The organism is Mycolicibacterium sp. XJ879, from assembly GCF_053483935.1.
The window spans coordinates 339,974-396,494 of sequence record NZ_JBEFTH010000005.1; the positions used below are offsets into that span (position 1 = coordinate 339,974).

At 66.7% G+C, this 56,521-nt stretch carries 53 protein-coding genes (2 of these 53 cut by a window edge); 30 read left to right on the plus strand and 23 right to left on the minus strand.

What is annotated here, in order from left to right; translation table 11 throughout:
- From ABQF13_RS14515 to ABQF13_RS14550, 8 genes are all read left to right on the plus strand, one after another.
- Window positions 1–477, plus strand: partial view of an ABC transporter substrate-binding protein gene (locus ABQF13_RS14515; RefSeq protein ID WP_448393578.1) — the end only. It extends 927 nt beyond the left edge of the window; 477 of the gene's 1,404 nt are visible here — the last part of the coding sequence; its start codon lies beyond the left edge, outside the window; its stop codon occupies window positions 475–477.
- Window positions 474–1,400, plus strand: a complete 927-nt coding sequence (locus tag ABQF13_RS14520) for a carbohydrate ABC transporter permease (protein ID WP_448393443.1) — start codon at window positions 474–476, stop codon at window positions 1,398–1,400. Before ABQF13_RS14515 ends, ABQF13_RS14520 begins: the two co-directional genes overlap by 4 nt.
- An 11-nt stretch (window positions 1,401–1,411) precedes the next feature.
- Complete coding sequence (locus tag ABQF13_RS14525) at window positions 1,412–2,236, plus strand: carbohydrate ABC transporter permease (protein WP_448393579.1); 825 nt, start codon at window positions 1,412–1,414, stop codon at window positions 2,234–2,236.
- Between the two features lie 4 nt (window positions 2,237–2,240).
- Window positions 2,241–3,440, plus strand: a complete 1,200-nt coding sequence (locus tag ABQF13_RS14530) for an ABC transporter ATP-binding protein (protein ID WP_448393444.1) — start codon at window positions 2,241–2,243, stop codon at window positions 3,438–3,440.
- Window positions 3,437–4,042, plus strand: coding sequence for a suppressor of fused domain protein (locus ABQF13_RS14535; RefSeq protein WP_448393445.1), 606 nt, complete (start codon window positions 3,437–3,439; stop codon window positions 4,040–4,042). Before ABQF13_RS14530 ends, ABQF13_RS14535 begins: the two co-directional genes overlap by 4 nt.
- 198 nt (window positions 4,043–4,240) lie before the next feature.
- The gene (locus tag ABQF13_RS14540; protein ID WP_448393446.1) at window positions 4,241–5,230 is read left to right on the plus strand and encodes a malate dehydrogenase; all 990 of its coding nucleotides are present in this window, start codon (window positions 4,241–4,243) and stop codon (window positions 5,228–5,230) included.
- A gap of 42 nt (window positions 5,231–5,272) precedes the next feature.
- Window positions 5,273–6,457: an NAD(P)-dependent malic enzyme gene (locus ABQF13_RS14545; RefSeq protein ID WP_448393447.1), complete on the plus strand. Its 1,185-nt coding sequence runs from the start codon at window positions 5,273–5,275 to the stop codon at window positions 6,455–6,457.
- 2 nt (window positions 6,458–6,459) lie between these two features.
- On the plus strand, window positions 6,460–7,305 hold the full coding sequence (locus ABQF13_RS14550) for a glycine betaine ABC transporter substrate-binding protein (RefSeq protein ID WP_448393448.1): 846 nt from the start codon (window positions 6,460–6,462) through the stop codon (window positions 7,303–7,305).
- An 11-nt stretch (window positions 7,306–7,316) separates the two neighbouring features.
- Here the strand turns inward: ABQF13_RS14550 and ABQF13_RS14555 are convergent, their stop codons facing one another.
- From ABQF13_RS14555 to ABQF13_RS14565, 3 genes are all read right to left on the minus strand, one after another.
- Window positions 7,317–8,147: an SDR family NAD(P)-dependent oxidoreductase gene (locus tag ABQF13_RS14555; protein WP_448393449.1), complete on the minus strand. Its 831-nt coding sequence runs from the start codon at window positions 8,145–8,147 to the stop codon at window positions 7,317–7,319.
- A 143-nt stretch (window positions 8,148–8,290) separates the two neighbouring features.
- Window positions 8,291–12,031 carry a multifunctional oxoglutarate decarboxylase/oxoglutarate dehydrogenase thiamine pyrophosphate-binding subunit/dihydrolipoyllysine-residue succinyltransferase subunit gene (locus ABQF13_RS14560; RefSeq protein WP_448393580.1) on the minus strand — a complete coding sequence of 1,247 codons (3,741 nt, stop codon included), beginning with the start codon at window positions 12,029–12,031 and terminating at the stop codon, window positions 8,291–8,293.
- Window positions 12,032–12,235: 204 nt separating this feature from the next.
- On the minus strand, window positions 12,236–12,988 hold the full coding sequence (locus ABQF13_RS14565) for a hypothetical protein (RefSeq protein WP_448393450.1): 753 nt from the start codon (window positions 12,986–12,988) through the stop codon (window positions 12,236–12,238).
- Window positions 12,989–13,133: 145 nt separating this feature from the next.
- Between ABQF13_RS14565 and ABQF13_RS14570 the strand changes: the two genes are divergently transcribed.
- Together ABQF13_RS14570 and ABQF13_RS14575 are read left to right on the plus strand one after the other, a co-directional pair.
- On the plus strand, window positions 13,134–14,438 hold the full coding sequence (locus tag ABQF13_RS14570; protein WP_448393451.1) for a multidrug effflux MFS transporter: 1,305 nt from the start codon (window positions 13,134–13,136) through the stop codon (window positions 14,436–14,438).
- Between the two features lie 88 nt (window positions 14,439–14,526).
- Window positions 14,527–16,644: an MFS transporter gene (locus ABQF13_RS14575; protein WP_448393452.1), complete on the plus strand. Its 2,118-nt coding sequence runs from the start codon at window positions 14,527–14,529 to the stop codon at window positions 16,642–16,644.
- A 20-nt stretch (window positions 16,645–16,664) separates the two neighbouring features.
- Here the strand turns inward: ABQF13_RS14575 and ABQF13_RS14580 are convergent, their stop codons facing one another.
- Window positions 16,665–18,017, minus strand: a complete 1,353-nt coding sequence (locus tag ABQF13_RS14580) for an FAD-binding oxidoreductase (protein ID WP_448393453.1) — start codon at window positions 18,015–18,017, stop codon at window positions 16,665–16,667.
- A complete protein-coding gene (locus tag ABQF13_RS14585; protein WP_448393454.1) occupies window positions 18,014–21,439 on the minus strand; it encodes a TM0106 family RecB-like putative nuclease in 3,426 nt (1,141 codons plus the stop codon). The genes ABQF13_RS14580 and ABQF13_RS14585 overlap by 4 nt, the downstream gene beginning before the upstream one ends.
- Window positions 21,440–21,629: 190 nt before the next feature.
- On the opposite strand from ABQF13_RS14585, the gene ABQF13_RS14590 reads away from it, so the two are divergent.
- Window positions 21,630–22,544: a type IV toxin-antitoxin system AbiEi family antitoxin gene (locus tag ABQF13_RS14590; protein WP_448393455.1), complete on the plus strand. Its 915-nt coding sequence runs from the start codon at window positions 21,630–21,632 to the stop codon at window positions 22,542–22,544.
- A gap of 77 nt (window positions 22,545–22,621) precedes the next feature.
- Here ABQF13_RS14590 and ABQF13_RS14595 read toward each other — a convergent pair whose 3' ends face one another.
- Window positions 22,622–23,182, minus strand: coding sequence for an LppP/LprE family lipoprotein (locus ABQF13_RS14595; protein WP_448393456.1), 561 nt, complete (start codon window positions 23,180–23,182; stop codon window positions 22,622–22,624).
- Between the two features lie 122 nt (window positions 23,183–23,304).
- Between ABQF13_RS14595 and ABQF13_RS14600 the strand changes: the two genes are divergently transcribed.
- From ABQF13_RS14600 to ABQF13_RS14610, 3 genes are read left to right on the plus strand one after another with little or no spacing between them, the layout of a single operon-like run.
- Window positions 23,305–25,008 (plus strand): DEAD/DEAH box helicase, encoded by a 1,704-nt coding sequence (locus ABQF13_RS14600; RefSeq protein ID WP_448393457.1) that lies wholly within the window; start codon window positions 23,305–23,307, stop codon window positions 25,006–25,008.
- Window positions 25,005–26,147, plus strand: a complete 1,143-nt coding sequence (locus ABQF13_RS14605; RefSeq protein ID WP_448393458.1) for an acyltransferase family protein — start codon at window positions 25,005–25,007, stop codon at window positions 26,145–26,147. The genes ABQF13_RS14600 and ABQF13_RS14605 overlap by 4 nt, the downstream gene beginning before the upstream one ends.
- Window positions 26,148–26,205: 58 nt before the next feature.
- Window positions 26,206–26,922, plus strand: a complete 717-nt coding sequence (locus ABQF13_RS14610) for a siderophore-interacting protein (protein ID WP_448393459.1) — start codon at window positions 26,206–26,208, stop codon at window positions 26,920–26,922.
- 12 nt (window positions 26,923–26,934) lie between these two features.
- On the opposite strand, the gene ABQF13_RS14615 is transcribed toward ABQF13_RS14610, so the two are convergent.
- The 3 genes from ABQF13_RS14615 to ABQF13_RS14625 all read right to left on the minus strand — a co-directional run bounded on the left by ABQF13_RS14615 (window position 26,935) and on the right by ABQF13_RS14625 (window position 30,207).
- Window positions 26,935–27,516: a TetR/AcrR family transcriptional regulator gene (locus ABQF13_RS14615; RefSeq protein ID WP_448393460.1), complete on the minus strand. Its 582-nt coding sequence runs from the start codon at window positions 27,514–27,516 to the stop codon at window positions 26,935–26,937.
- Window positions 27,516–28,790 carry a cytochrome P450 gene (locus ABQF13_RS14620; RefSeq protein WP_448393461.1) on the minus strand — a complete coding sequence of 425 codons (1,275 nt, stop codon included), beginning with the start codon at window positions 28,788–28,790 and terminating at the stop codon, window positions 27,516–27,518. Before ABQF13_RS14620 ends, ABQF13_RS14615 begins: the two co-directional genes overlap by 1 nt.
- A 97-nt stretch (window positions 28,791–28,887) precedes the next feature.
- Window positions 28,888–30,207, minus strand: a complete 1,320-nt coding sequence (locus tag ABQF13_RS14625) for an FAD-binding oxidoreductase (RefSeq protein ID WP_448393581.1) — start codon at window positions 30,205–30,207, stop codon at window positions 28,888–28,890.
- 120 nt (window positions 30,208–30,327) lie between these two features.
- Here ABQF13_RS14625 and ABQF13_RS14630 point away from each other — a divergent pair, with 120 nt between their 5' ends.
- The 3 genes from ABQF13_RS14630 to ABQF13_RS14640 all read left to right on the plus strand — a co-directional run bounded on the left by ABQF13_RS14630 (window position 30,328) and on the right by ABQF13_RS14640 (window position 32,360).
- Window positions 30,328–31,137, plus strand: coding sequence for an AAA family ATPase (locus ABQF13_RS14630; RefSeq protein WP_448393462.1), 810 nt, complete (start codon window positions 30,328–30,330; stop codon window positions 31,135–31,137).
- Window positions 31,138–31,426: 289 nt separating this feature from the next.
- Window positions 31,427–31,837: a hypothetical protein gene (locus tag ABQF13_RS14635; RefSeq protein WP_448393463.1), complete on the plus strand. Its 411-nt coding sequence runs from the start codon at window positions 31,427–31,429 to the stop codon at window positions 31,835–31,837.
- A gap of 196 nt (window positions 31,838–32,033) precedes the next feature.
- Window positions 32,034–32,360, plus strand: coding sequence for a LuxR C-terminal-related transcriptional regulator (locus ABQF13_RS14640; protein ID WP_448393464.1), 327 nt, complete (start codon window positions 32,034–32,036; stop codon window positions 32,358–32,360).
- Here the strand turns inward: ABQF13_RS14640 and ABQF13_RS14645 are convergent.
- Both ABQF13_RS14645 and ABQF13_RS14650 read right to left on the minus strand, forming a co-directional pair.
- Entirely contained in the window at window positions 32,357–32,512 is a 156-nt protein-coding gene (locus ABQF13_RS14645; protein ID WP_448393589.1) for a hypothetical protein, read from the minus strand. The two genes, ABQF13_RS14640 and ABQF13_RS14645, sit on opposite strands and share 4 nt — an antisense overlap.
- Before the next feature lie 158 nt (window positions 32,513–32,670).
- Window positions 32,671–33,921, minus strand: a complete 1,251-nt coding sequence (locus tag ABQF13_RS14650) for a multidrug efflux MFS transporter Tap (RefSeq protein WP_448393582.1) — start codon at window positions 33,919–33,921, stop codon at window positions 32,671–32,673.
- A gap of 62 nt (window positions 33,922–33,983) precedes the next feature.
- On the opposite strand from ABQF13_RS14650, the gene ABQF13_RS14655 reads away from it, so the two are divergent.
- A complete protein-coding gene (locus tag ABQF13_RS14655) occupies window positions 33,984–34,808 on the plus strand; it encodes a uracil-DNA glycosylase (protein ID WP_448393465.1) in 825 nt (274 codons plus the stop codon).
- Here ABQF13_RS14655 and ABQF13_RS14660 read toward each other — a convergent pair.
- Window positions 34,747–35,400 carry a TetR/AcrR family transcriptional regulator gene (locus ABQF13_RS14660; RefSeq protein ID WP_448393466.1) on the minus strand — a complete coding sequence of 218 codons (654 nt, stop codon included), beginning with the start codon at window positions 35,398–35,400 and terminating at the stop codon, window positions 34,747–34,749. The two genes, ABQF13_RS14655 and ABQF13_RS14660, sit on opposite strands and share 62 nt — an antisense overlap.
- A gap of 53 nt (window positions 35,401–35,453) precedes the next feature.
- On the opposite strand from ABQF13_RS14660, the gene ABQF13_RS14665 reads away from it, so the two are divergent.
- Both ABQF13_RS14665 and ABQF13_RS14670 read left to right on the plus strand, forming a co-directional pair.
- Window positions 35,454–36,710, plus strand: coding sequence for an FAD-dependent oxidoreductase (locus tag ABQF13_RS14665; RefSeq protein WP_448393467.1), 1,257 nt, complete (start codon window positions 35,454–35,456; stop codon window positions 36,708–36,710).
- 7 nt (window positions 36,711–36,717) lie between these two features.
- Complete coding sequence (locus ABQF13_RS14670) at window positions 36,718–37,755, plus strand: LLM class flavin-dependent oxidoreductase (protein WP_448393583.1); 1,038 nt, start codon at window positions 36,718–36,720, stop codon at window positions 37,753–37,755.
- 63 nt (window positions 37,756–37,818) lie between these two features.
- Here ABQF13_RS14670 and ABQF13_RS14675 read toward each other — a convergent pair whose 3' ends face one another.
- The 3 genes from ABQF13_RS14675 to ABQF13_RS14685 are packed head-to-tail and all read right to left on the minus strand — an operon-like array spanning window position 37,819 to window position 39,194.
- Complete coding sequence (locus ABQF13_RS14675) at window positions 37,819–38,271, minus strand: nitroreductase family deazaflavin-dependent oxidoreductase (protein WP_448393468.1); 453 nt, start codon at window positions 38,269–38,271, stop codon at window positions 37,819–37,821.
- A gap of 4 nt (window positions 38,272–38,275) precedes the next feature.
- Window positions 38,276–38,713 (minus strand): HIT family protein, encoded by a 438-nt coding sequence (locus ABQF13_RS14680; protein ID WP_448393469.1) that lies wholly within the window; start codon window positions 38,711–38,713, stop codon window positions 38,276–38,278.
- Window positions 38,714–38,729: 16 nt separating this feature from the next.
- On the minus strand, window positions 38,730–39,194 hold the full coding sequence (locus tag ABQF13_RS14685) for a VOC family protein (protein ID WP_448393470.1): 465 nt from the start codon (window positions 39,192–39,194) through the stop codon (window positions 38,730–38,732).
- A gap of 27 nt (window positions 39,195–39,221) precedes the next feature.
- Between ABQF13_RS14685 and ABQF13_RS14690 the strand changes: the two genes are divergently transcribed.
- The gene (locus tag ABQF13_RS14690) at window positions 39,222–40,055 is read left to right on the plus strand and encodes an AraC family transcriptional regulator (protein ID WP_448393471.1); all 834 of its coding nucleotides are present in this window, start codon (window positions 39,222–39,224) and stop codon (window positions 40,053–40,055) included.
- Window positions 40,056–40,073: 18 nt separating this feature from the next.
- The gene (locus ABQF13_RS14695; RefSeq protein ID WP_448393472.1) at window positions 40,074–41,450 is read left to right on the plus strand and encodes an amidase; all 1,377 of its coding nucleotides are present in this window, start codon (window positions 40,074–40,076) and stop codon (window positions 41,448–41,450) included.
- A gap of 101 nt (window positions 41,451–41,551) precedes the next feature.
- Here ABQF13_RS14695 and ABQF13_RS14700 read toward each other — a convergent pair whose 3' ends face one another.
- Window positions 41,552–42,046: a DNA-deoxyinosine glycosylase gene (locus ABQF13_RS14700; protein WP_448393473.1), complete on the minus strand. Its 495-nt coding sequence runs from the start codon at window positions 42,044–42,046 to the stop codon at window positions 41,552–41,554.
- A gap of 40 nt (window positions 42,047–42,086) precedes the next feature.
- Here ABQF13_RS14700 and ABQF13_RS14705 point away from each other — a divergent pair, with 40 nt between their 5' ends.
- On the plus strand, window positions 42,087–43,202 hold the full coding sequence (locus ABQF13_RS14705) for an adenylate/guanylate cyclase domain-containing protein (protein WP_448393474.1): 1,116 nt from the start codon (window positions 42,087–42,089) through the stop codon (window positions 43,200–43,202).
- Between the two features lie 14 nt (window positions 43,203–43,216).
- Window positions 43,217–43,621: a hypothetical protein gene (locus tag ABQF13_RS14710; protein WP_448393475.1), complete on the plus strand. Its 405-nt coding sequence runs from the start codon at window positions 43,217–43,219 to the stop codon at window positions 43,619–43,621.
- Here the strand turns inward: ABQF13_RS14710 and ABQF13_RS14715 are convergent.
- Window positions 43,605–45,806: a heavy metal translocating P-type ATPase gene (locus ABQF13_RS14715; protein WP_448393476.1), complete on the minus strand. Its 2,202-nt coding sequence runs from the start codon at window positions 45,804–45,806 to the stop codon at window positions 43,605–43,607. The genes ABQF13_RS14710 and ABQF13_RS14715 overlap by 17 nt on opposite strands.
- A gap of 1 nt (window position 45,807) precedes the next feature.
- On the minus strand, window positions 45,808–46,014 hold the full coding sequence (locus ABQF13_RS14720) for a heavy-metal-associated domain-containing protein (RefSeq protein WP_448393477.1): 207 nt from the start codon (window positions 46,012–46,014) through the stop codon (window positions 45,808–45,810).
- Window positions 46,015–46,099: 85 nt separating this feature from the next.
- Here ABQF13_RS14720 and dtd point away from each other — a divergent pair, with 85 nt between their 5' ends.
- Window positions 46,100–46,534, plus strand: a complete 435-nt coding sequence (dtd, locus tag ABQF13_RS14725; RefSeq protein ID WP_448393478.1) for a D-aminoacyl-tRNA deacylase — start codon at window positions 46,100–46,102, stop codon at window positions 46,532–46,534.
- Here dtd and ABQF13_RS14730 read toward each other — a convergent pair whose 3' ends face one another.
- Window positions 46,535–47,371, minus strand: a complete 837-nt coding sequence (locus tag ABQF13_RS14730) for an AIM24 family protein (protein ID WP_448393479.1) — start codon at window positions 47,369–47,371, stop codon at window positions 46,535–46,537.
- Between the two features lie 37 nt (window positions 47,372–47,408).
- On the opposite strand from ABQF13_RS14730, the gene ABQF13_RS14735 reads away from it, so the two are divergent.
- Together ABQF13_RS14735 and ABQF13_RS14740 are read left to right on the plus strand one after the other, a co-directional pair.
- The gene (locus ABQF13_RS14735; RefSeq protein WP_448393480.1) at window positions 47,409–47,612 is read left to right on the plus strand and encodes a hypothetical protein; all 204 of its coding nucleotides are present in this window, start codon (window positions 47,409–47,411) and stop codon (window positions 47,610–47,612) included.
- Window positions 47,613–47,735: 123 nt separating this feature from the next.
- Entirely contained in the window at window positions 47,736–48,311 is a 576-nt protein-coding gene (locus tag ABQF13_RS14740) for an ATP-binding transcription factor AbmR (RefSeq protein ID WP_448393481.1), read from the plus strand.
- On the opposite strand, the gene ABQF13_RS14745 is transcribed toward ABQF13_RS14740, so the two are convergent.
- The 3 genes from ABQF13_RS14745 to ABQF13_RS14755 are packed head-to-tail and all read right to left on the minus strand — an operon-like array spanning window position 48,308 to window position 54,136.
- Window positions 48,308–50,470 carry a molybdopterin-containing oxidoreductase family protein gene (locus ABQF13_RS14745; RefSeq protein ID WP_448393482.1) on the minus strand — a complete coding sequence of 721 codons (2,163 nt, stop codon included), beginning with the start codon at window positions 50,468–50,470 and terminating at the stop codon, window positions 48,308–48,310. The genes ABQF13_RS14740 and ABQF13_RS14745 overlap by 4 nt on opposite strands.
- Window positions 50,471–50,489: 19 nt before the next feature.
- Window positions 50,490–52,388, minus strand: coding sequence for an ABC transporter ATP-binding protein (locus ABQF13_RS14750; protein WP_448393483.1), 1,899 nt, complete (start codon window positions 52,386–52,388; stop codon window positions 50,490–50,492).
- The gene (locus ABQF13_RS14755; protein WP_448393484.1) at window positions 52,385–54,136 is read right to left on the minus strand and encodes an ABC transporter ATP-binding protein; all 1,752 of its coding nucleotides are present in this window, start codon (window positions 54,134–54,136) and stop codon (window positions 52,385–52,387) included. Before ABQF13_RS14755 ends, ABQF13_RS14750 begins: the two co-directional genes overlap by 4 nt.
- Before the next feature lie 115 nt (window positions 54,137–54,251).
- Between ABQF13_RS14755 and ABQF13_RS14760 the strand changes: the two genes are divergently transcribed.
- Both ABQF13_RS14760 and ABQF13_RS14765 read left to right on the plus strand, forming a co-directional pair.
- Window positions 54,252–54,815 (plus strand): DUF3558 domain-containing protein, encoded by a 564-nt coding sequence (locus ABQF13_RS14760; protein ID WP_448393485.1) that lies wholly within the window; start codon window positions 54,252–54,254, stop codon window positions 54,813–54,815.
- The gene (locus ABQF13_RS14765; protein ID WP_448393486.1) at window positions 54,812–55,369 is read left to right on the plus strand and encodes a DUF3558 domain-containing protein; all 558 of its coding nucleotides are present in this window, start codon (window positions 54,812–54,814) and stop codon (window positions 55,367–55,369) included. The genes ABQF13_RS14760 and ABQF13_RS14765 overlap by 4 nt, the downstream gene beginning before the upstream one ends.
- A 55-nt stretch (window positions 55,370–55,424) precedes the next feature.
- Here the strand turns inward: ABQF13_RS14765 and ABQF13_RS14770 are convergent, their stop codons facing one another.
- A complete protein-coding gene (locus ABQF13_RS14770; RefSeq protein ID WP_448393487.1) occupies window positions 55,425–55,943 on the minus strand; it encodes a SixA phosphatase family protein in 519 nt (172 codons plus the stop codon).
- A 116-nt stretch (window positions 55,944–56,059) separates the two neighbouring features.
- Between ABQF13_RS14770 and ABQF13_RS14775 the strand changes: the two genes are divergently transcribed.
- A protein-coding gene (locus tag ABQF13_RS14775; RefSeq protein WP_448393488.1) for a metallophosphoesterase family protein crosses the window boundary here: on the plus strand, window positions 56,060–56,521 show its start. The gene runs 687 nt beyond the window's last position; 462 of the gene's 1,149 nt are visible here — the first part of the coding sequence; its start codon is at window positions 56,060–56,062; its stop codon lies off the right edge, out of view.

The window sequence follows — 56,521 nt, forward strand, 5'->3', positions numbered from 1 at the left end:
GGCACCTTCTCGCCGACCGACGAGCAGTTCGAGGCCGCCTACGCGGCCAGCAAGGATGTATTCGGGTTCGCGCACTATCCCGGTGTCGTACCCGGTGAACCGGCCAAGGTGACGCTGGGCGGGCTGAACCTCGCGGTCGCCAAGACGACCCAGCATCGCAAGGAGGCGTTCGAGGCGATCCGCTGCCTGCGCAACATCGAGAACCAGCGCTACACCTCGGTGGAGGGGGGGCTGCCCGCGGTGCGCGCGTCGCTGTACGACGATCCGACGTTCCAGGCCAAGTATCCGCAGTACGAGATCATCCGCGACCAACTCACCAACGCCGCGGTTCGACCGGCGACGCCGGTCTACCAGTCGGTGTCGATGCGGATGTCGGCCACGCTAGCCCCGATCACCGACATCGACCCGGAGCGTACGGCCGACGAACTTGCCGAGCAGGTGCAGAAAGCCATCGACGGTAAGGGGCTGATTCCATGACGGCGACGGCACCGACCGCATCGCGCACCGCCGCGGCCACCGGCACCGACGACCGCAAATCCGAGCGGCGGCTGGCGTTCTGGCTGATCTCGCCCGCGGTGGTGCTGATGCTCGCCGTCACCGCCTACCCGATCGGCTACGCGGTGTGGTTGAGCCTGCTGCGCTACAACCTCGCCACCCCGGATGACACGTCGTTCGTGGGCCTGGAGAACTACGTCACCGTCCTCACCGACCGCTACTGGTGGACAGCGTTCGCGGTGACGCTGGCAATCACGGTGGTGTCAGTCGCGATCGAGTTCGTCCTCGGCATGGCGCTCGCGCTGGTGATGCACCGTACGATCTTCGGAAAAGGCGTGGTGCGCACCGCGATTCTGGTGCCCTACGGCATCGTCACGGTCGCGGCCTCCTACAGCTGGTACTACGCGTGGACGCCGGGCACCGGTTACCTGGCCAACTTGCTGCCCGAGGGCAGTGCGCCGCTGACCCAACAGATCCCGTCGCTGGCGATCATCGTGCTGGCCGAGGTGTGGAAGACGACGCCGTTCATGGCGCTGCTGCTGCTGGCCGGTCTGGCGCTGGTGCCTCAGGACCTGCTGAACGCCGCGCAGGTCGACGGTGCGGGCGCGTGGAAACGTCTGGTCAAGGTGATCATCCCGCTGATCAAACCGGCCATCCTTGTGGCACTGCTGTTCCGCACCTTGGATGCGTTCCGCATCTTCGACAACATCTACATTTTGACCGGCGGTGCCAACGACACCGGATCCGTATCGATCCTCGGCTACGACAACCTGTTCAAGGCGTTTAATCTCGGCCTGGGTTCGGCGATTTCGGTGTTGATCTTCCTGTCGGTGGCGATTATCGCGTTCATCTACATCAAGATCTTCGGGGCGTCGGCGCCGGGATCCGACGAGGAGCGACGCTGATGGCTGAGCGGGTGAACGCCCGGCGCGCAACGGGTTGGACCGTCGTCAACGTGCTGGTGGTGGTGTATGCGCTGCTACCGGTGCTGTGGATCCTGAGCCTGTCGTTGAAGCCGACGTCCACCGTCAAGGACGGCAAGCTGATTCCCGATGGCATCACGTTCGACAACTACAAGGGCATCTTTCAAGGCAACTTTTTCTCCTCGGCGCTGATCAACTCCATCGGCGTCGGTCTGATCACCACGTTGATCGCGGTCGCGATCGGCGGCATGGCCGCGTACGCGGTGGCCCGGTTGACGTTCCCCGGTAAGCGGCTGCTCATCGGCGTCGCGCTGCTGATCGCGATGTTCCCCCAGATCTCTTTGGTCACACCGCTTTTCAACATCTGGCGCAACATCGGGCTGTTCGACACCTGGCCGGGGCTGATCATTCCGTACATCACGTTCGCGTTACCGCTGGCGATCTACACGCTGTCGGCGTTCTTCCGGGAGATCCCGTGGGATCTGGAGAAGGCGGCGAAGATGGACGGCGCCACCCCGTGGCAGGCGTTCCGCAAGGTGATCGCACCGTTGGCTGCCCCCGGCATCGTCACCGCGGCGATTCTGGTGTTCATCTTCGCGTGGAACGACCTGCTGCTGGCGTTGTCGCTGACGGCGACAGAGCGCGCGATCACCGCGCCCGTCGCGATCGCAAACTTCACCGGTAGTTCGCAGTTCGAGGAGCCGACGGGTTCGATCGCGGCCGGGGCGATGGTCATTACCATCCCGATCATTGTGTTTGTTCTCATCTTCCAACGACGGATCGTCGCCGGTCTGACATCCGGTGCGGTGAAGGGGTAGTTCGATGGCCGAAATCGTGTTGGACCGGGTGACCAAGAGTTACCCAGGCGGTGCGACGGCCGTCAAGGACTTGTCGCTGACCATCGCCGACGGCGAGTTCATCATCCTGGTCGGGCCGTCCGGCTGCGGGAAGTCCACAACCCTGAACATGATCGCCGGCCTCGAGGAAATCACGTCGGGGGAGTTGCGCATCGGCGGCGACCGCGTCAACGAGAAGGCGCCCAAAGACCGCGACATCGCGATGGTGTTCCAGTCCTATGCGCTGTACCCGCACATGACCGTCCGGCAGAACATCGCGTTCCCGCTGACCCTGGCGAAGATGAAAAAAGGTGACATCGCCCGCAAGGTCGATGAAGCCGCCAAGATCCTCGACCTCACCGAGTTTCTGGACCGCAAACCCGCGCAGCTGTCGGGTGGTCAGCGCCAGCGCGTCGCGATGGGTCGCGCGATCGTCCGCGACCCCAAAGCGTTTCTGATGGACGAGCCGCTGTCGAACCTGGACGCCAAGCTGCGAGTCCAGATGCGTTCGGAGATCGCGCGTCTGCAGGACCGGCTGGGCACCACGACGGTCTACGTCACCCACGATCAGACCGAGGCCATGACGTTGGGGGACCGCGTGGTGGTGCTGTTGGGCGGGGTGGCCCAACAAGTCGGCACACCCGATGAGCTCTACAAGTTCCCGGCCAACCTGTTCGTGGCGGGCTTCATCGGTTCCCCGGCGATGAACTTCCTGCCCGCCAGCATCACCGATGTGGGCGTACGGCTGCCGTTTGGCGAAGTCACGATGAACCCCGAAGTCCACGACCGGTTGACGCGGCGCAACGCCCCATCCGAAGTGATTGTCGGCATCCGTCCCGAGCACCTCGAGGATGCCGCGGTGCTCGACGGCTACGCGCGCATCAGCGCGTTCACGTTCGACGTGACGGTCGAACTGGTCGAGTCGTTGGGCGCCGACAAGTACGTGCACTTCAAGGCCGAAGGCACCGGCGCGCGCTCCGCCCAACTCGCCGAGCTGGCGGCAGAGTCCGGCAGCGGCGAAAACGAGTTTGTGGCAAGAGTTTCCACCGAGTCCACCGCCAAACAAGGCGACACCATCCAGCTTGCCGTCGACACATCGAAGTTGGTGATCTTCGATCCCGACTCGGGCCGGAACCTCAGCCTTCCCGACGACGCCGACGATGCGGCCGGGCCGCCAGCCGAGTGATCGACGTCTTGGCGCGGGTCCGCGAGCACGTGCGCGAGCACTTCACCCGCGTCGGCATCGCCACCGAACCCGACGTGGCAAGCGTCACGTTCCTGGGGACGGAGAACATCGACGTGCTGCGCTTCGGGCCCGACGGCAGGCCCGGGCTGGAGGGCGTCTTTCACTATGTCTCGGTTGGCTGTTCGCGACATCCGATGGCCGACCCGACCGAGATGGTCACCGACGCGCTGCACGGCCCGCGAGCCGAGATCAGCGTCGCGCTGCGCGGCACCACCCCCCGCGGGCTGGTGCGGTCCATCGCGATCGTCGCTGCCGCCCCAGCAGTCGAAGGTTTGGTGCTCGCGCCCGACGCGCTCATCGACCTGGAGTCGCCGCTGTGGGAAGGCTCCCCGTTCACCGCGTTCCTGTTGGCGACCAGCGACATCGACGACGTCGCGTTGACGCCGCCGCTGCCGCCGGTGACGGTGTTGTCGGCGACGCCGATCACCGCGACGGAGGCGGCCTGGGTGCGGCTCAAGGGCGCCGACGCGATGCGTGAGGCGTGGCAGCAGGACGGGGTCGACGTGCTCGATCCTGAGCGGCGGGCCGCTCGTCCAGTGTGAGCGGCGGGCCGCTCGTCCAGTGTGAGCGGCGGGCCGCTCGTCCAGTGTGAGCGGCGGGCCGCTCGTCCAGTGTGAGCGGCGGGCCGCTCGTCCAGCGTGAGCGGCGGGCTTCCGCGAAAACCAGAACCGGCTAGCAGCAAGCGCAGGTCGGTGCGCTAGGTTCGTGCGGAAACCATCTGGATCCAAGGAGCATCTGACGTGAGCACAAGTCCCCTCAAGGTCGCCGTCACCGGTGCGGCGGGCCAGATCGGCTACAGCCTGTTGTTCCGCATCGCGAGCGGCTCGCTCCTGGGCCCCGATCGCCCAGTCGAGCTGCGGTTACTCGAGATCGAGCCGGCGCTCAAAGCGCTCGAGGGTGTCGTGATGGAGCTCGACGACTGCGCGTTCCCGCTGCTGTCCGGCGTGGAGATCGGCGCCGACGCCAACAAGATCTTCGACGGCGCCAACCTGGCGCTGCTGGTCGGAGCCCGGCCGCGCGGCCCGGGCATGGAGCGCAGCGATCTGCTCGAGGCCAACGGGGCCATCTTCACCGCCCAGGGCAAGGCACTCAACGAGGTCGCCGCCGACGACATCCGCATCGGGGTGACCGGTAACCCGGCCAACACCAACGCGCTGATCGCGATGAGCAACGCACCCGACATCCCGCGCGAACGGTTCTCCGCGCTGACCCGCCTGGACCACAACCGCGCGATCAGCCAGCTGGCCGCCAAGACCGGCGCCAGTGTGACCGACATCAAGAAGATGACGATCTGGGGCAACCACTCGGCCACCCAGTACCCCGACATCTTCCACGCCGAGATCGGCGACAAGAACGCCGCCGATGTCGTCAATGACCAGGACTGGATCGAGAACGACTTCATTCCCACGGTGGCCAAGCGCGGCGCGGCGATCATCGACGCGCGCGGCGCCTCCTCGGCGGCCTCGGCCGCGTCGGCGACCGTCGACGCCGCACGTGACTGGCTGCTGGGCACTCCGAAGGACGACTGGGTGTCGATGGCGGTGATCTCCGACGGCAGCTACGACGTGCCGGAGGGGCTGATCTCCTCGTTCCCGGTGACCACCGAAAACGGTAACTGGACGATCGTGCAGGGCCTGGAGATCAACGACTTCTCCCGTGCCCGCATCGACAAGACGACGGGCGAACTCGCCGATGAGCGCAAGGCGGTCACCGACCTCGGACTCATCTGAGGCGATTAGGCTACCTACCAGTTCGTCGCTACCCTCGACACCGTGTCGCAAGCGGTGGAAGAGCATTTGGTGACCGAATCCAACATCGTCCTTTCTGACGACGAGATTTTCGCTGGCCACGCCGGTGGCAAGCTCGGGGTAGAACTGAAGTCGCCGTTGGATACCCAGCGTGCGTTGTCGATCGCCTACACACCGGGTGTGGCGCAGGTGAGCCGGGCCATTGCCGCCGACCACACGTTGGCCGCCCGCTACACCTGGGCCAACCGCCTGGTCGCTGTGGTCAGCGACGGCACCGCGGTGCTGGGCCTCGGCGACGTCGGACCGGCGGCGTCGCTGCCGGTGATGGAGGGTAAGTGCGCGCTGTTCAAGGAGTTCGCCGGCCTCGACGCGATCCCGCTCGTGTTGGACACCAAGGACCCCGACGAGATCGTGGAGACGCTGATCCGGCTGCGCCCGACGTTCGGCGCCGTCAACCTGGAGGACATCTCCGCGCCGCGTTGCTTTGAGATCGAACGTCGTCTCGTCGAGGCGCTGGACTGCCCGGTCATGCACGATGACCAGCACGGAACAGCAATCGTGGTGCTGGCGGCGCTGATTGGCGCCGCGGCCGTCGTGGAACGTGATCCGGCGTCGCTGCGCGTGGTGGTGTCCGGCGCGGGCGCGGCCGGTGTGGCGTGCACAAAGATCTTGCTGGCCAAGGGGATCAACGACATCACGGTGCTGGACTCGCAGGGCATCGTGCACGGAGACCGCGAAGATCTCAACGCCTACAAGGCCGAACTGGCCGAACAGACCAATCCCCGCGGGGTGACCGGCGGCCTGGCCGAGGCGCTCAACGGCGCCGACGTGTTCCTCGGGCTGTCTGCTGGTGTGGTGCCGCCTGAACTGGTCGCGACCATGTCGTCGGACGCCATCGTGTTTGCACTGTCCAATCCCGACCCCGAGATCCATCCCGACGACGCGAAGAAACACGCCGCCGTGGTGGCCACCGGTCGCAGCGACTTCCCGAACCAGATCAACAACGTGCTGGCGTTCCCGGGAGTGTTCCGGGGGGCGCTGGACGCCGGCGCAGGGCGCATCACCGAGCAGATGAAGGTGGCGGCCGCCGAGGCGATCTTCTCGGTGGTCGCCGACGACCTCTCGCCCGACTGCATCGTGCCGAGTGTGTTGGACCCGCGGGTGGGTCCGGCTGTGGCACAAGCGGTTGCCGACGCCGCCGGCACCTGATTATGGCCGTTCGGTGGCTGGCGTCAGCGCTCGTCGCGCTGCTCGTCGCGGCCACCGCCGGCTGCGGCGATGACGCCGTAGCTCCGTCCATCGCCGTCGGTTCGGTGCCGGATCCCGACGCAACGGTGATCGCGCACCTCTACGCCGCGGCGCTGCGCTATTACGGCAGCCCCGCGCACGTCGAACCTGAAGCCGACCCGCTGATCAAACTGGATGCCGGCGATGTCCGCGTCGTCTCGGGTTTCACCGGGAAGTTGCTGCACCGGTTCATGCCCGACGCGACCGCGCGCTCGGCAGCGCAGGTGTACCGAGACCTGGTGTCCGCCTTGCCAGAAGGTATCGCCGCGGGTGACTACACGATGTCGGCGGAGGACAAACCTGCGCTCGTCGTCACCGAGTCGACCGCCGACGCATGGGGCGGACGCGATGTCACCGCGGCGGTGCGCAACTGCGACAAGTTGAGGGTCGGCCACGTCGTCGATGAGCCGGGGCCCGCCACGCTGGGCACCTGCGACGTCGGCAGTTCCGCTGAATACCCGGACAGCACCGCGATGTTCGCCGCTGTGCAGGCGGGCCAGATCAACGCGGGGTGGACGACGACCGCCGCGACCGGCATCCCGCCGCAGCTGTTGACGTTGTCGGACAAGACATCGCTGATCCGCGCGGAGAACCTGGTGCCGCTGTACCGTCGCAACATGCTCAACGAACGGCAGGTGCTCGCGCTCAACGAGATCGCCGGCGTGCTGGACACCGCGGCGCTGGCGCAGATGCGCGCTGACGTCGCCGCCGGCAAAGACCCTGGCCACGTCGTGGACGCGTTCCTGGCCGAACACCCCCTGGGCATCTGACCCGCTCGCGGTCAGTGCGCGTTGGGCACCAGCCGCGACACCACCGTGTTGAACAGCCACTGATAGCCCGAACCGGTGATCCGCACGATGGCGTCGAGCACTTTGGCGTCCGGGCCGACGAGCACCCGCGGCTTGTTCCTGCGGACCGCGGAGAGGATTTCGCGTGCCGCCTTCTCCGGCGTGGTGATCGTCAGCCGGGTGTCGAAAGTCTTTGTCAGGCCTTCCCGATCGACGCCCTCGGCGGCTGTCGAGTTACGCATGATCGCGGTTTTGATGCCGCCGGGATGCACCGTAGTCACCTTCACCGGGTACTTCTTGGCGATCATCTCCTGGCGCAGCGCTTCGGTGAATCCGCGAACCGCGAACTTCGCGGAGTTGTAGGCCGCCTGCCCCGGGACCGAGAAGATGCCGAACACGCTGGAGACGTTGACGATGTGACCGTCGCCGGAGGCGATCAGGTGCGGCAGGAACGCCTTGGTGCCGTTGACCACACCCCAGAAATCGACATCCATCACGCGCTCGATGTCCTTGTACGGCGTCACCTCGACGTCGCCGACGTAGGCGATCCCGGCGTTGTTGTAGACCTGGTTGACGGTGCCGAAGTGTGCCACCACCGACTCGGCGTACAACTCGAAGGCTTCCCGTTCGGTGACGTCCAACCGGTCGGCCTTCACCGGCGCGCCGATCGCCTTGAGTTGCTGCTCGGTAGCGGCCAGTCCGTCGGTGTCGACGTCGCTGATCGCCAGCTTTGCGCCGGACCGGCCCAGTTCGATCGCCAACGCCTGCCCGATGCCTGATCCGGCGCCGGTCACCACCGCGATTTTTCCGGCGAAGCCTTCCATAGCCACTCCTCGTATCGATTGCTCCGGTCGAGGCTAGTCGGTACTCGCGGTAGCAGGTACTGGACCCCCTTGCCGGGGGCTGTCAACTAGCGGGTTGATCCCGCGGAACAGCCACCAGATGCCGGCGATCAACCCGTTAACCACTAGGGCGCAAAGGCTTCGTCGATGATCTCTTGCTGCTCGACGGCGTGTACCTTCGACGAGCCCGACGACGGCGCCGACATCGCCCGCCGCGAGATGCGCTTGATGCCGCCCAGCTTCTCGGGCAACACCTCGGGCAGCGTCAGCCCGAACGTCGGCCACGCACCCTGGTTGGCCGGCTCCTCCTGCACCCAGAAGTACTCCTCGACGTTCGGGTACCGGTCGAGCGTCTCGGCGAGCCGCCGCCGGGGCAGCGGAGCGAGCTGTTCGACGCGCACGATCGCGACGTCCTGGCGGTCGTCCTTGTTCTTGCGGGCGGCCAACTCGTAGTAGAGCTTGCCGCTGCACAACAACACCCGGCGCACCTTGCCGCGGTCACCGTCGCCCTCGGCGAACGTCGGCTCCTCGATCACCGAGCGGAACTTGGCCTCGGTGAACTCCTTGAGATCGCTGACGGCGGCCTTATTGCGCAGCATCGACTTCGGCGTGAACACGATCAGCGGGCGGTGGATGCCGTCGAGGCCGTGCCTGCGCAGCAGGTGGAAGTAGTTCGCGGGGGTCGACGGCACCGCGATCGTCATCGAACCCTCGGCCCACAGCTGCAGGAACCGCTCGATGCGGCCAGACGTGTGGTCGGGACCCTGCCCCTCGTGTCCGTGGGGCAGCAGCAGCACCACATCAGAGAGCTGACCCCACTTGGCCTCACCCGAGCTGATGAACTCGTCGATGATCGACTGCGCACCGTTGACGAAGTCGCCGAACTGCGCCTCCCACAGCACCAAGGCGTCCGGGTTGCCGACGGAGTAGCCGTATTCGAAGCCCACCGCAGCGACTTCCGAGAGCGCCGAGTCGTACACCATGAACCGGCCGCCGGTCGGGTTGCCGTCCTTGTCGACGGTCAGCAACTGCAGCGGGGAGAACTCCTCGCCGGTCTTGCGGTCGATGATCACCGAGTGCCGCTGACTGAATGTGCCGCGCCGGGTGTCCTGCCCGGACAACCGGATCAGCTTGCCTTCGGCCAAGAATGAGCCGAACGCCAGCAGTTCGGCGAACGCCCAGTCGACCTTGCCTTCGTAGGCCATCTCCCGGCGCTTCTCCAACACCGGCTTTACCCGCGGATGCACCGTGAAACCTTCCGGCATGGCAAGGTGCGCATCGCCGATACGGGCCAGCAGCGACTTGTCCACACCGGTGTGCATACCGGCGGGCACCATCTGGTCGGTCTCCACCGACGCGCTCGGAGCGATCGGGTGTTTCTCGAGTTCGCGGACCTCGTTGAACACTCGCTCCAGTTGACCCTGGTAGTCGCGTAGCGCGTCCTCAGCCTCTTTCATCGAGATGTCGCCACGGCCGATCAGCGCTTCGGTGTAGGTCTTGCGCACCCCGCGCTTGACGTCGATCGCGTCATACATCGCCGGCTGCGTCATCGACGGGTCGTCGCCTTCGTTGTGACCGCGTTTGCGGTAGCAGATCAGGTCGATGACGACGTCCTTCTTGAACTTCTGCCGGAAGTCCACGGCCAGCCGCGACACCCACACCGCGGCCTCGGGGTCGTCACCGTTGACGTGGAAGATCGGAGCCCCGATCATCTTCGCGACGTCGGTGCAGTACTCCGACGACTTGGCGTCGGAAGGCGATGTGGTGAAACCGATCTGGTTGTTGACGATGATGTGGATCGTGCCGCCCACGCCGTAACCGCGCAGCAGCGCGAGGTTGAGCGTCTCGGCGACTACGCCCTGGCCTGCGAACGCGGCGTCACCGTGCAGCATCAGCGGGACGACGGGAAATTTTTCGGACGCGTCATCGTCGCTTTCGATGTCGATCAGGTCTTGTTTGGCCCGCACCAGACCCACCAGCACCGGGTCGACCGCCTCCAGGTGTGACGGATTAGCGACCAGCGACACCTCGATGTCGTTGTCGCCGAACATCTGGATGAAGGTGCCGGTGGCACCCAGGTGGTATTTGACGTCACCGGAGCCGTGCGCCTGCGACGGGTTGAGGTTGCCCTCGAACTCGCTGAAGATCTGCGAATACGGTTTGCCGACGATGTTGGCCAACACGTTGAGCCGGCCGCGGTGCGGCATCCCGATGACCACCTCGTCGAGAGCGTGCTCGGCGCACTGGTCGATGACGGCATCCATCGCCGGGATGACGGTCTCCGCGCCTTCCAGCGAGAACCGTTTCTGCCCAACGTATTTCGTTTGCAGGAACGTCTCGAACGCCTCGGCGGCGTTGAGCCTGCTCAGGATGTACTTCTGCTGGGCGACGGTCGGCTTGTCGTGCCTGCCCTCGATGCGCTCCTGTAACCACTGCTGTTGTTCGGGTTCGAGGATGTGGGTGTACTCCACACCGATGTGGCGGCAGTACGCGTCGCGCAGCACCGCGAGCACATCGCGCAGCTTCTTGTGCTCGGCGCCGGCGAACCCGTTGACCTTGAATTCGCGGTCGAGGTCCCACAGCGTCAGACCGTGGGTCAACACGTCGAGGTCGGGGTGGCTGCGGAACCGGTCCTTGTCCAAGCGCAGCGGATCGATATCGGCCATCAGGTGGCCGCGGTTGCGGTAGTCGGCGATCAGCTCGATTACCCGGGCGTTCTTGTCCTCGATCGAATCGGGGTTGTCCGTACGCCAGCGCACCGGCTCGTAGGGGATCGCCAGCTCGCGGAAGATCTCGTCGAAGAAATCGTCGGAGAGCAACAGTTCGTGCATCGTGCGCAGGAAGTCACCCGACTCCGCGCCCTGGATGATGCGGTGGTCGTAGGTGGAGCTCAGCGTGACGAGCTTGCCGATGCCCAGATCGGCGATGCGTTCGGGGCTGGCGCCCTGAAACTCGGCCGGGTACTCCATCGCGCCGACGCCGATGATCGCACCCTGGCCGCGCATCAGCCGCGGCACCGAGTGCACGGTGCCGATGGTGCCGGGGTTGGTCAGCGAGATGGTCACCCCGGAGAAGTCGTCCATGGTCAGCTTGCCGTCGCGGGCGCGCCGCACGATGTCCTCGTATGCGGCGATGAACTGGCCAAAGCGCATGGTCTCGGACTTCTTGATGGCCGCCACCACCAGTTGGCGGTCGCCGTCCTTGCGCTGCAAGTCGATGGCGAGGCCCAGGTTGACGTGGGCCGGGGTGACGACGTGGGGTTTGCCGTCGACCTCGTCGAAGGAGCGGTTCATCCCCGGGAACTTCTTGACCGCCTGAACCAGCGCATAGCCAATCAGGTGGGTGAACGAAATCTTGCCGCCGCGGGTGCGCTTGAGGTGGTTGTTGATGACGATCCGGTTGTCGATCATCAGCTTGGCGGGGATGGCCCGCACGCTGGTGGCCGTCGGCACCTCCAGCGACGCTGACATGTTCTTGACAACCGCCGCAGCCGCGCCGCGCAGCTGCTGGGTCTCGTCGTCGTCGCCCTGCGGCGCCGTTGTCTTGGCCTTGGCGGGCTTTTCCTCGTCGCTCGTCTGCTTGGTCGACGTGCGCTGCGAGTTCTTGGATTCGGCCGGCTTTTGCTCGGACTTCTTTTCTGGCTTCTTCGGTTCGGCCTTCGGCTCCGCTTTGGGCTCCGCCTTGGCCGCAGGCACCTTCGGGGCGGGCGCGGGTGCGGGTTCCGGCGGTGAGATCGGCGCCGCGGCCCGCTGACCGTTACCGTCGGAGGCCTGGCTGTCGGTCGTCGGCTCGGGGGAGTAGTCGACCAGGAATTCATGCCAGCTGGGGTCTACCGACGAGGGATCCTCGCGGAACTTGCGATACATCTCCTCGACCAACCACTCGTTCTGTCCGAATGGTGAAGGTGAGCTCACGGTAGCTATTCGCCTCAATTCTCGCGTCACGCAAGCGCGGTCATCGCGCTTGCCAGTTCTGTGCGGTTACCCGCCTTTCCGCCGACCTAAAGGCTAGCGCCGAAGCAACGGTCAAGCCATGACAACGGCGTTATGGCCAGCGTGGGTCAGTATCGGCTAGTTCGGGGGCGCGGGCAGCACGTGCAGAGTCGACGGCCACCGCGGCGGTGGGCTGCCGAACGCCTTTTGGGCGTTGGCGACGATACGTTTGCCCATCAGCCGATTGCCTACACCACCGATGACGGCACCCACGCCCACGGGCAGCAGCTTGCCGAACGCCATCGCTCCGCGCTTCAGCGTGTAGCGCTTCACGAAATAGCGCAGCAGGCGGTTGTTCAGTTGGGACACCGCGGGTAGCGGCAACGTCGCTGCACCCTCGGCCACCCATGCGCCGCTGGTACGGCGCTTGCCGACCAGGTCGGCGAGCGCAGCCTTGCCGTCGTCGCCGACCAGGACGCCGAGCACCATGGCGCGGCGGCGTTCGTTGTGCTCGGCCGGGATTCCGTGCACCTCGGCGACGGCCAGGACATACAGCGTCGTCGCCTCCAAGAAGACCACCGTCTCACCGGCGACAGCGGACAGCGCGGCCAACGTGCCGATGCCGGGCACCGCGGCCGCCGAGCCGACGGCCGTACCGCTGGCGACCACCGCCGCCAGATACTGCGTCTCGAGCTTCTTGATGATCTCCGCGGGTGTCGCGTCAGGATTGCGTTCGCGGATACGGTTGACATAAGCCTGAACCGCGGGTGCCTGCACGCGTGAACCGCGCTCGAGGATGCCGGAGAGCACCTTGGCGGCAGCGCCCGGATTCTCTGGGCTGGCGTCGCCGGGATCGGGCAGCTGTTTGTTGGCCTTTGACCAGGCACTCATTGGCGGCCTCCCTGTCCGAACGCCGAATTATTCAGGCTATCCGCTTCACCTAACGAACCACCGCGCGCCGGCGTGCCCGCGGTGATTGCCCTCACTGTGTGCCCGATTGGGAAGAAAATATTGAGAAGCGACGCTAACCACTTTCATGGCAACATCACCGGCTGTGGACCTGACGCGCGCGGACTCCGAGATCTCGCGAACCAACGCGCCCAGCCGAACCCGGATGATCCTCGTGCTGGGCGTGATGGTGGCGCTCGGCCCGCTCACCATCGACATGTACCTGCCGGCGCTGCCTGACATCGGTGAACAGCTCGGGGTGTCATCGTCGGTCGCGCAACTCACCCTCACCGGAACGCTGGCGGGTCTGGCGCTGGGCCAGCTGATCGTGGGGCCGCTGTCAGACTCGCTGGGCCGGCGTCGTCCGCTGATGGTCGGCATCGTGCTGCACATGGCGGCGTCGCTGCTGTGCATGCTCGCGCCCAACATCACCGTGCTGGGTGTGGCCCGCGGGATGCAGGGCATGGGTGCTGCCGCCGCCGCGGTGGTCGCCGTCGCCGTGGTCGGTGACCTGTTCGCCGGCTCGGCTGCGGCCACCGTGATGTCGCGGCTGATCCTGGTGCTGGGGGTCGCGCCGGTGTTGGCGCCATCGCTCGGTGCCGCGGTGTTGCTGAAAGGCTCCTGGCCGTGGGTGTTCGCCGCGCTGGTCGCGATGGCCGGCGCACTGCTGTTGGTCGCGGCGTTGGCGCTGCCAGAAACCCTTCCGGTGTCGCACCGCAGGCCGCTGAAGCTGCGCAGCATCGCTGCCACATACGGCCAACTGCTGCGCGACGTGCGTTTCGTCGTCGCCGTCGTGGTCGCTGCGCTGAGCATGTCGGGGTTGTTCGCCTACATATCGGGGGCGCCGTTCGTGCTGCAGGGTCGCTACGGCCTCGACGAGCAGGCGTTCGCGCTGGTGTTCGCCGCAGGTGCAATCGCGCTGATCGGCTCCACACAGTTCAACGTCGTGCTGCTGCGCCGGTTCGCCCCGCAAGCCATCATGCTGTGGGCGCTGGTGGCCGCGACGGCAGCCGGGGCCGTGTTCATCACGCTCTCGCTCACCGGGTTCGGTGGGGTGCTGGGCTTCGTGATCCCGGTGTGGGCGATCCTCGGAGCCATGGGTCTGGTGCTGCCCAATGCGCCGGCGGTGGCGTTGACGCGGCATCCGGAGGCCTCGGGTACGGCGGCGTCGCTGCTCGGCGCGGCACAGTTCGGGTTGGGCGCGGTGGTGGCCCCGTTGGTCGGCGTGCTCGGCAACGACGAGATCGCGCTCGCTCTGGTGATGACGATGGGTATGGTGGTCGCGTTGTTCGCGTTGGCCTCCACGCTGCGCGGCGGATATCACGCCGATGGTGTGTCGGCGGTCGAACGCGCGGACGGAGTCACCGGCGACGTCGTCCCTGAACCCGCCTGACCTTAGGTGCACGTGTGAGCCCCGACTTGTCGGGACCACGCAAGCTCCGTAGCGTCGGCTGAACCGTCACGTAGCTAGTCGACTCGAGATGTCCCTGAACCTCATTCGCCGGCCCGCCGGCCTAACCTCCGCGGTGCGGCGGGGATTCGGCGGTCTGCTGCCGCGCGACCCCGAGTCCCGCAACGCATGGCGCGCGCTGTGGGCGATGATGGTCGGCTTCTTCATGATTCTGGTCGACGCGACCATCGTGGCGGTCGCCAATCCGTCGCTGATGGACCAGCTGGGCGCCGACTACGACGCGGTCATCTGGGTCACCAGCGCCTACCTGCTGGCGTATGCGGTGCCGCTGTTGGTGGCCGGTCGCCTCGGTGACCGGTTCGGCCCGAAGAACCTCTACCTGATCGGGTTGTCCGTCTTCACCGCCGCCTCGCTGTGGTGCGGGCTGTCCGACACGATCGGGATGCTCGTCGCCGCGCGGGTGCTGCAGGGGGTGGGCGCGTCGTTGTTGACGCCACAAACCCTGTCGACGATCACGCGGATCTTCCCAGCCGACCGTCGCGGCGTCGCGATGGGCGTGTGGGGGGCGACCGCGGGTGTCGCGACGTTGGTCGGCCCGTTGGCCGGTGGGTTTCTGGTCGACGGCCTCGGCTGGCAGTGGATCTTTTTCGTCAACGTGCCGGTCGGCGTCTTCGGGATCGTTCTGGCCGCGCGGCTGGTACCCGAACTACCTACGAACAAGCAGCCGTTCGACGTACCGGGCGTGCTGCTGTCCGGTATCGGCATGTTCATGATCGTGTACGCGCTGCAGGAAGGGCAGGCCCACGAGTGGGCGCCGTGGGTGTGGGGCGCCATCGCCGGCGGTGTCGGGTTCATGGCAGCGTTCTTGATCTGGCAGTCGGTCAACACTGCCGAACCGCTCGTCCCGCTGGCGATCTTCGGCGACCGCGACTTCGCCCTGTCCAACCTCGGTGTGGCCACGATCGGTTTCGTCGTGACCGCGATGATGGTGCCGGTCATGTTCTACGCCCAGGCGGTGTGCGGGCTCACCCCGACCCGCTCGGGTCTGCTGATGGCGCCGATGGCGATCCTCAGCGGTGTGCTGGCGCCGTTCGTCGGCAAAATCGTCGACCGGTCGCATCCTCGGCCGGTGGTGGGTTTCGGGTTCTCTCTACTGGCCATTTCGGTGACGTGGCTGTCGATCGAGATGACGCCGACGACGCCAATCTGGCGGATCGCGGTGCCGTTGGCGGTGACCGGTGTGAGCATGGCCTTCATCTGGTCGCCGCTGGCCGCCACCGCCACCCGCAATTTGGCGATCGACCGCGCCGGTGCGGGTTCGGGTGTCTACAACGCCACGCGCCAGGTCGGGTCGGTGTTGGGCAGCGCCGGTATCGCGGCGTTCATGACGTGGCGGATCGGCGCGGTGATGCCGCCGGCGGCCGACCAGGCCACCGATACCTCGGGCGTCATGGAACTGCCGAGTTTCCTTCACGAATCGTTCGCCGCGGCGATGTCGCAGGCGATGTTGTTGCCGGCGTTCATCGCGTTGTTCGGTGTGGTGCTGGCGCTGTTCCTCGTCGGCTTCGAGAGCGACCCAGTCGCCGACGACGTCGTCGATCCCGATGCCAGCGCCGGTCTGGCGGTCGACTACGGCGGCGACGAGACGTTCGTCGACGATGACGACGACTATCTCGAGTACACGGTGTCCTGGGATGAGCCCGGACCAGTACCAGTGGCACCCGATGCCGCCGAGTCGCCGACGGACCCGATCCCGGCGCGCGCCACGCCGCCGTCGCACACGCCTCGCGCGTCGCGGTACTGGCAGAACGACACAGCGGCCGAACCCGAGACCGACGAGCGTGAATCCTGGCGCGCTGTCTTGGATCTGCTCGACGACGTTCCTTCGGTGCCCGCTACGTCGCCGGAGCCCGAGCCGATCGGGCATGCGCACAACGGGTTTCACGTCGACGATCAGCGAAGGTTCAAGCCGACGGGCCGACGGCCGCTGGCCGAGCCGCGGTCGTCGGTGGCCGACGCGTACGAGATGGCGACCGGCCACCACTATCGGCGCCCGCGACATCGCCGGTCGGATGAGGCGAACGAGTCACGCTCGTTCTGGTTTCAGTCGCACGGCAGGCATTCCCGCGACGAGGATCCCGACGACCGGCGGCATTCCGGCAGACATTCGCTGCCATGGAACGAATGAACGGCGCACCGACGGTGCGGTCAGGTGCCGAAGAGCACTGCGGGGTTGAGGTATCCGGTCGGGTCGAAGGCCGTTTTCACCGCCCGCATGGCCGCGATGTCGGCGTCGGTGCGTGACATCGAGAGGTAGTCGCGCTTGCGGGTGCCGACGCCGTGCTCGGAGCTGACGTTGCCGCCCAGTCGTGCGATCAGCGCCATCATCACCGAGTACAGGTTCTGCTCTGCGTCCGGGCCGCAACGCAACACGTTCAGATGTAGGTTGCCCTCGCCGATGTGGCCGAAAAGCACCGGGATCGCCTCGGGTGCGTGCTCGGTGACGAGTTGTGCCGCGTTCCCGGCGAACTCTGCTACGCTCGAAAGCGGCAGCGAAACATCGAATTTCAACGGTGGGCCGTACACTCCGAGCACCTCGGCGACCGCTTCGCGCACTTGCCACAACCGCTGCTGCGCGGCTACATCGACACCGACCGCCGGCTCACCGGACAGCCGGGACCCGTCGAGCGCATCGGCCAGCCGCTCGGTCTGGTCATCCCAGTCGCCGGCCAGTTCGATCAGCAGCTGCCAGGCACCGTCGACGGGGGCGGGCACGCCGACGTGTTCGGCGGTCAACGCGCTCGCGCGGGCGTCGATCAACTCCAATGCCGCGATACCGTCGAAATCGCGGAACATATGGCCGGTTTCGATGAGCGCGTCCAGGTCGGCGAACCCGCAGATCGCCGTCACCCGGTGTCGCGGCGCGGGGTGCAGCCGCAGATCCAGTCCGGTGATGACGCCGAGCGTGCCCTCGGCGCCGATGAACAGGGACCGCAGGTCGTATCCGGTGTTGTCCATCCGCACCAGGCTGTGTCGGTGCAGGACGGTGCCGTCGGGCAGCGCAACCTCCAATCCGATCACCTGTTCACCCATGTTGCCGTAGCGCACGGTGCGCAGCCCGCCGGCGTTCGTGGACGCCATGCCGCCGACAGTGGCCGAATCCCGCGCCGCTAGATCGACTCCGAACACCAGGCCCGACGCGGCTGCGGCGCGCTGCGCCTCGGCCAGCGTCACGCCGGCGCCGACGGTGATGCGCCGCTCGACGACGTCGATATCACCGACGTCGCGCAGCCGTTCGGTGGAGAGCAGCACGTCGTCGTGTTCGGGCACCGTGCCGGCGACCAGGGAGGTGCGCCCGCCCTGCACGGTGACGCAGACGCCCGCGTCACGGCAGGTGCGCAGCACCGCGGCGACCTCGTCGGCAGTGCCCGGCCGCACCAGGATGCTGGCCCGGCCCCGGTACCGCCCGGTGTGGTCGACGCTGCGCCCGGCCAGCACGTCGGGGTCGGTGCTCACATGCGCGGCGCCGACGATCGCGGCCAGCCGGTCGGTCAAGCTCACCCCGTGGGTGTATCACACGGCGCCAGCGCGAGAAACGCACCCAACTCGACCAAGCCCGAAGGGCTGCTGGGCAGGTAGTCGGTCAGCAGCGGTGAGCGCACGATCACCGTGCGGTACATGGCTCGACTGATCGCCACGTTCAGCCGGTTTCGATTCAGCAGGAACGGCATCCCGCGCGGGATGTCCTCGATCGCCGAGGCTGTCATCGAGACAAACACCACGGGCGCTTCGCGGCCCTGGAGTTTGTCGACAGTGCCGACGAGTACGTCGCCAAGTCCGGCTTCCTGCAGTTCGGACCGCAGTTGCAGCACCTGGGCGTTGTAGGGGGCGACGACGAGCACATCGCTCTGCGTCAACCGCCGTGGTTTGCCATCTGTCCATTGCGCTCCGATCATCGACCTGATCTCGGCGGCGATCACCGACGCTTCCTCCGGGCTGCACGTCGAGCGGCCCTCGTGGTGCACGCAGAGGGTATGTACCCCGGGCGGGTATCCGGCCAATGTGCGTGCGGAGGTCTTCGGGTGCGGAATCAGCCGATTGTCGTAGGACAGAGCGGAATCCACACGGCACAGATCAGGATGCATGCGGTGGGTCTGCTCGAGGAAGTAGCCGTATTTCGCGGGCAGCACGTCGTGGCCTTCCATCAACCAGCCGAGCGCCGAATGGTTGATCGGTTCGGGGTGGATGCCGGTTGATACCTGACCGAGCTGTTGCGGGTCGCCGAGCAACATGATGTTGCGCGCACCGCGAGCAACGGCGATCGTGAAGCCCAGGGAGAACTGACCCGCCTCATCGATGGCGATCAGGTCGAGGCAGTCCTGCGCCACCCGGTTGTCGTTGGCGAAATCCCATGCGGTGCCACCGATCACACACGCGCCATGCTGGGTGAGGTAGTCGGCATGGTCATCCTCGCCGATCACCGTGAAACGATCCGTTCCCGTCGAGTCGCGGCTCGCCTTCTTGGCGACCAGAGCAGGGTCGACACCGGCCTCGACGATCTTGTTGAGCAGATGCGCGACGACGGAGTGTGACTGCGCGACGACACCGACGCACCAACCGTGGTCGTTGACCAATGACTTGATGACGCGCGCGGCCGTGTACGTCTTGCCGGTGCCGGGTGGACCGTGCACGGCGACGTAGGACCTGTCGAGGTCCAATACGGCTGCGGTGATCGATGCGATGTTGTCGCCGAGACGGGGCAGCCCAGCACCTGATTTCGTGGTCGGTGTTGCGCGGCAGAGGATGTCGACGACGGCGCGCCGCGGTAGCCGACCGTCGGCGACGGTGGTTGCCGCCTCCGTCGCCAGCGCCTCGATCGCTTCCTCGAGCTTGTCGGTCGGGATCGGTACGGCCGGAGCGAGTGCCATCGGCAACTGATCGAACTGTCCGGTATTGATTTCCAGTTCTTCTACGAAAACCTCGACGGGTACACCTTCGACTTCGGTTACATCTTCTACCGTCACCTGGTGGTTCGCGCGGCGGTCGGGGTGTTCATCGTCGAGACCCGCGGGCGCAGGGCGGTCGTAGAGCGCCTGAGGTTTGCTGTCGAGTGTCCCGCCTTGTAGCACCCCGGTTAGCCGTAGCTTCCTGCGGTGCTTTCGCTTTCTCGGTGGCTTGTGCCAATCCTGTTCGACGACAGCTTCCTCGACGAGGAAGACCCCCGACGTATCGCCCCATTCGTCAACGGGATGGTTCAGCCTTTGGAAATGATTCCACCAGTAAGGCTTTTTCTCGCGAGGTAGGTAGCCGCGGGCGGCTTGGATCAGCGCTGCGGCGCATTGTTGCGGTGTGCGTTCGATGTCGACACCGTCGCCGGCGAAATCCATCAGCTTTTGCGCCGTCTCGTCGGGCGGCGGCAGGGTGTCGCGCTTTTCGACGGGGCGGGTCAGATGAGTGACCCCGTTTTCAAAGGCCCGCAGTAACAACCAGTCTCGTAGTCGTCGGGTCGAACGGCAGTCGTACTCGTTGTAGTCCTCGATCTCCTTGAGCACTCCAGCGGCCTCGTCGGTGCGGTCCTCGTCGAGAAGTGTGCGGTAGCGCTCGTACTGGGTGATCGACGCAGCGGCGTTGGTGACCTCGCCGGTGCGGAGTTCTGAACCCATGTACAGCGGTTCCAGAGCCTTCAGTGAGTACGACGGTGCGCCGACCCGCAGGCTGCTTCGGACAATGGGGAACAGGTCGACCAACACCTCCTGGCGCAGCAGCTCGTCGACCTCGTCTTCCCCCACCCCGTACCTGGCGGCCAACTCCAACAGCTTGGTGCGTTCGTACGCTGCGTAATGGTAGATGTGCATGTCGGGAAACCTCTTGCGGCGCTTGCGCACTAGTGCGAGAAAGTCGGTGAACGCCTTGCGCTCGGAGCGGCGGTCCTCAGCCCACAGCGGCGTGAAGTTGTCTGCCGTGTCGAGCACACCCCACATGTACTCCAGGCCCCAGGTGACACCGTCGTCGGTCCACAGCGGGTCGCCCTCGAAGTCGAAGAACAGATCACCGCGGCTCTTGGCGGGAAGCGCGCCGAGCGCGTCGACATCGGCAAACTCGAACTGCGGTGTCCCCGTGTCGCGTTGGGTGACCTGCAGGCGTGCCTGGGTGCGGAGGCCAGCGAGGGTGCTGGCCGCCATGCCGTCGACCGGACCGGTCGAACGGGCCAGCTTCGCGACGGTGTCGATGCCCTCGGCCATAAGCGTGTCACGCTGCGACGACCGCAAGCCGGCCACCAGCAGCACATCGTCGTCGTCGACGACGTTGGGTACACAGCACTCGCAGCGCATACACGCACCCACCACAGGATCGGCCCAGGCGACCGGTGCGCCGGATGCGAAGTGGGTGTCAAGCAGGTCGCGCAGGCGGTCACGCTGCTGGCGGTACACCGGGATCAGGTTGTCGACCGGATAGTCGACGGTGGTGCGGTCGCCCAGGATCAGCCCGGCGGTGTCGGCGATCGGCACTTGCATCCGGCGAAGCGCGTCAGCGTAACCGGCGATCTGAAGGAGCGCCTGAATTTTCGCGCTGCGGGCGAGTTTGGAGTCCAACACTCGGTAGCGGTCACCGTCTAGCACGACGAAGTCGGCGAACCCGACGAAGCGATCGTCGAACACCACCGCTTGGTAGACGACTGGTGGACGCCGGGCGAACGCTTCGGCTGTCGCGCGCGCAGCGCTTTCGAACGCAGCTCGCGAGTAAGCGGGCCGCCCGATCCGGACCACACCGTCGCCGTGGCGTGCGATGAACTCGTCGAGGATGCGTTGTTCGTGTGCGTCGCCAAGTTCGCTGGTGCGCCGGAGCAACTCGTCATCCTCGGTTTCGACCGCGGGGCCGCGGCCCAACTTCGCGTCGAATGCACGCAGCAGCGCGTACTCACAGCGCGACGCCGCCGCGAGGTCTGAGGCGCTGTAGATGACATGGCCGTCGGTGACGAACACGCTGCCACTGTAGGCGAGCTTACTGACACCCCCTGTCGGCGCGAACGTGGATTACCCGCACGTCGAAGCCGCGTCGGGCGCGCATCGAGGCCACACTCGTCGATCCCCAACGCCGTACTCATCCACAGCCCGCGGCCTCGCCACCGTCGCACCGGCCGATTGTGTGAGACCCAACGCCGACATTCGGCGCATGAACACGAAACCCCTGCCGTTCATCGGCACTGAGGCGCTGGCGGCCGGCCTGGTAACCAGGCGCACGCTGGTCAGCGGCCACGACATGATCTATCGCAACGTCTACCTGCCGAAAGGCGTGGAGCTGACGCCGGACAGACGAGCGATGGCCGCATGGCTGTGGTCCAACCGCAACGCCACTCTGGCCGGAATGTCCGCATCGGCGCTGTACGGCTCACGATGGATCAGCGGCGAGTTACCCGCCGAGTTGATTCGCACCGAGGCCTGCCCCGTCGAGGGAATCGTCATTCACCGGAACAAATTGCGGGATGACGAGGTCGGCGTTGCTGATGGAATGCCGGTGACCACGCCGGCCCGGACTGCATTCGACATCGGACGCAGAAGGGGACTCGAGAGGGCGGTCGTCCGGATCGATGCGCTGGCCCAAGCCACCGGGCTCAAGGCGGTCGACGTCGAGCGTCTCGCCGAAACCCGTCGCGGTGCCCGCGGCATCGTGCAACTGCGCCGGGTGTGGGAACTTATGGATGGCGGTTCCGAATCGCCGCAGGAAACGCGGACGCGCCTGCTGTTGGTAGCGGCCTGTTTTCCGCGGCCACAAACGCAGATCCTCGTCGTCGACGAGCACGGGAGATACATCGGCCGCGTCGACATGGGGTGGGAGGATTTCAAAGTCGGCGTCGAATATGACGGCCCGCAACACTGGGAGGACCCTGAGCAGTACGCCCACGACATCGACCGGCTGGCTGAACTGGCGGCTCAGGGGTGGCTGATCATCCGGGTGAGTCGGGATCTCTTCCGCTATCGGCCGCATGTCTTCTTGGCCCGTGTGCAGGAGGCTATGCGCGCAAGAGCTTGGCCGCACGCAGACAAGGTCCGGCTCGACGCACGGATCTCTTGGCTTGAGCTCCGTTAGGCCGCCGAGTGTGGCCTAAATGCACGCGTTTTCGCGCGCACGTGTGCTGGTAACCCACGTTCGCCCCGAAATAGGGGCTACCCCGGGGCGTTGCCGATCAACTCGACGCCGTTGCCGTTCCACCGGAACTTCACCACGCTGTCCAGGCCGGGCACCCCGTTGGAATACCGCAGCGCGACGGTGTCGCCGGTGCTGGCGCTCGGATCGATGCCGTTGAAACCGTAAGTGGCAGGCACCCCGTCGGGAATGAACTTGCCGAGGTGGAACATCACCGCGCGGGTGTTGGGGTTTTCGGCGTTGGTGTTGGCTTTGACGATCACCACCGACAGCTGCGCGCACTCGTTGTAGTTACCGGCCAGCGGCTCCGGGCTCCACCCTTGGTTGCTGCGCGGGTCGCGAGGCAACTCCGAAACCGCCTGAGCGATCTCCGGTGCGGCGAGGTCGACCTCGCACGGGTCCGCTGCCGCCGTCGTGGTCGGTGCCGCCGCCGGCAGCGACGACGGCGCCGACGCCGCGGACGTCGGGGGAGGTGCCGTGGGGCCCGGTGTCTTCGAGACGGTGGAGTCGCCTGCCCCGCAGCCGGCGAGCAGAACCGTCACGACACCGATGAGACTGCAGAACCGAACCGTGCACTTCACCTAATCCACCCTCGCAAATCGTGTCGGACAGATCGCGGCGACACACCGGCGTGCTGTGACGGAAGTGACGACTGGGCCGCGTGGCGAATTGGGCAGGTGACGGGCATTAGAATCGCTACCTGATGACGTCCTCTGAGTCGGATCCGAACCAGGCACCTCCGACTGCCGAACTGACCTTTTCTGACCTGCAGATTCACCCGGCGGTGCTGCAGGCTGTCGTGGACGTCGGCTACGAGTCGCCGTCGGCGATCCAGGCCGACACCATTCCGGCGATGATGGCCGGCTCCGACGTCGTCGGCCTGGCCCAGACCGGCACCGGTAAGACGGCCGCCTTCGCCATCCCGATCCTGTCGAAGATCGACCCTGCCAGCCGCGCCACTCAGGCGCTCGTACTGGCACCGACGCGCGAGTTGGCGCTGCAGGTGGCTGAGGCGTTCGGCCGCTACGGCGCGCACCTGCCCCAGATCAACGTGCTGCCCATCTACGGCGGCTCGTCCTACGGCCCCCAGTTGGCGGGTCTCAAGCGCGGGGCGCAGGTCGTCGTCGGCACGCCCGGCCGGGTGATCGATCACCTGGAGAAGGGCCGACTGGACCTGTCGCACCTCGACTACCTGGTGCTCGACGAGGCCGACGAGATGCTGCAGATGGGCTTCGCCGAAGACGTCGAGCGCATCCTCGCCGATACCCCGGAGTACAAGCAGGTGGCGTTGTTCTCGGCGACCATGCCGCCCGCGATCCGCAAGATCACCACCAAGTATCTACACGACCCGGTCGAGGTCACGGTCAAGGCGAAAACTGCTACCGCCGAGAACATTTCGCAGCGCTACATCCAGGTCGCCGGGCACCGCAAGATGGATGCGCTGACCCGGGTGCTCGAGGTGGAAGAGGGCGACGCGATGATCGTGTTCGTCCGCACCAAGCAGGCCACCGAAGAAGTGGCCGAACGCCTGCGGGCGCGAGGCTTTTCCGCGGCCGCCATCAACGGCGACATCCCGCAGGCGCAGCGGGAACGCACGATCGCCGCGCTGAAAGACGGCAGCATCGACATCCTCGTCGCCACCGATGTGGCCGCGCGCGGGCTGGACGTGGAACGGATCAGCCACGTCCTGAACTACGACATCCCGCACGACACCGAGTCCTACGTGCACCGCATCGGCCGCACCGGCCGCGCCGGCCGCTCGGGTGCCGCGCTGTTGTTCGTCACGCCCAGAGAGCGCCATCTGCTCAAGGCCATCGAAAAGGCCACCCGCTCCAAGCTCGTCGAAACCGACCTGCCGAGCGTCGAAGACGTCAACGCCCAGCGCGTCGCGAAGTTCCGCGACTCGATCACCGAGGCACTCAACGCGCCCGGCGTCGACCTGTTCCGCAGCATGATCGAGGACTACGAGCGCGAAAACGACGTTCCGATGGTTGATATCGCCGCCGCACTGGCGGTGCAGTCCCGCGACGGCGAGCAGTTCCTGATGTCCGAACCGCCCCCGGAGAAGCGTCGCCGCGACGAGCGCCCGGAGCGGCCCGACCGCGGCCCCAAGCAACCCCGTCGAGCCGGGCAGAACTTCGCCACCTACCGCATCGCCGTGGGTAAGCGGCACAAGGTGAGCCCTGGCGCGATCGTCGGCGCCATCGCCAACGAGGGTGGCCTGCACCGCAGCGACTTCGGCCACATCTCGATCCGCGTCGATCATTCGCTGGTCGAGCTGCCGGCCAAACTGTCGCGCGAGACGGTGAAGGCCCTGGAGCGCACCCGCATTCAGGGCGTTTTGATCAACTTGCAACCCGACCGTCCGCCACGCAAGGGCGGGAAACCCCCTCGCCGATCGAAATGACGCTGTCGCGCGGGGTGGATGCGCAGGGCGGCCTGGAGTCCATCAGTAGGCCCGAGCGGGTCGCCTCGCTCACCGGGATCCGCGCGGTCGCTGCCCTGCTGGTCATGGCTACCCACGCCGCCTATACCACGGGTAAGTACCCGCAGGGATACGTCGGTCTGGTGTATTCGCGGATGGAGATCGGTGTGCCGATCTTCTTCGTGCTCAGCGGTTTTCTGCTCTTCGGGGCGTGGGTCAAGGCCGCCGCCGCGGACAAACCGCCGCCCTCATCCCGCCGCTATGCCTGGCGCCGGGTGCGCCGCATCATGCCGGCGTACGTCGTCACGGTGCTGGCGGCCTACCTCGTCTACCACTTCCGCACCGCGGGACCCAATCCCGGCCACACCTGGGAGGGGTTGTTCCGCAACCTGACGCTCACCCAGATCTACACCGACCACTATCTGTATTCGTTTCTGCACCAGGGCCTTACGCAGATGTGGAGCTTGGCGGTCGAGGTGGCGTTCTACGCTGTGCTCCCGCTGTTGGCCTGGCTGCTGCTCGTGGTGCTGTGCCGGCGGCGCTGGCGGCCGGGCCTGCTGGTGGTCGGCCTCGGTGGGCTCGCGCTGATCTCGCCCGCGTGGCTGGTGCTGGTGCACACCACCGACTTCCTGCCCGACGGGGCGGCGTTGTGGTTGCCGACGTATCTGGTGTGGTTCATCGGCGGAATGGTGCTGGCGGCGTTGCAGCCACTGGGTGTGCGGGCGTACGCGCTGGCTTGTGTTCCGTTGGCGGTGGTGTGCTATTTCATCGTCTCCACCCCGATCGCCGGGGAGCCCACCACCTCGCCGACCGAGCTGCGTGAGGCGTTGGCCAAGACCGCGTTCTACGCGGTGATCGCGACGTTGCTGGTGGCGCCGCTGGCGTTGGGGGATCGCGGGCTGTACTCGAGGTTCCTTGCCAGTCGCCCGATGGTGTTCCTCGGCGAGATCTCCTACGAGATCTTCCTGATCCACCTGATCACGATGGAGCTGGTGATGGTGGAGATCGTGCGCTATCCGATCTACACCGGCTCGGTTTTCTGGCTGTTCGTGCTCACGTTCATCGTCACGGTGCCGTTGTCCTGGCTGTTGCACCGGTTCACCCGGGTGCGCGACCGTTAGCGGAATATTAGGTTAAGCTGCCCTAAGAAATCGAATTCACTGAAGGGCTGTTGTTTCTATGTCCGACAAGAAGCCGACGCGCGGATTCCAAGGCGCGGTTCTCAAGCTGATGCGTGCGGGCGATTACCAGCTGACGGTCACCGGGCGGCGCGAGGTGACGCCGCACTACCTGCGGCTGAGCTTCACCGCCGGCGGGATGCTCGCCGACCGGCCGCTGCATCCGACGATGTGGATCCGGATGTGGTTCGCCGACGGCGACAAACTGCACCAGCGCGGTTTCACGCTGGTGGACCCGAATCCGGAGGTCGACACCGTCGACATCGAGTTCGCCCTGCACGAGGGCGTCGCCTCGCAGTGGGCGCAGAAGGCCAAACCGGGTGACACGATCGAGGTGACGGTGCTCGGCAGCAATTTCAAGCTGCCCGAACCGCAGCCGGCCGGCTACGTCATCGTCGGCGACACCGCGTCGTTGCCCGCGATCAACTCGCTGCTGCAGGCCATCGGTGACGTCCCGGCGCGGGTGTACCTGGAGGCCAGCCACGACGACGACAAGCAGTTGCCGGTGGCGCGCAGCGCCGATGTCATATGGGTGGACCGCAAGAACTCCGGCGAGTCGTTGATTCAGGCCGTCAACGAGGCGGCTTTCGACGCCTCCGATCACTTCGGTTGGGTCGCCTGCGACAACCGCACCACCCGCGCAGTCGCCAAGGTGTTCCGCGAGAACTACAAGATCCCGAAGAAGTCCATCAAGGCGCAAGCGTATTGGGTCGCCTGACGGCTCCGGGCGCTACTGGGTAGCCTGACTGCTCGGCACCATGATCGGCATGACGAACTCCTCGAGCATCGAGCGCTCGTCGGCTTCGTCGTGACCCGGGAAGACCAGCAGCGACGTCATCACTCGCACCAACCAGCGCGCCCGATGCCCCACTATCTCGGGCTCATCGGGCGCCAGCGAGATCACGAACGCTTCGGTCAGCGCCCTGATCACCTCTGACTGCTCGGCCATCTCGGCGCCGATCGGCCGTTGCGTCTTGGCGAACCACGATGCCAGCGCGGGACTTTCGCGCACGTTGCGCAACGAGGCCATCATGCCCTCGATGAGCCGTTCCCGCGGGTCCGCCACCGAGGCGACCTGATCGGTCATCTCGCTGTACAGGCGGTAGGCCTCGCGGTGCACATAGGCGGTGTAAAGCGCATCGCGGCTGTCGAAGTACCGGTACAGGGTCGCGCGGGAACACCCTGCAGCCGCAGCGATTTCATGCATACCGACGGTGGCTGCCTCATGCTTGGCGAACAGCTCGCCTGCCGCATCCAAGATCCGGTCCGCGGCGACCTCGGTGCGTCGTGCGGCCAGCCAATCACCGGCCATCAGCGGCTCACCGTGAACGGGACGGACAGTGGTCGTCGCACGTAACTTCCTCCGGCCCAGACGATCCCGTCCTCATCCACCTCGAACTCCGGAATCCGCGCCAGCAGTTCGGTGAGCGCGACCCGCGACTGCATCCGGGCGGCCGCGGCGCCGAGACAGTGGTGCGCACCGTGGCTGAAGGTCAGGATGTTGCGCGGGTTGCGCGTCACGTCGAGTTCGGCGGCGTCGTCGCCGAAATGGCGTTCGTCGCGGTTGGCCGATCCGTACAGCAGCATCACCCGGCGGCCTTCGGGAACCGTGGTGTCGCCGATCGTGACGTCGCGGGTCACGGTGCGGCCCAGCATCTGCACCGGCGAGGTCAGTCGCAGGAACTCGTCGACGGAAGCCGGTATCAGATCGGGGTTTTCGACCAGTAGCCGACGTTGGTCGGGTCGCTGGTGCAGCAGCTGCACCGAGCCGCCGAGCATGCCGGTGGTGGTGTCGTTGCCGCCGGTCACCATCGTGAACGTGAACGCGAGTATCGACAGCACCCCGGCGATGTCGCCGTCGGCGCCGACGCCGGCCGACACCAGATGCGAGACGGTGTCGTCGCGATCTTCCGAGGGCTCGGTCCGCCGCCGTTCGATCAGCACGGTGAAGTACGCCATCATCTCGCCGACCGCATCACCGGCGGTGCCCAGGGCACCGGTGATCCCGCCCTCGGCGGTGCTGGCAGCCACGATCGCGTCGGTCCAGCCGTCGAACTTGTCGCGGTCTTCCTCGGGGACACCGAGATAGTGCGCGACGACCATCGACGGCAGCGGTTTGAACAACTCGGCGACGATGTCGCCGCCGCCGTTGGCTCGGATGCGTTCGATTCGCTCGATGACGAACTCGCGCACCTTGGGTTCGACCGCCTCGACCTGCCGCGGGGTGAACCCGCGCGCCACCAGCTTGCGGAACTGGGTGTGCATCGGCGGATCCTGCATGACCATCGGAGGGTTGTCGGCCAGTCCGATCAGTTCGAGTTCGCCGTAGTTGACCGTCAGCCCCTGCGCCGACGAGAACGTCTCGTGGTCCCGCGCGGCCGCCCAGATGTCGGCGTGCCGGGACAGCACGTAGTAGTCGCGGGGGTGAGCCCCCGATGTGCCGGAGTCGGGCCTGCCCTCGGGCACGACGTGGTGCACGGGATCGTGATCGCGCAGCGCCGTGTACATCGCCCACGGGGCAGCCCAGGTGTCGGCGGTGGCGAGCTGGAAACGAACCGGCGGCTCATGAGACAGAGTAGCTGTCATGTCTCATTGGTATGACACTACATGGGACTGTGTCAATAGCTCCTGGCGATTCGGGCGGATTTCGTCACGCTCACCGTGACCAACTGCGCCGCAATCGCTATAGGCCGGCGCCGGGGTTGAGGATGTTGTCGGGGTCCAGCGCGGCCTTGACGCGACGGTTGAGTTCCATCGCCTCCGGCCCGAGTTGACCGGCGAGCCAGGGCCGTTTGAGCCGCCCGACACCGTGTTCACCGGTGATCGTGCCGCCGAGGCCGACGGCGAGGTCCATGATCTCGCCGAACGCCGCGTGCGCGTGTTCGGTCATCTCGGCATCAGCGGGGTCGTACACGATCAGCGGATGGGTGTTGCCGTCGCCGGCGTGGGCGATCACCGAGATCATCAGGTCGTGGTTCGCGGCGATCTTGCTCACCCCGGCCACCAGGTCGGCCAGCGCGGGCAGCGGTACGCCGACATCTTCGAGCAACAGCGAACCCTTGGCCTCCACGGCGGGAATCGCGAACCGCCGGGCGGCGACGAACGCCTCACCCTCCTGCGGATCCGATGTCGAAAACACTTCTCTGGCAGCATGTTCGGTGAAGATCTGAGCCATGAACTCCGCGTCGGCGGCACCCGAGGGCCCGCGGTCGTCGCTGGCGGCGACCATCATCGCGGCCGCACTGCGATCCAGGCCCATCCGCAGCTTGTCCTCGACGGCGTTGATGGCCGTCGAATCCATGAACTCCATCATCGACGGCCGGATCCTGGCGGTGATGGCGACGACGGCGTTGGCCGCGGCTTCCACCGAGTCGAACGTGGCCACCACGGTGCACGCGGTGTTCTGCGCAGGCAACAGCTTGAGCGTGACCTCGGTGACGACGCCGAGTGTGCCCTCGCTTCCGACGAACAGCTTGGTCAGCGGCAAGCCCGCGACGTCCTTGAGCCGTGGCCCGCCCAACCGCACCGCGGTGCCGTCGGCCAGCACCACCTGCAACCCGAGCACGTAATCGGTGGTGACGCCGTACTTCACACAACACAGCCCACCGGCGTTGGTCGCGATGTTGCCGCCGATGCTGCAGATCTGAAACGACGACGGGTCCGGCGGGTACCACAGCCCGTGCTCGGCGACCGCCTGCTTGACCTCGGCGTTGAGCAGCCCCGGTTGCACGACGGCCGTGCGAGTGACCGGGTCGACGGCGATAGCGCGCATTTTCTCGGTCGACAGCACGATCGCCCCTTCCAGTGCGGTCGCCCCGCCGGAGAGCCCGGTGCCCATCCCGCGCGGCACGACGGCGATCTTGTGCTTGGTGGCCCAGCGCAGCGTCGCCTGCACATCTTCGGTGCTGCGCGGACGCACCACGGCCAGCGGCGTTCCCGCGCTCGGATCGAACGCGCGGTCGTGCCGATACGACGCCAGGATGTCGGGATCGGTGACGACCATGCCTTCCGAACCCTCGGGCGTTTGGGTGATCAACTCGTCTAGGGCAAACTTCACACGGCAATCCTACGAGAGCTCGCGAAATCCGAACGCCGCCAACCGACCAGAGGTTGTACTCGCGCCGTGATCAGCGGGAATCCGCTGGCAGGGCGCGACGGCGAGTTGACTGCGATTCGTCGGGCGCTCGGCGGGGGTGGCAACACAGCCGGCGTCGTGATCGTCGGGTCTGCAGGCGTGGGCAAGACCCGGCTGGCCCGCGAGGTGCTGACCCGAGCAGAGAGCGCCGGTGGGCGCACCAACTGGATCGTCGGAACGGAGTCCGCGCGGGCGCTGCCACTGGGCGCGTTCACCGCCGTGTTGGGCGATTCGATGGCCGATCCCATGCCCAATGTGCGACGCGTGATCAATTCCTTTGTCGCCCTACAGCGTCGGGGCCCGGTGCTGATCGGTGTCGGTGACGCCCATCTCCTGGACGGATTGTCCGCGCACGTCGTGCACCAGCTCGCGCAGAGCCGCGACGCCCGTCTGGTGGTGACCGTGCGTTCCGGCGCCGACGAGCCCGACGCCGTCACCGCGCTGTGGAAGGACGGCCTGCTGACCCGCCTCGACCTGGAACCGTTATCGGCAGCGCCGACCCGCGCCATGATCGACGACGTGCTGAGCGGCGCCGTCGACGCGGGCGGCGCCCGCCGGTTGCAGAAACTCACCGACGGTAACGCCCTGTTTCTGCAGCAGCTCGTCAAGGACCAGGTGGCCGCGGGACGGATGCGGTGCATGCATGCGGGGTGTGGATGTGGGACGACGACGACGTCGCAGTGTGAGCCGCCGGCCGTCAACGTGCTGTGCGATCTGGTGCGCCGCGCTGCTGGCGCTCGACTCCGATCTGTCCCCCGGACCCGCAGCTGTACCTGCAGTCCGCGCGTTAGGCGATGACGCTTCTGGACCTCGACTTCGCCGAGCGTTTCGCCACGGCGGCCGCGGCGGCCGACGCACCCGAGGCTCCCGCGATCGAGGCGTGCGTAGACGCGGTCTCGGCCCGCTGTGACATCGCAGAGGAAAAGGCCAGGGCCGCACTGGATTCCGGTTTACTAACCGACTTTCACGCGATGATGGCGGCCGTAGCGCTGGCCACGGCGCTTGGCGCGTTGGGGCGCGCCGAGGAACTGACGACGGTGGCAGACGCGGCGCTGGACCGTGCCACGACCCGTTTCAGGCGTCGCACATGCGGTTCTGGTTCGCCAGCGTGTACGCGCGCGCCTGCCGCCTGGCCGGACGGGTCGGTGAATGCGACGCGACGGTGCAGCGGCTCGCCGAATCCGCGACCGAAATCCCCAGCCTTGCCTACGCGAACCTGGCGTCGCTGTTGGGCAATTTTGAGCCGATGCGCGGAAACGCCAAGGCCGCGGTGAAGCTTATGCACGAGGCCCTCGCCAGTGTCGAAAGGCATGGTGTGACAACGGGTCTGCGACCGGGCACATACTTTGCTTTAGCCGAGGGGCACGCGAAGCTCGGTGCGGCCGAAGCGGCCAGCGCGGCGGTGGCCGGCGCTCAGTCGTGCGTTCCATCCGACTATGTTCATGCAGACAGCGCTGAGCATCGCGACCGTGGGGTCAGCGGCACGCCAAGCCCGTGAGCGCCGGCAGCCCACGCACGAAGTCGCCTGCCTGCAGGCCGCGGCGCAGTGGGGCGACGCCACATGGGCAAGCCGGTCACGTGAGCTGGCCGACGAGTTGGCGTTACCCCTTGCCAGTGCCGTTGCCCGGCATACGGAATCGTTGGCCGCAGATGACGGGAAGGGTTGATGGCGGCATCCAACGAATACCTTGCGCTTGGACCGGGCCACCGCCGCCGACGCGGCTGCCCAGGCCGCGGTCGCCTTCACGCGCGGTCAACAGCGCAAGCGCGGGCTCTATGCCGCGGCGGTGGCCGAGGAACTCAGCGACGCCTGCGGGGGGCTCTGCACCCCCGCGCTGCGGGGCCCCGCCAGCCAGCCGCTGACCGGGCGGCAACGCGAAGTCGTCGAGTTGGTGGTGGCGGGCCTGTCGAACCGTGAGATCGCCGAGCGGCTGGTGATGTCGGTGCGCGCGAGCACCCGCGCGGAGTTGGCCGCGATCGCGCGGAAGGGCCCGTCGGCCGGACGTCAAGTCGCTGGCTAGCGCGGCTCGTCGCTACCGGGTACGGCCTCTTCCAACAGCGTTTCTACCGCACCGGCAAGGTAGGCCGCCGCGTAGTGACCGTCGCCGCGGCGCCGTTGATTCTTGAAGTAGTCGAGTTCTCTACGCAGGTCATCGAGCGTTTCATCGCTCACCCTCGCCATGAATCCTCCACGCATACCCAGTAGATCCCGGTGGCCGCCCCCACCGGGCCACCTATGGAGGTAACCATGAATTCGGCGAAACGTGTTGAAAATGAGCGTAGTTCTCACGCCAACTGCCCAACAACACCAATGTGTTTCAGCGGAAACGCTCACTGGTCCACGCGCTCGGTGGCGGCCCGCGGTGCGCGGTCCAGCTCGCGCAGCGTCGGCAGGAAGATCGCGACGACCCCGAGCAGCACGATCGGCAGCGACAAGGCCAGAAACGTCGTCTGCAGCCCGGCGGCATCGGCCAACGGGCCGGCGACGATCAACCCCAGTGGGCCGGCGGCATAGGCGAGCGACCCCATCACCCCGACCACCCGGCCGCGCAGATGCCGTGGTGCGCGGGTCTGCATGACGAAGTTGTAGATCGGTTGGATCGGTCCGTAGGCGAAGCCGGCGAGCGCGGACAGCAGCAGGATCACCGGCAACGGTGGTAGGAACGCGATCAACGACATCGCGATGCCCAGCGTCAGCACGGCGGTCAGCATCGTGACCCGTCGGCTCATGAACTTCGATGTCACCGCGTAGCCCAGGGCGCCGACCAGACCGCCGATACTCAGCGCCATCAACACCCACCCGAGCTGTGCCGGCTCGTCGCGGTCGGTGAAGTACTTCGGAAACAGCACGCTCTCCATCGGCATGTACAGCCCGAACACCGCGAGATCGATCAGCGCCAGCAGCCGCAGCACCCGCAGGTTCCATACGAAACGCAGCCCCTCGACTACGCCGTCCCAGACGCCTTCGGGTAGCTCACCGCGGTCCGGCTTGCCCGCACCCTCCAACCGGAGCGCCGCCATCGCCAGGATCGACAGCACGAACACCGCGGCGGTCACCCACATCGTGTTCACCCCACCGATGGTGGCGATCAGCAGCCCGCCGATCCCCGGGCCGACTATGTAGGCGAGGTTGAACACCGCCTCGTAGGCACTGTTGGCCCGGTCCAGGGTCCACTCGGCACGTTCGGCGGCTTCGGGCAGCATGGTCTCGCGTGCCGTCATGCCCGACGGGTCGAAGAACGCGCCCAGCGCCGCCAGGCCGGCCAGCACCGCGACGTTGAGCGCCTCGACGCCGAACGTCAACGCCAGCACCGGCACCGCCGCCACCGACAGCGCAGAGAGCGCGTCGGAGATCATCGACACCCGTCGACGACCCAGGTAGTCGACCGCCGCGCCAGCGATGATCGTCGCCACCAGCAACGGCAGCGACCCCGCCATGGCGACAATCGATGCGTCCACCGCAGACCCGTTGCGCTGCAGGACAAGCCATGGGAACGCGATAAGGGAGATGCCGTTGCCCGCGCCGGCCGTCAAGGCGGAGAACAGAATCAGCACCATCGGTCCGCGCTTGCTGTTCACCAGAGTATCTAACATCGCACAGGGCCGGTCGGCACCTGATTTTGCCGCCCGTGCACAGTGGTGTTGTGAAGTTGGCCCATCCGCGTACTGGAAAGCTCTTCGATTCCCCGGTGCCACCCGGTAGCGGTTGGCCCGGTGACACGGCGACCCCGGACACCGCGGTGGCTACGACGGCTGCTCAGGTGGCGTCGATGGCGGTCGCCGCGCAGACCATCGAGGAGTTGGACGCCGCGATGTCGGTGTGCCGTGCCTGTCCACGGCTGGTGCAGTGGCGCGAAGAGGTGGCTGTGCTGAAGCGGAAATCCTTCGCGGGCGAACCCTATTGGGGGCGTCCCATACCGGGGCTGGGGGCAAAGCGGCCGCGGGTGATGATCGTCGGGCTGGCGCCCGCGGCGCACGGCGCGAACCGCACCGGCCGGGTCTTCACGGGCGACCGCTCCGGGGATTTCCTCATCGCCGCGATGCACCGCACCGGGCTGGCCAATCAGGCGCTGTGCGTGGACGCGGCGGACGGGTTGCGGCTCAACGAGACCCGGGTAGCCGCTGCGGTCCGATGTGCGCCTCCGGGTAACGCGCCGACGCCTGCTGAACGGGCCACCTGTGCGCCGTGGCTCGATGCCGAATGGCGGCTCACATCCCCGACCGTGCGGGTGATCATCGCGCTGGGTGGGTTCGCATGGCGAGCAGCACTACAGATGGTGCGCACCGGAGGGGGAACGGTGGCCAAGCCCGCGCCCCAATTCGGCCACGGCGCAACGGCGAAGCTGGGCGACCTCACGCTGATCGGCTGCTATCACCCGAGCCAGCAGAACACGTTCACCGGCAAGCTCACCGCGCCGATGCTCGACGACGTGTTCCGGCAGGCCGCCGCTCTAGCATCCGTCGGATAGTCGCGAACTGCGCGTCGGCCAGCCCGCCCAGCTCGGTCTGCGCGATCTCCTCGTAGTGGGCCACCGTCCATTCGTCGAACACCTGCAGAACCCGAAACACCAGCGCGATTTGCAGCGCTTCGGGCAGGTCGTCGCGCACCGCGCCGGACCGCCGCCCGACATGCAGCACCTCGGCCACCCAGGTGTGCACCGCGGCCAGGGTGTCGTTCACGGCGGCCTTCGCCGCAGCGGGAGCTTCGCCGTAGAACATCCGGCCCAACGTCAGGAACTCCTGTTGGCCTTGGGAGAGGTCGACCAACTCGGCGAAGAACTTCTCGAGCTGCTCCCAGAATGTGTCCCCGCGAAATTGTTCTGGATGGGGAACAGCGATATTTGCGCCGACCGAATCGACTAATTCACCGACGACGAAATCGAATAGCTCAGCTTTTGACGAAAATACGTAGTAGAACGAACTCTTGCTCATCGCGCAGCGTTCGATGATGCGGTTCAGCGACGCGTCTTCGTAACCAGCCAAGGCGAATTCGGCTGCAGCCACGTCGACGAGACGCCGGCGTCGCTCCGGTGGCATGCGCTTGAGTCGGCTGGCGGTCACACCTAATCCTAACTGAGTGGACCGGATGGTCCAGTCAATGGTAGCGTGGGAATATGTTCAGTCCGACCACCCTCGAAAAACAATATGCTCAAGCCGCCGGGGACACGCTGCGCGTGCTCGTCGTCGGCGCGGGCATCGCCGGCCTGACCGCCGCGCAACTGCTGCGCCGCGACGGCCACCAGCCGGTGCTCATCGAGCGGGGTGACCAGGGCTCGTCGGCCGGCTACATGCTGGCGCTGATGCCCATGGTCGACGTTGTGCTCGACGATCTGGGGGTACACGAGCGCTACCGGGCGGCCAGCACGCCGCTGAAGCGCTACGCCGTGCACGGGCACACCGGACGCAAGCTGCGGGAGGATTCGATGTCGGCGATCCTCGAGAGGTTCGGCGACTATCGGGGCATCGCCCGCGGTGTGCTCATCGACGTGCTGTCCGGCGACGGGTGCCCGGTCACCTTCGGCTCCACGGTCATCGAGCTGACGGAGAAATCCGAAAACGTCGAGGTGTCGGTGCGCACCCCTGAGGGCACCCACCGGCTGGCCTTCGATTTCGTCATCATCGCCGACGGAATGCATTCGGAGACCAGGGGATTGGTACTTCCTCCGCAGTCGACGGCGGTGGTCGACACCGGATGGGGTGGCTGGGTGGTTTGGGCTCCGAGCAACGACCCGGCCGGTGACCCAGACCTCGGCGAAGAGTGGTGGGGCGCAGGATTTTTCGCCGCCCTGTACCCCGTCAAAGACGAAGTCGGCGTGTTCGTCGGCGGCCCGCGCGCCGATACGGCGGCGGGACCGGCCGCTTTCGTTGCGCAAATCCGCCGCCAGCTCGACGAGATCAGCCCACGGCTGCAGCGTGCACTGCAGGCGGTGCTCGACGATCCCGAACCGTACTACTGGGCGTTGACCGACTGTCGGGCGCCGACGTGGGCCACCGGGCGCACGGTGCTGCTCGGCGACGCCGCCGCAGGGTTTTTACCCACCGCCGGGATCGGAGCGGGTATGGCGATGGAGTCGGCGTGGACGCTGTGCCAACTGCTGCGCCAGTGCGACGACATCGACCTGGCGGACCTGCTGCGCGGCTACGAACGCGTCCAGCGTCCACGCGTCGAGGCCGCCCAAGACAACTCGCGCCGCCTGGCCTCGCTGATGTTTCGCCGCAGCAGGCTGTTGGCGGTGGCTCGTGAGGTGGCGATGCGCTTCGTCCGCGTGGAACGGGCACTTCGTCCGATCCAGCGGTTGCTGCAGGAGCAACCCGATGCGCACGCGCTGTTCAGGGCGGCCAGGGAACGTATAGGTGCGTCATCGCGTTGACGTAAGCATGCGGCTTTCTGTTCTTGACCTCGTACCGGTTCGTACCGATCAGTCGACCGCTGCTGCGTTGGCGGCGTCCACGCAGCTGGTGCAGACTGCCGACGGCCTCGGCTACACGCGTTTCTGGGTCGCAGAGCACCACAACATGCCGTCGGTCGCGGCGACCAGCCCGCCGGTGCTGATCGCGCACCTGGCTGCCCACACGACACATATCCGGGTGGGCTCGGGTGGTGTGATGCTGCCCAACCACGCACCGCTTGCCGTGGCCGAGCAGTTCGCGTTGTTGGAGGCCGCCCATCCCGGGCGCATCGACCTGGGCATCGGCCGGGCACCCGGTTCGGACCCGGTGACCTCCTGGGCCCTGCGCAACGCCGCCGGTCGCGATGATCGCGACATCGAAGCGTTCCCTGACTATCTCGACGATCTCGTCGCGCTGATGGGTCAGCGCGGCGTGCGGGTACCGATCCCCAACGAGCGCTACATCCTCAAGGCCACCCCGGCCGCGGTGACGGTGCCGAAACTGTGGCTGCTGGGCTCGTCGATGTACTCGGCGCACCTGGCCGCGGTCAAGGGGTTGCCGTACGTGTTCGCCCACCATTTCTCCGGTAAGGGCACCGCCGAGGCGCTCGAGGCGTACCGATCGAGGTTCCGCCCCAGCGATCACACTCCTGAACCGGTGACCTTCCTGACCGTCAACGCGGTGGTGGCTGAAACGCCGGAGGAGGCAAGGGCTTTGATGTTGCCGAACCTGCACATGATGGTGCAGCTTCGCACGGGCCAACCCCTCGGTCCGCTTGAGATCGTCGAGGACGCCGAAGCGGCGACGTTGACGCCGCACGCGCAGCGGATCGCCGAAGACGCCTTACAGCGTGCGGTCGTCGGCACCCCGGCGCAAGCAGCCGAGCAGATGCGCGCCTTGGCCGCCGAGTTCGACGTCGACGAGATCATGGTCAACCCGGTCGCCTCCGCGCGACGCGGCACCGACCCGGCCACCGCGCCCGCGCGCGACAAGACGTTGGAACTGCTCGCCAAAGAACTGTTCTGACACCAGGCATCGACTCTGCGGTGAGGGCGTGAATGCCGCGGAATTTGCGCCCTGTGTGCAGAGTCAACCTCGAGGCGTCAGAACGACGACGGGAATCTGGCGCGACGTCCGCTTCTGGTAGTTCTGGTAGCGGTCGGCGTTGTTCTCGTTGACGATGCGCCACAGCCGCGGGTAGTCGGGATCGTCGGCAAGCACCGGCTTGGCCGTCACCGCGAACCGCTTGGGCCCGACGTTGATCTCGACGTTCGGGTCGGCCTTCAGATTGTGGTACCAGCCCGGGGATTTGGGATCCCCACCCTTGGACGCGACAACGAGGTAACTGTCACCGTCCTTGGCGTAGGTCAACGAGTTGGTGCGCTGGATCCCGGTCTTGGCGCCGACGGTGTGCAGCAGCAGGTTGGGCGGGGTACCGGGCAGGATGCGGTGCCCGATGCGGCCGTTGGTCCTTTTGTAGATCTTGTCGTGCAGCCTCAGCATCGGCAGGCCGATGTATCGCTCCCACAGGGGCATGCTCATGTGCTCAGTCTTGCGCAGCCTCGTCGAGTTGCGCCAGTGCCTCCCGCAGCAGCCGTCCGCTCTCCTCACGGTCGGGATCGTGGCGCAGCAGCATGCCCTTGGCAAAGGAGAGCTTGTCGCCGGAGCGACGCGGCAACACGTGCAGGTGAATGTGGAACACGGTTTGGAACGCGGCCTTTCCGTCGTTGATCACGACGTTGTTGCCGTCGGCGTGCAGCCCGGAGTTTCGGGCGGCCCGCGCGATGCGTTGGCCGAGCTTGACCATCGCCGCGACGGTCTCCGGCGGGGTGTCGGTCAGATCGACCGTGTGACGCTTGGGAATGACCAGCGTATGACCCCGGGTGAACGGTCGGATGTCGAGCACGGCGAGGTAGCCGTCGTCCTCGTAGATCCGGATGGCCGGGGCCTCACCGGCGACGATCTGGCAGAACACACAAGACATTCCGCCACGTTAGCGGTTATGTGTTCGCCGTTGCCCACTCGGCCAGCCGGCGGTCGCGTTCCTCGGGTGAGACGTCCTCGACCCGAGTCATCACCGTCCAGCGCTGGCCGAATGGGTCGAGGATCGACGCGAACCGGTCACCGGTGACGAAGGTCTGCGCGGGCTCACGAACGGTGGCGCCCGCGCGCTCGGCCTTGACGACGACAGCGTCGACGTCTGGGCAATACAGCGCGAGGGAATGGGTGGCCGCGGCGCTGGGATCGGGTGCGGCGATGTCATAGGCCTGCGCGGGGTCACCGAGCTGGAGCCGGCCGTTGCCGAAATCCAGTTCGGCGTGCACCACGCCGTCGGGGCCGTCCATCCGGTCGACGACCGTCGCGCCGAACACCGACACGTAGAAGTCGATGGCGTCCGCCGCGCCGTCGACGCACAGGAACGGGGTCAGGCTGGTGTATCCCTCAGGAATCGGTTTCACGCTCATGTCGGCAAGTCTCGTAGCCTGACACGCATGGGTGCTTGGAAAAATGCGACAACCGGTGCGCCCATGCGCGGCGTGGTCGGCCGGGCGCACACCGCGTCGACGTTCGACCTGGACAAGTGGGCTCCGTCCGATGCGACGGCCCGGTTCGTCGAATACTTCTGGTCGGTGCAGTGGGACCTTCGTGACCAAGAGCCGTTCGACAGCACGGTGATCACCTTTCCTTCGATGCACATCACCCACGAGTGGGGAGATGACAGCCCACGGCACGGCTTCTCGTTACCGAACACGTTGGTGCACGGCGTGGTCGAACGGGTCTTTCACACGACGATCGCCGCGCGCGGCACCGTCGTCGGCGCGCGGTTCTTGCCCGGCGGGTTCGCCGCCCGGTTCGGCCGCGACGCCGCCGAGTTCACCGGCCGCATAGCGCCGGTCGACGCCGAGTTGTTCGACGAGCCAATCGATCTCGACGATGAAATCGGCGCGGCATCGAAAGGTCTGGACAATGCGATCGGTGCGTATGACGGACCGCTGAACCCCACGTACCAAGCCGTGACCGCGTTGCTCGACCGGATCCGTGACGACGGTCAGCTACACCGCGTAGAGCAGGTGATGCAGCTTTCCCCGTGGAGCCCCCGAACGACGCAGCGCATCGTCCGCCGTTATGTCGGAGTGCCCGTCAAGTGGGTGTTGTGCCGCTACCGGCTGCAGCACGCCGTGCTGGCGATTGAAAGCCACGCCGACGTGGACTTCGCCGACCTCGCGGCTCGCCTCGGCTGGTACGACCAAGCCCATTTCATCAACGACTTTCGCGCCATGCTGGGTTGCACACCCGGCGAATACGCCACCCGTTACGGGGCCTGAGCCGCTACGCTGCCGCGGATGGACACCCGTGAGCTCGCTTTCGCAGGTGCCGCCGAACAAGCCAGGCGACTGGCGGCGGGCACGATCACCGCTCCGGAGTTGCTGGAGCGCTACCTGAACCGCATCACGCAGCTCGACCCACTGCTGAGGACCTATCGCGTCGTCCTCGCCGACTCGGCACGCCAGGAAGCCGGTGTCGCGCAGGATCGGCTCAACGCGGGGGAGCGGCTTCCGCTGCTTGGCGTGCCGATCGCCATCAAGGACGATGTCGATGTCGCCGGCGCGACGACGACGTACGGCAGCGCGGCCCACGGCCCCGCGCGTACCAGGGACGCCGAGGTGGTGCGAAGGTTGCGTGACGCGGGCGCGGTGATCATCGGCAAGACCGCGGTGCCCGAGATGACGATCTGGCCGTTCACCGAGACCATTACGTACGGCGCGACGCGCAATCCGTGGAACACCGACTACACCCCGGGTGGTAGCAGCGGAGGCAGCGGCGCGGCGGTCGCGGCGGGCCTGACGGCGATGGCGCTGGGATCCGACGGCATGGGGTCGATCCGCATCCCCTCGACGTGGTGTGGATTGTTCGGCATCAAACCCCAGCGGGATCGGGTGCCGATGGCGCCGCACGACGATGCGTGGAACGGGTTGAGCGTCAACGGGCCGATCGCCAGAACCGTCGAGGATGCCGCGCTGTTCCTTGACGTGGCGGCCGGCGAATCGGGGTTCGTCGCTGCGGTAGGCAAGGAGCCGGGTCGGCTGCGGATTGCGTTGAGCACCAAGGTTCCACCGCCGTTGGTCGCACCGATCGGCAAGGCGCAGCGGGCCGCCGTGCACGAGGCTGGTGCGCTGTTGCGCGAGCTCGGCCACGACGTGATCGTCGCGGATCCGCACTATCCGCGCACGGCGGTGGCCCACGCGTTGGCCCGCTACTTCAAAGGCGTCTACGACGACGTGCAGACGCTTCCGCACCCCGAGCTGCTCGAAGCGCGCACCCGGGCGTTCGCCAGGGTCGGCGGCCTGATCTCCGATCAGCGGATGCGTCGTATCCGCGGCACGGAAAGCCAACTCGCCGAACATGTCCAGTCGATCTTTGACGATGTCGACGTTGTCCTCACGCCCGGCACCGCGACCGGACCGTCGCGCATCGGCGCCTACCAACGCCGAGGAGCGATGTCGACCCTGGCCCTGGTGGCCGCACGCGTACCGTTTCAGGCGATCTTCAACGTGACGGGACAGCCCGCGGCCGTCGTGCCGTGGGATGTGGACGGCGCCGGTGTGCCGACGTCGATTCAGTTGGTCGGCCGCGCGTTCGACGAGACCACGCTGCTGTCGCTGAGCGCACAGATCGAGAAGGCGCGGCCGTGGGCGCACCGCCGCCCGCCGGTGTCCTGACCCCAATTTTTCGCGAGCGTGCGTGTTCCCCGCGCTTCGCGGTGGGCCCAGCGGGCCGACACGCCGTCAAAATGCGCGAGTTTGCCGCACGCTCGCCGCAGCTAGCCGCGGATGACCGAACGCCAGGCCGCCAGTTTGTCTTCGAAGCGCATCGTCTGCGCGGGGCTGGTCGACGGCAGCCGGTGATTCCGCAGAGCCGGTGCGGCGCCGACGAGACGGTGGTAGTTCTTCTCCGCTGCCGCTCCGTTGAACAGCACCCGGGCGATACCCGGATACTCGGCGAACAGCTTCTGAAAATCGTTGGGCACCATGCTGTTCCGTTCCACCGCGGAATCGAGGCTGCCGACCCGCCAGCAAGACCGCAGCACATCCCACACCGCTATCCCGTGCGCGGTCAGCGCGGCGATCCGCTCGTCGTACGGATCGTCGGCGCCGAATCCGAAAATCTCACCGCTGATCCGCCAGAACGCGTTGCGCGGGTTGCCGTAGTACTGCTGCACGGCCAACGACATCGCGCTCGGCATGTTGCCGAGGATCAGCGTGTGCGCGCCCTCCGCGATGATCGGTGGGAACCCGTGCAGCAGCAGCGTGGCCATGAGTCGAATATGACACGGCGCCGGGGTATACGTTGGGCCGGTGGCCGATGATCTCGACATCGCGGCGTCCGGGCTGCTCGATGGCCTCGACGGCGACGCCCGCACCGAACGCGCCGAGCTGATCGAATGGCTGTCGGGCCAGGGTTTCACCGTCGAGCAGATCCGGGGCGAGGTCTCGCCGATGCTGCTGCCGGCAGGCCGTCTCGTCGGCAACGACGGCGTGCACGTCTCGGCGCGACAGATCTGCGAAGAAACCGGTATCGACCTGGAACTGCTGGAGGCCTTGCAGTCCGCCCTGGGGCTGCCCCGCGCCGATGACCCCGATGCCGTCGTGCATCTGCGCGCCGACAGCGAAGCGGCTGTGCGCGCGAAGGTCTTCCTGGACATGGGGTTGAGCCGAGAGCAGGTGGTCTCGGTGGCCAGGGTGCTCGGCCACGGCCTCGCGCAGACCGCCGAAGCCATGCGTGAAGTCGTGCTCGAGGCGGTGATCACCCCCGGCGCCACCGAACTGCAGCTCGCGCAGGCCTACGAGAGCCTGGTGCGGCAGGTCTCGCCGCTGTTGGGCCCGCTGTGCGACGACGTGCTGCACATCCAGCTGCGGCACACGTTGGAAACCGAGGCCGTCAGCACCGCTGAACGCGCCGCAGGCGCATTGCCCGGTGCACGCACGATCGCCGTGATGTTCGCCGACCTCGTCGGTTTCACCCGCCTCGGCGAGGCGGTGCCGCCGGAGGAACTGGAAACCCTGGCCAGCCGGCTGGCCAACCTGACCCGCGACGCGGTCACACCGCCGGTCCGGTTCGTCAAGACCATCGGGGACGCGGTGATGCTGGTCAGCACCGATCCGGTGGCGTTGCTCGACACGGCGCTCGAACTGCTTGCCGCAGCGGACAAGTACGAGGACTTCCCGGCACTGCGCATCGGCCTCGCGCTTGGCTCTGCCGTCAGCAGGGCCGGCGACTGGTTCGGTAGCCCGGTGAACGTGGCCAGTCGCGTGACGAGCGTGGCACGCCCGGACTCCGTGCTTGTCGCCGAGAGCGCGCGCGACGTGATCGGCTCGGCCGACGGGTTCGCATGGTCATTCGCGGGTGCGCGTCGGCTCAAGGGCGTCAAGGGCGACGTCAAGCTGTTCCGGGCCCGACGAGAAGCCGGCTGACATACCATCCACACATGATCCGAGCGGCCACGGCTCTTTGGGTATCGACCGTCGCGCTGGCCGGTATGGCGAGCGCAGCCACCGCGCACGCGCAACCACCACCGCTGCCGGGACCGTGCAACTTCACGCTGTCACCCCCGCAGGTCGTGCAGGTGTCGGGCGCCGACATGGTCACGGCCACCGTGACCCCCGTCGGCTGTGCGGGCATGTTCGAGCCGAAGTTCGGTGTGGCGTGCCTGCACGTCCAAGGCGGTCCGGGCAAGTGCACACAGTCCAGGGGTGCCGGCACGGCGCAGGTGTACGAGCCGTATCAGCCTGGCACCACGTACGTCTCGTCGGGGCGGGGCTGTGGCGCGATGTTCGATTTCACCACCGACCCGAACTGCCTGTTGCTGGGCCCGGTTACCGCGACGCTGTGAAACCGCGCAGTCGCAGGCTGTTGCTGACCACGAAGACAGAGCTGAAAGCCATTGCGGCGCCTGCGATCATTGGGTTCAGTAGCCCGGCGGCGGCCAACGGCAGCGCGGCGACATTGTAGGCGAACGCCCAGAACAAGTTGCCTTTGATGGTTGCCAACGTCTTGCGCGACAGCCGGATCGCGTCGGGGACGGCACGCAGGTCATCGCGCACCAGCGTCAGGTCGCTGGCCTCGATGGCGACGTCGGTGCCGCTGCCTATCGCCAGACCCAGATCGGCCTGCGCCAGCGCCGCGGCGTCGTTGACGCCGTCGCCGACCATCGCCACGACCCTGCCGTCGGACTGCAGCCGTTTGACCGCATCGACCTTCTCGTGGGGCAGTACCTCCGCGATCACCTCGCCGATGCCGACCTGGTGCGCCACCGTCTCGGCGGCTGCCCGGTTGTCGCCGGTCAGCATCATCGGCGTCAGCCCGAGCGCGCGCAGTTCCGCGATGGCGTCGGCGGATGTGGACTTGACCGCATCGGCGACCACCAGCACGCCGCGTGCGGTGCCGTCCCACCCGACGACGACGGCGGTGCGCCCTTCCGCTTCCGCGCGCCGCACGGCCTGATCGAGCACATCGGAAACCGGGACCACCAACCGCTTCCTGCCGACCACGACGGTGTGTCCGTCGACCGCACCCTGCACGCCGAGACCGCGCAGGTTGGTGAACTCTTGCGCGACGGGCAGTTCACCGAGCTTGTCGCGTGCGGCGGTGGCGATCGCCTTGGCGATCGGATGTTCGGAGTTGTTCTCCAGCGCGCCCGCGAAGCGCAGCACCTGCTCGGGTTCCTCGCCGTCCGCAGCGATCACGTCGAGCAGCGTCATCAACCCGGTGGTGACCGTGCCGGTCTTGTCCAACACGATGGTGTCGATGCGCCGCGTGGACTCCAACACCTCAGGGCCCCTGATCAGAATGCCCAGCTGTGCGCCGCGGCCGGTACCGACCATGAGCGCTGTCGGCGTGGCCAGCCCCAGCGCACACGGGCACGCGATGATCAGTACTGCCACCGCAGCGGTGAACGCGGTTGCGGCTGATCCCGTTGTGACCAGCCAGGATCCGAGTGTCGCCAGCGACAACGCGATGACGATCGGCACGAAGACGCCCGAGATCCGGTCGGCCAGCCGCTGCACCCGGGCCTTTTCGTTCTGCGCATTTTCGACCAGCCGGGCCATCTGCGCCAGCTGGGTGTCGGAGCCGACCCGGTTGGCCCGCACCAACAGCCGGCCGTCGACGTTGATCGTCGCACCGATCACCTGATCGCCAGGACCGACGTCAACGGGCACCGACTCGCCCGTCAACATCGACGCGTCCACCGCCGAATCACCTTCGACGACAACACCGTCGGTGGCCACCTTCTCGCCCGGACGCACCACGAACTGGTCTCCAACCACCAATTGTTCGAGCGGAATGCGTTGTTCTGCACCGTTTCTGACGACAACGACGTCTTTGGCGCCCAGTTTCAGCAGCGCGCGAAGCGCCGCACCCGCCCGGCGCTTGGCTCGGGCTTCGAAATACCGCCCTGCCAAAACGAATGTCGTCACCCCGGCCGCCACCTCGAGATAGATATTGCCGCTGCCGTCGGACGGGCTGATCGTTAACTCGAAGGGGTGGGTCATGCCCGTAACACCCGCGGTGCCCCAGAACAGCGCGTAGATCGACCATCCGAACGCCGCCAGGGTGCCCATCGAGATCAGCGTGTCCATCGTCGCGGTGCGGTGCCGCAGATTGGCCCAGGCGGCCTGGTGGAAGGGCCACCCGCCCCAGACAACCACGGGCGCGGCCAGCGTCAGCGACAACCACTGCCAGTTCGGAAACTGCAGTGCAGGCACCATCGCCATCGCGATCACCGGAACCGTCAGCGCCAACGAGATCAGCAGCCGGCGTCGCAACGCCGCGGCTGGGTCTTCCTCCGCCGCGGCAGCGCGGTCCTCGGTGGCGGGCAGATGCGCCTGGTAACCGGCCGCTTCGACCGTACGCACCAAGGACTCCGGTGCCACGTCGTCGTTGTAGGTGATGCGCGCTTTCTCGGTCGCGAAGTTAACGGTCGCACTCACGCCGTCAATTTTGTTGAGTTTCTTCTCGATCCGGTTGGCGCAGGACGCACACGTCATACCGTCGATCGACAGCTCGATCGTCGACATGTCAGCCGGCCAGCTGGTAGCCGGCTTCTTCGACGGCGCTCTGGATTACGCCGCGGTCGACCGGGGTATCGCTGTCGATGGTCACCGCGCCGCTTTCGACGTCAACGTCGACGGCTCGGACACCTGCGATCTCGCCGATCTCCTCACGGACCGACGCGGCGCAGTGGGCGCAGGTCATCCCGGTCACGGTGATGGTCGTTGTGCTCATGACTCCAGCGTACCCATACCCCCATGGGGTATGCAACCGAGGCCGGGGGGCCGCGGCTGCGACGTGCGTGGCAGCATCTGCGGTCATGCGTGTCCTGGTGCAACGGGTGGTTTCGGCCGCGGTGAAGGTCGACGGCGCGGTGGTCGGAGAGGTGTCGCGCCCCGGTGGGCAGAGCCTACTCGCGCTCGTCGGCGTCACCCACGACGACGACGCGGCCAAGTCCGCGCGACTCGCCGAAAAGCTATGGCAGCTAAGGATTCTCGACGACGAGAAGTCCGCATCTGACGTCGGTGCGCCGATCCTGGTCGTCAGCCAGTTCACGTTGTACGCCAACACCGCCAAGGGCAGGCGGCCCGCCTGGAACGCCGCGGCGCCCCGTCCCGTCGCCGAGCCGCTGGTGGACGCCTTCGCCGACGCCTTGCGGGCGCTCGGCGCGCAGGTTGCGACCGGCGTGTTCGGCGCGCACATGCGCGTCGAACTCGTCAACGACGGCCCGGTGACGCTGCTGCTCGAGTTGTGACTACTGGGCCGGCGTAACCGCGACGCCCTCCGAGGGCTGCACGATCACGAAACCCGGCCCGTAAAACGACACCTGCACGGCTTCGCCGGAGCCGCGGCCGATCAGCGCACCCGCCTTGAAGCTCATCTTCAGCTGCGTCTGCAGGTTTGCCGACCACGCCACCACCGCGTTGGTGTCGGCGAACGTCGGCGCCTCGGCGGCGTTGAGCACCACCGGCGGACCGTCGGTGGTCAGCGCCACCCAGCCGGTGCCGCGCAGCGTGGTGTTGAACAGCCCGCCCGTCGCGATGCTGCCGCCCTTCACCCGTTCGATGTTCCAGTCCAGGCTCGACGAGAACGCCAGTACGTTCTTTCCGCTGATCGACAGCCCGGAATTGGTGAGGTTCAGCAGGTGCACGTCGAACGCGCGGTCGGCGAGGAAGACGTCGCCCTGGCCTTGGCAGCGCATCAGCGGAAGGCCTTCGCCGGTCAACGCCTTCTTGAGGAACTTCGACGCCCCGCCGCCCTCGAACGCGAAGTCCACATTGCCCTGGTAGGCGACCATGGACCCCTGCCGGGCCATGAACGGCTCGCCGAGGCGTACGCGCAGCATCTTCGTGTTCTGGTTCGCGATCGCCTTGGCCTCTTTCTCGCTGAACCGGCCGTCGACGAGATCGCCTGAGATGCCCTCGAACTCACCGCCCGACGGTACGGCCTGCGCAGGCGTGCCCAACGGGGCCCGCCCGACCTGGCCTTGATGTGACACCTGATCGGTCCACCGCTGGCCGTCCCACCAGCGGTACTCGTAACGTCCCTCCGGGTCGGGACGCCAACTTGCGCTGTCGCGTGGTCCCGTCATGGCAACAAATCTAGGCACGCACTGGCATCCTGGTCACATGGCGAAGGAAATCGATCGGACCCGTGCCCGCGGCGCGCTCGCAGTGATCAAGCAGCACCCGGCGATGGTGCTGTTCGCGGTGTCACCGGTGCTCGTCGCGGTGGGACTGGTGTGGTGGCTGGTCAGCCCGGCGTTGGCCATCCTGCTGTTGATCGCCGCGGTGGCCGGCGGCGCCGCGGTCGTGCTGCGCCAGCGCAACTAATCTCGCGCGCCTTAGCCCGCGAGATTGCAAATCCGCAGCCTACTGGCACTTGTCCTGCGAATTTGCAGTTTCGCGGTAAGCAAAGCCGTACCACCAGCGATGTAACAGTGTAATCATGTAATCATGAGACATACTGTTCACGGCCGCCGCCGACCCGGCGGCTGGCAGCCGACACCGCAAGCCGACGCCAGCGAGGCACCCGACTGGTTCGCCGGCCGACTACCGCAGGGCTGGTTCGACGGCGACCCGGCCGTTGTCGTCGACCGCGAGGAGGTCACCGTCATCGGGCGTCTGCCCGACGCCGAAGGCACCGAGACATCGGAGAGCGAGGCCCACGCGTCGGGCCGGGTGGCGCGGTTCCGCGAGGAAACTCGCTCCGAGCGCATGCGCATCGCCGACGAAGCCGAAGCGCGCTACGCGCGCAAGGTGGCCTGGGGCGTAGAGATCCGGGCCGGCGACGGGGAAACCTATGAACGGATTCTGTTCACCCGCCTCGCCGTACCGGTCATGACGCGGCTGCGGCAGCCCGAGCGTCAGGTGCTCGACACGCTGGTCGACGCCGGGGTGGCGCGCTCGCGCTCCGATGCGCTGGCGTGGTCCGTGCGGCTGGTCGGGGAGCATGCCGACGAATGGCTGGGCCAGCTGCGGGAGGCGATGCGCAACGTCGACGACCTGCGCGCCCAGGGACCGCAGCTCTAGACGCGTTCGACCCCGACATACGACGAACTCAACGGGGCGGTCTGTGACAGCGGGTCCACCGCCCCGCCGGCAATGAGCAGGTTGCGGTTGACTCCGTGCGACACCGGCTGCGCTCCACCGCGCGGGTCGAAAACCCGTGAGCCCCAGCCATGGTCGATGATGACGACGCCCTGGCGCGGGCAGTCGCTGAGCACCGCCTTCATTTCGACCGCGCCGACCGGTGAGAACACCCGCACCAGATCGCCGTCGGCGACACCGAGATCGGCGGCGTCCTTGGGATGGATGACGACGTCGTTGCCCTTACCGCCCGGATGCAGGCCGGGCACATCGTTGAGCCATGAGTTCATCGAATGGCGGTGGCGCCGGTTGGCCAGCTGGAACGGATAGCCCAGCGGCGCCTCGGGGGGCGGTGCGGCGAGCAACTCGCGGGCTCGCTCGACGAATTCCGGTGGCGCGGCGTGCACCTTCTTGTCGTCGGTACGCAGCGCCCTCCGGAAATGTCCGAACTCCCTTGGCCCCAACACCATTCCATGCGGGTGGGATATGACATCGCGCCATTTGATCCGGCGGCCGTTGAACTTACGGCCTGTCGCGACCACCAGCCGGTCGATCCAGTGCGGGCCGAACTCCAGCCTCGGCCGCCCGGTGATGGCGGCCAACCTGCGGGTCGCCTTGATGAAGCCGTTGAGCCCCTTGGCCCCAAACAGCGGCGCGTTCATCGCGATCGCGAGGTCGGTGAAGATGCGCCACTCCTCGCGCGCACCGGGTGGCGGCTGCACGGCCCGCTCCCCGTACTGCAGGTACGGCTCGTCGTGCATGTTGCTGGTGAACGCCAGCAAGTCGTCGCGTTCGAGCCAGTGCACCGCGGGCAGCAGCCAATGCGCATGGCGATGGCTCTCGCGCTGCACGAAATCGATGGCCACCAAAAGATCCAACTGCGCCAGCGCGTTGTCGAGGCGCGCCCCGTCGGGCCCGGACACCACCGGGTTGCCGCTGTTGATGACCAGGGCGCGAATCTGGCCGCGGCCGGCTGTGGTGATCTCATCGGGCAGTTCGGACAAGGCGTGCGCGCCGGCGACCATCTCGCGGCCGAGCAGCCGGCTGCGGTGCGGCTTGGCCTTGACCATGCCCGCCATCCGGAGGGCGTCGACGTAACCCGGTTCGTACCTGCGACCGCCGGGACGGTCCATCCGCCCGGTGATCACGTTGAGCACGTGGCCCAGCCACTCGGCGACGGTTCCGGTCCGGTGCATCGACACACCCGTTCGGGTCACCACCATTGCGCCGCGCGCGGCGGCGAACTCGCGTGCCACCTGCTCGATCTCCCGGCGGGACAGATCGCACCGCGCGGCCAGGTCGTCGAGATCGGCGTCGGCGACCAACGTTCGCAAATCGTCGAACCCGGTGGCGAGTTCAGCGCAATCCAGGCGATGCTCGAGGCCATCGTCGAGAATGACCTTGACCAGCGCCAACAGTAGCGCCCAGTCCTGGCCGGGCCGCACTGCCAGATGAACGTCGGCCTTCTCGACGCTCTCGGTGCGCAACGGATCGACGATCACGATCTTGGCGCCCTGCTTCTGGCGCGCCAGCGCACGACGCCATCCGTTCGGCACGGTTTCCAGCCAGTTCCACGCGCTCACCGCGGGGTTGGTGCCGACCAGCAGGAAGTAATCGCAGTTGTCGATGTCGGACACCGGCGCCATCAGGATCGACCCGTACATCGCTTCAGCCACCACGTGCATGGCGTTCTGGTCGACTGAGCCCACCGCATAACGGTTCTGGGTGCCGATCGCGTCAAGCCAGCCGTTCATGAAGATGACGTTCGACGACGAAAAGCCGGCCGGGTTGCCGTAGTAAACGGCGACGCTGTCCGGTCCGCCGGCGTCGATGAGCGCGTTCATCCTGGCGGCGATATCGGCGATGGCCTCTTCCCAGGTGGCCTCGACGTAGGTGTCGCCGACGCGGCGCATCGGGTTGAGGATCCGGCGCGGATGCTCGACGACCTGGTTGGCGGTGCGCCCCTTGGCGCAGAAGTCCCGCCACGAGTGCGGGTTCTGTTTGTCGGCCGCGATCTTGGTGATGCGGTTGTGATCGACCGTCACCTCTAGACCACACGACGCCAGGCAGTACCGGCAGAACGTGTACACCGTTTCGCTCATCGGATCGAGGTTACGACGACTACACCTGCGTCATGGCCCAATAAGCACCACGCTTAGCCAGTAACTCGGCGTGGCTGCCCCGTTCGACGATGCGGCCCGCATCCAACACCACGATCAGGTCCGCATCGCGTATCGTCGAGAGCCGGTGTGCGATAAGAAAACTCGTGCGGTCCCGGCGTAGCTCGGCCATCGCCTGCTGGATCAACAGCTCGGTGCGGGTATCCACCGAACTGGTCGCCTCGTCGAGAACCAGCAGTCGCGGTTGCGCCAGCACCGCCCTGGCGATGGTGATCAGCTGCTTTTCGCCCGCGCTGATGTTGCCGCCGTCGTCGCTGACCCGGGTCTGATATCCGTCGGGCAGCGTGTGGACGAACCGGTCCACGTGGGCGGCCTTGGCGGCCGCGATCACCTCGTCTTCACCTGCGTCAGGCCGGCCATAGGCGATGTTCTCGTAGATCGTGCCGCCGAACAGCCAGGTGTCCTGCAGCACCATTCCGATCCGGGACCGCAGCGAGGCTCGGCTCACCGTCGAAATGTCCACTCCGTCGACGAGGATGCGTCCGGCGTCGACTTCGTAGAACCGCATCAGCAGGTTCACCAGCGTCGTCTTGCCGGCGCCGGTCGGCCCGACGATCGCCACCGTGCTGCCCGGTTCGGCCACCAGTGATACGTCCTGGATCACCGGGACGCCGGGACGGTAGCCGAAGCTGACATTCTCGAACTCCACCCGCCCCTTCACAGCGCTGCGCGACCGGCCCTCGCCAGCCGGGGTCTCCTCCTCTGCGTCCAACAAATCGAAAACCCGTTCCGCGCTGGCGATGCCGGACTGCAGCGTGTTGTACATCCCAGCCACCTGGGTCAGCGGCTGGTTGAACTGGCGGACGTACTGGATGAACGCCTGAATGCTGCCGAGGGTTATCTGCCCGGTGGCCACCTGCAGACCGCCGACCACCGCGACGGCGACATAGCTGAGGTTGCCGATGAACGTGGTGGCGGGCCCGACGAGACCGGAGAAGAACTGCGCACCGACGCTGGCCCGATACACGTCGTCGTTGAACTCACCGAACTGTTCGGTGGCCTTGGCACGGTGACCGAAGGTCTTGACAATCGTGAAGCCGCTGTAGGTCTCCTCGATGTGGGCGTTGAGCCGCCCGGTGTTGGTCCACTGCGCAACGAACAACCGCTGCGACCGGCGCGCGATCGCCTTGGTGGCCCACAGCGACAACGGCACGGTCACCACCGTGAGCAGCGTCAGCAGCGGTGAGATCGTCAACATCATCACCAGCACCGCGAACACGGTCAGCACCGAGGTCATGAGCTGGCTGATGGTCATCGACAGCGACGTCTGGATGTTGTCGACGTCGTTGGTGACCCGGCTGAGCACCTCGCCGCGCTGACGGGAATCGAAGTAGGACAACGGCATCCGGTGCACCTTGTCCTCGACGTCAGAACGCAGCTTCACCATCGTCCGCTGCACCACAACGTTGAGGATCCGAAACTGCAGCCAGACCAACAGCGCAGCAATCAGATACAGGCCGAGGGCAAGGAGCAGGGTGCGGCCGACGGCGCCGAAGTCGACGCCACGACCCGGTACGACGTCCATACCGGAGAGCAGGTCGGCGTAGGTGTTGTCACCGCGGGCGCGCGCGGCATCGATCGCCTGCTGTTTGGTGAGCCCCGCAGGCAGTTGCCGTCCGATCACACCGTTGAACAACAAGTCGGTGGCGTGCCCGAGGATCCGCGGCCCGATCACGCTGATCGCGATGCCGCCGATACCCAACAGGATCACAGTCGTGGCCAGTGCGCGCTGCGGCGTCAGCCATTTCACCAGCCGGACAGCCGAACCGGTGAAGTCGCGCGACCGTTCGGTCGGGGCCTGCACCACACCGCGGATGGGCCGCGCCATCGGCCCGGTCATTGCGCACCCCCGACGCCGGCGCTCAGCGATTGTGAGTCGGCGAACTGCGCGTACTGCGCGCACTGGGTCAACAGCATCTCGTGGGTGCCGACGCCCACCACGCGGCCGTCGTCGACGACGACGATCTGATCGGCTTGGGCGACCGTCGAAATCCGCTGCGACACAAGGATGACCGTTGCGGCCGACGATACGTCACGCAATGCGGTCCGCACCCGCAGGTCGGTGTGTACATCGAGCGCCGAGAAGGCGTCGTCGAACAGATAGATCGCGGGCCGGCGGATGACCGCACGAGCGATGGCCAGCCGTTGCCGTTGCCCGCCGGAGAAGTTGATGCCGCCCTGGGCGACCCGCATCGACAGCCCGTCGGGGTGGGCGCGGACGAAGTCGTCGGCGGCGGCCACCCGCAGCGCTTCCCACATCTCGTCAACGGTGGCCACCTGGCCGGGCGACACGCCCAGTTGCAGGTTGTCGGCCACCGTGCCGGAGAACAGGTAGCCGCGCTGGGGCACAAGGCCGATCGTCGACCACAGCTGCTCGGGGTCGTAGTCGCGGACGTCGACGCCGTCGATGCGCACCGAACCCGACGTCACGTCATACAGCCGGCAGATCAGCGCCAGCAGCGTCGACTTGCCCGATCCGGTGGAGCCGACGACGGCCGTCGTCGTCCCCGGCTGCGCGATCAACGAAACATCCTGCAGCACCGGGCGTTCAGCCCCGGGATACTGAAACGTCGCTGACTGCAGCTGGATCTGGCCGCCGATCGCGGCCGGCCTTACCGGATGTGGCGGGCTGGTGATCTGTGGTTCGGTGGACAGCACCTCGGTGATTCGTTCGGCGCACACCGATGCCCGGGGAACGATGACGAGGATGAACGTCGCCAACAGCACCGCCATCAGAATCTGCATGAAGTAGGACAAGAACGCGATCAAGGCGCCGACCTGCATCTGTCCGGCATCGATGCGCAAGCCGCCGAACCAGATCAGCGCGACGCTGGAGACGTTGATGACCAGCGTCGTCACCGGCAACATCAGCGCTTGCCAGCGGCCCGCTTCCACCGCGGTGTCGGCCAACGCGTGGTTGGCTTCGGCGAAGCGGTTGCGTTCGAAGGCTTCCCGGGCGAACGCGCGGATCACCCGGATACCGGCGAGCTGGTCGCGCATCACCCGGTTGACGCCGTCGATCTGGCGCTGGATGCGCCGGAAGACCGGCAGCAGACGCGAGACGATCCAGTAGTTGGCCGCGGCCAGCACGGGCACGGCGACCGCCAGCAGCCACGACAGGCCGACGTCGAGGTGCATGGCCATGACGATGCCGCCGATGGACATGATCGGCGCGGTGATCAGCATGGTGCAGGTCAGCTGCACTAGCACCTGGATCTGTTGGACGTCGTTGGTGGTGCGGGTCAGCAGCGACGGCGCGCCGAAGCGTGCCGTCTCCTCGGCGGAAAAGCTCGTCACGTGGTGAAACATCGCCGAGCGCAGATCACGGCCGAACCCCATGCCCGCCCGCGACCCGAAGAACACCGCACCTACCGCGCAGAGCACCTGCAGGGCGGTGACGGCGAGCATCACCCCACCCAGTTCCACGATGGTGGCCAGATCGCCCTTGGCCACGCCCTCGTCGATGATGGCCGCGTTGACCGTGGGCAGGTACAACGAGGCCAGCGTGCTGATCACCTGAAGCAGCGCGACGGTAGCGAGCAGCCGCCGGTACGGCCGCGCATACTGTCGCAGCAGCGCCCACAACATCTGGCTACTGTCGCACACCGGTTGCGGTCACCGTCTGATGCGAAACACCTGGGCTTCCGTGAACGACGCAGGTCAATGGGGATGTCGGTGGTTGACCTGATGAGCTGCCGCTACAGTGCATGACGTGACCCCCACCACCCGCGCGAATCTTCTGCGGCTTGCTGTGGCGGCTGCGGTTATCAGCCCACTGGTCGCCTGCTCGGATTCAGAGCCCACCGGCCCTGAGGTGCCGCAAACGTCGGCGCCGACGCAGAACGTCTCCCACGGTCCGTTCTTTCCGCAGTGCGGCGGCGTCAGCGACGAGGAGATCGGTGCGCAGACCCGGGTGCCCGGCCTGGTCAACACCGCCAAGACCTCGGTGGGATGCCAGTGGCTGGCCGGCGGCAACATCCTGGGCCCGCATTTCTCGTTCACCTGGTTCCGGGGCAGCCCCATCGGGCGGGAACGCAAGACCGAGGAGCTCACGCGGGCAAGCGTGGAAGACATCACGATCGAGGGCCACGACGGCTTCATTGCGCTGGGCGAGGACCCGATGCTGGGCAACAACCTGTGCGAGATCGGCATCCAGTTCGGTGACGACTTCATCGAGTGGTCGGTCAGCTACATCCAGAAGCCGTTTCCCGATCCATGCGATGTTGCCAAGGAACTGACCCGCCAATCGATTGTGAACTCGGAATGAGACGCCGCCCAATCCGTCGCGCCGTAGCCGCGTGCTTCGTGACGCTGGCCGGGCTTTCGTTGCTGGCCGGGTGCACCCAGACCGTCGAGGGCACCGCGGCCAAGTCCGGATCGGGCGGCGTCCCCAGGAACGAGACCTCCGAGCGGGAGTACCCGAACCTGCTCAAGGAGTGCGACGTGCTGACCGAGGACATCCTCGCCGAGACCGTCGGCGCCGACCCGCTCGACATCCAGAGCACCTTCGTCGGCGCGGTGTGCCGCTGGCAGGCCCTCAACCCGTCGGGGCTGGTCGACATCACCCGGTTCTGGTTCGAGCTGGGCGACCTCGAAAACGAGCGCGAGACCGCGCAGCGGTTGGACTACCGCATCGAAGACCGGTCGGTGGCCGGTATCCGCTCGATCGTGATGCGTCCCGACGATCCGAACGGCGCCTGCGGGGTGGCCAGCGACGCCGCGGGCGTGGTCGGGTGGTGGGTCAACCCGCAGTCACCGGGCATGGACGCCTGCGAGATGGCGCTGAAGCTGATGGAGCTGACGCTGGCGACCCGCGCTTAACCTGCGATTTGTGTGCGTCGTGTTGCGGTGTGCGCGCCTAAACGCACACGAACCGCTAGCGCGGCACGTGGAAGGCGACCAGGTGCGCACCACTGAGCGCCAATTCCGGCCACGGCTGCTCGGTGCGCAGCACCGCGATCGCCGAGGTCGGAAACTTGGTGGAAATGTGTTCGACCGCAGCGCTGTTGCTGCCGTCGGGACTGGCCAGCCCCAACGCGACAGATGACATCGCCGGCTCGTGTCCGACCACCAGCAGGGTCCGCACGCCGGATGGGAAATGTGACGGCGTCCGGTTGATGTCGCCGATGACGGTGCCGGGGGTCGCGTCGTAGAGCCGGTCGACGTATTCGACGGGCGCCTCGATACCGGTGCGCTGCAGCGTCTGGCGGGTGCGTACGGCCGTCGAGCACAGCACCGCATCGATCTCGGGCGTGTGTGCGCGCAGCCAGTCGCCGGCCAGCGCGGCCTCGCGTACCCCGCGCGCCGCCAACGGCCGCTGGTGATCGTCCACCCCCGGCGGATAGTCCGACTTGCCGTGACGAAGCAGCAGCAGCGTGCGGTGGGAGTCGCTCACCCGACCCACGGTAGGCCATGCCGTTGCACCTCCCCGGACTTGTCGGTGCCCGGTCATACACTCGCGATGCCCAGAGAAAGTACCGAGGGCGCCACGAGGGGAAGGGCTGAGCCGAGATGCGTTTCGTGCACACCGCCGACTGGCAGCTTGGTATGACCCGCTACTTCCTCAACGGTGAGGCACAGCCCCGGTATTCGGCCGCCCGCCGCGACGTGGTGGCCGGCCTCGACTCGGTGGCGGCCGACACCGGCGCGGAGTTCGTGGTGGTCGCCGGCGACGTGTTCGAACACAACCAGCTGGCCCCCCGCGATGTGAGCCTGTCGCTGGAAGCCATGCGCGCCATCGGTATTCCGGTGTACCTGCTGCCGGGCAACCACGACCCACTGGACGCGTCATCGGTGTACACCAGTGCGCTGTTCACCCAAGAATGCCCGGACAACGTGACGGTGCTGGACCGCGCGGGCGTGCACGAGGTGCGGCCCGGGTTGCAGCTGGTGGCAGCGCCGTGGACCTCCAAGGCTCCGCGCACCGACCCCGTCGCCGACGTGCTCGCCGACCTGCCCGCCGACGGGGTGACC

Bases quoted from the DNA above. Each gene is read 5' to 3' on its own strand.
- ABQF13_RS14520 (WP_448393443.1), top strand. From the start codon at position 474: ATGACGGCGACGGCACCGACCGCATCGCGCACCGCCGCGGCCACCGGC.
- ABQF13_RS14530 (WP_448393444.1), top strand. From the start codon at position 2,241: ATGGCCGAAATCGTGTTGGACCGGGTGACCAAGAGTTACCCAGGCGGT.
- ABQF13_RS14550 (WP_448393448.1), top strand. From the start codon at position 6,460: ATGGCCGTTCGGTGGCTGGCGTCAGCGCTCGTCGCGCTGCTCGTCGCG.
- ABQF13_RS14555 (WP_448393449.1), bottom strand. From the start codon at position 8,147: ATGGAAGGCTTCGCCGGAAAAATCGCGGTGGTGACCGGCGCCGGATCA.
- ABQF13_RS14560 (WP_448393580.1), bottom strand. From the start codon at position 12,031: ATGTATCGCAAGTTCCGCGAGGATCCCTCGTCGGTAGACCCCAGCTGG.
- ABQF13_RS14565 (WP_448393450.1), bottom strand. From the start codon at position 12,988: ATGAGTGCCTGGTCAAAGGCCAACAAACAGCTGCCCGATCCCGGCGAC.
- ABQF13_RS14570 (WP_448393451.1), top strand. From the start codon at position 13,134: ATGGCAACATCACCGGCTGTGGACCTGACGCGCGCGGACTCCGAGATC.
- ABQF13_RS14575 (WP_448393452.1), top strand. From the start codon at position 14,527: ATGTCCCTGAACCTCATTCGCCGGCCCGCCGGCCTAACCTCCGCGGTG.
- ABQF13_RS14590 (WP_448393455.1), top strand. From the start codon at position 21,630: ATGAACACGAAACCCCTGCCGTTCATCGGCACTGAGGCGCTGGCGGCC.
- ABQF13_RS14600 (WP_448393457.1), top strand. From the start codon at position 23,305: ATGACGTCCTCTGAGTCGGATCCGAACCAGGCACCTCCGACTGCCGAA.
- ABQF13_RS14605 (WP_448393458.1), top strand. From the start codon at position 25,005: ATGACGCTGTCGCGCGGGGTGGATGCGCAGGGCGGCCTGGAGTCCATC.
- ABQF13_RS14610 (WP_448393459.1), top strand. From the start codon at position 26,206: ATGTCCGACAAGAAGCCGACGCGCGGATTCCAAGGCGCGGTTCTCAAG.
- ABQF13_RS14615 (WP_448393460.1), bottom strand. From the start codon at position 27,516: ATGGCCGGTGATTGGCTGGCCGCACGACGCACCGAGGTCGCCGCGGAC.
- ABQF13_RS14620 (WP_448393461.1), bottom strand. From the start codon at position 28,790: ATGACAGCTACTCTGTCTCATGAGCCGCCGGTTCGTTTCCAGCTCGCC.
- ABQF13_RS14625 (WP_448393581.1), bottom strand. From the start codon at position 30,207: ATGGTCGTCACCGATCCCGACATCCTGGCGTCGTATCGGCACGACCGC.
- ABQF13_RS14635 (WP_448393463.1), top strand. From the start codon at position 31,427: ATGCGGTTCTGGTTCGCCAGCGTGTACGCGCGCGCCTGCCGCCTGGCC.
- ABQF13_RS14665 (WP_448393467.1), top strand. From the start codon at position 35,454: ATGTTCAGTCCGACCACCCTCGAAAAACAATATGCTCAAGCCGCCGGG.
- ABQF13_RS14670 (WP_448393583.1), top strand. From the start codon at position 36,718: ATGCGGCTTTCTGTTCTTGACCTCGTACCGGTTCGTACCGATCAGTCG.
- ABQF13_RS14675 (WP_448393468.1), bottom strand. From the start codon at position 38,271: ATGAGCATGCCCCTGTGGGAGCGATACATCGGCCTGCCGATGCTGAGG.
- ABQF13_RS14680 (WP_448393469.1), bottom strand. From the start codon at position 38,713: ATGTCTTGTGTGTTCTGCCAGATCGTCGCCGGTGAGGCCCCGGCCATC.
- ABQF13_RS14685 (WP_448393470.1), bottom strand. From the start codon at position 39,194: ATGAGCGTGAAACCGATTCCTGAGGGATACACCAGCCTGACCCCGTTC.
- ABQF13_RS14690 (WP_448393471.1), top strand. From the start codon at position 39,222: ATGGGTGCTTGGAAAAATGCGACAACCGGTGCGCCCATGCGCGGCGTG.
- ABQF13_RS14695 (WP_448393472.1), top strand. From the start codon at position 40,074: ATGGACACCCGTGAGCTCGCTTTCGCAGGTGCCGCCGAACAAGCCAGG.
- ABQF13_RS14700 (WP_448393473.1), bottom strand. From the start codon at position 42,046: ATGGCCACGCTGCTGCTGCACGGGTTCCCACCGATCATCGCGGAGGGC.
- ABQF13_RS14710 (WP_448393475.1), top strand. From the start codon at position 43,217: ATGATCCGAGCGGCCACGGCTCTTTGGGTATCGACCGTCGCGCTGGCC.
- ABQF13_RS14715 (WP_448393476.1), bottom strand. From the start codon at position 45,806: ATGTCGACGATCGAGCTGTCGATCGACGGTATGACGTGTGCGTCCTGC.
- ABQF13_RS14720 (WP_448393477.1), bottom strand. From the start codon at position 46,014: ATGAGCACAACGACCATCACCGTGACCGGGATGACCTGCGCCCACTGC.
- dtd (WP_448393478.1), top strand. From the start codon at position 46,100: ATGCGTGTCCTGGTGCAACGGGTGGTTTCGGCCGCGGTGAAGGTCGAC.
- ABQF13_RS14730 (WP_448393479.1), bottom strand. From the start codon at position 47,371: ATGACGGGACCACGCGACAGCGCAAGTTGGCGTCCCGACCCGGAGGGA.
- ABQF13_RS14735 (WP_448393480.1), top strand. From the start codon at position 47,409: ATGGCGAAGGAAATCGATCGGACCCGTGCCCGCGGCGCGCTCGCAGTG.
- ABQF13_RS14740 (WP_448393481.1), top strand. From the start codon at position 47,736: ATGAGACATACTGTTCACGGCCGCCGCCGACCCGGCGGCTGGCAGCCG.
- ABQF13_RS14745 (WP_448393482.1), bottom strand. From the start codon at position 50,470: ATGAGCGAAACGGTGTACACGTTCTGCCGGTACTGCCTGGCGTCGTGT.
- ABQF13_RS14750 (WP_448393483.1), bottom strand. From the start codon at position 52,388: ATGACCGGGCCGATGGCGCGGCCCATCCGCGGTGTGGTGCAGGCCCCG.
- ABQF13_RS14755 (WP_448393484.1), bottom strand. From the start codon at position 54,136: ATGTTGTGGGCGCTGCTGCGACAGTATGCGCGGCCGTACCGGCGGCTG.
- ABQF13_RS14765 (WP_448393486.1), top strand. From the start codon at position 54,812: ATGAGACGCCGCCCAATCCGTCGCGCCGTAGCCGCGTGCTTCGTGACG.